The 55,911-nt window shown below is 75.5% G+C and carries 56 protein-coding genes and 1 riboswitch (1 of these 57 only partly in view); of the genes, 32 read left to right on the top strand and 24 right to left on the bottom strand.

The features are described from left to right. The 5 genes from ACI79E_RS19070 to ACI79E_RS19050 all read left to right on the top strand — a co-directional run. Window positions 1-1,159: the 3' portion of an AI-2E family transporter gene (locus ACI79E_RS19070; RefSeq protein ID WP_456934142.1), read on the top strand. Its footprint begins 161 nt before the window's first position; only the last 1,159 of its 1,320 coding nucleotides appear in the window; its start codon lies beyond the left edge, outside the window; its stop codon occupies window positions 1,157-1,159. 113 nt (window positions 1,160-1,272) lie between these two features. Then, on the top strand, window positions 1,273-1,533 hold the full coding sequence (locus tag ACI79E_RS19065) for a hypothetical protein (RefSeq protein ID WP_456934141.1): 261 nt from the start codon (window positions 1,273-1,275) through the stop codon (window positions 1,531-1,533). Window positions 1,534-1,592: 59 nt separating this feature from the next. After that, window positions 1,593-2,027 carry an AAA family ATPase gene (locus ACI79E_RS19060; RefSeq protein WP_456934140.1) on the top strand — a complete coding sequence of 145 codons (435 nt, stop codon included), beginning with the start codon at window positions 1,593-1,595 and terminating at the stop codon, window positions 2,025-2,027. 70 nt (window positions 2,028-2,097) lie between these two features. Next, complete coding sequence (gene fabG / locus ACI79E_RS19055; protein WP_456934139.1) at window positions 2,098-2,868, top strand: 3-oxoacyl-ACP reductase FabG; 771 nt, start codon at window positions 2,098-2,100, stop codon at window positions 2,866-2,868. 93 nt (window positions 2,869-2,961) lie between these two features. After that, window positions 2,962-3,630 (top strand): GDSL-type esterase/lipase family protein, encoded by a 669-nt coding sequence (locus ACI79E_RS19050; RefSeq protein ID WP_456934138.1) that lies wholly within the window; start codon window positions 2,962-2,964, stop codon window positions 3,628-3,630. 183 nt (window positions 3,631-3,813) lie between these two features. Here ACI79E_RS19050 and ACI79E_RS19045 read toward each other — a convergent pair whose 3' ends face one another. Next, complete coding sequence (locus ACI79E_RS19045) at window positions 3,814-5,643, bottom strand: NAD(P)-binding domain-containing protein (RefSeq protein WP_456934137.1); 1,830 nt, start codon at window positions 5,641-5,643, stop codon at window positions 3,814-3,816. 129 nt (window positions 5,644-5,772) lie between these two features. Here ACI79E_RS19045 and ACI79E_RS19040 point away from each other — a divergent pair, with 129 nt between their 5' ends. After that, window positions 5,773-7,053: a GAF domain-containing protein gene (locus ACI79E_RS19040; RefSeq protein ID WP_456934136.1), complete on the top strand. Its 1,281-nt coding sequence runs from the start codon at window positions 5,773-5,775 to the stop codon at window positions 7,051-7,053. On the opposite strand, the gene ACI79E_RS19035 is transcribed toward ACI79E_RS19040, so the two are convergent. From ACI79E_RS19035 to ACI79E_RS18995, 9 genes are all read right to left on the bottom strand, one after another. Continuing rightward, a complete protein-coding gene (locus ACI79E_RS19035) occupies window positions 7,054-8,205 on the bottom strand; it encodes a cation:proton antiporter (protein ID WP_456934135.1) in 1,152 nt (383 codons plus the stop codon). A 12-nt stretch (window positions 8,206-8,217) separates the two neighbouring features. Next, window positions 8,218-8,703 (bottom strand): cation:proton antiporter regulatory subunit, encoded by a 486-nt coding sequence (locus ACI79E_RS19030; RefSeq protein WP_456934134.1) that lies wholly within the window; start codon window positions 8,701-8,703, stop codon window positions 8,218-8,220. Window positions 8,704-8,732: 29 nt separating this feature from the next. Then, complete coding sequence (locus ACI79E_RS19025) at window positions 8,733-11,573, bottom strand: FAD-binding and (Fe-S)-binding domain-containing protein (RefSeq protein ID WP_456934133.1); 2,841 nt, start codon at window positions 11,571-11,573, stop codon at window positions 8,733-8,735. A 43-nt stretch (window positions 11,574-11,616) separates the two neighbouring features. Next, entirely contained in the window at window positions 11,617-12,258 is a 642-nt protein-coding gene (locus tag ACI79E_RS19020; RefSeq protein ID WP_456934132.1) for a response regulator, read from the bottom strand. Next, a complete protein-coding gene (locus tag ACI79E_RS19015; protein WP_456934131.1) occupies window positions 12,255-13,655 on the bottom strand; it encodes a sensor histidine kinase in 1,401 nt (466 codons plus the stop codon). The genes ACI79E_RS19020 and ACI79E_RS19015 overlap by 4 nt, the downstream gene beginning before the upstream one ends. A gap of 176 nt (window positions 13,656-13,831) precedes the next feature. Next, window positions 13,832-14,365 (bottom strand): glycosyltransferase, encoded by a 534-nt coding sequence (locus ACI79E_RS19010; RefSeq protein WP_456934130.1) that lies wholly within the window; start codon window positions 14,363-14,365, stop codon window positions 13,832-13,834. Window positions 14,366-14,523: 158 nt separating this feature from the next. Then, entirely contained in the window at window positions 14,524-15,825 is a 1,302-nt protein-coding gene (locus ACI79E_RS19005) for a hydroxyacid-oxoacid transhydrogenase (RefSeq protein ID WP_456934129.1), read from the bottom strand. 150 nt (window positions 15,826-15,975) lie between these two features. Further along, entirely contained in the window at window positions 15,976-16,377 is a 402-nt protein-coding gene (locus ACI79E_RS19000; protein WP_456934128.1) for a cupin domain-containing protein, read from the bottom strand. A gap of 118 nt (window positions 16,378-16,495) precedes the next feature. Continuing rightward, on the bottom strand, window positions 16,496-18,148 hold the full coding sequence (locus ACI79E_RS18995; protein ID WP_456934127.1) for a flavin-containing monooxygenase: 1,653 nt from the start codon (window positions 18,146-18,148) through the stop codon (window positions 16,496-16,498). A gap of 262 nt (window positions 18,149-18,410) precedes the next feature. Here ACI79E_RS18995 and ACI79E_RS18990 point away from each other — a divergent pair, with 262 nt between their 5' ends. The 6 genes from ACI79E_RS18990 to fmdA all read left to right on the top strand — a co-directional run bounded on the left by ACI79E_RS18990 (window position 18,411) and on the right by fmdA (window position 25,950). Beyond that, the gene (locus tag ACI79E_RS18990) at window positions 18,411-19,742 is read left to right on the top strand and encodes an MFS transporter (protein ID WP_456934126.1); all 1,332 of its coding nucleotides are present in this window, start codon (window positions 18,411-18,413) and stop codon (window positions 19,740-19,742) included. A gap of 201 nt (window positions 19,743-19,943) precedes the next feature. Next, window positions 19,944-20,903, top strand: coding sequence for a hypothetical protein (locus tag ACI79E_RS18985; protein WP_456934125.1), 960 nt, complete (start codon window positions 19,944-19,946; stop codon window positions 20,901-20,903). A gap of 73 nt (window positions 20,904-20,976) precedes the next feature. Beyond that, a complete protein-coding gene (locus ACI79E_RS18980; protein ID WP_456934124.1) occupies window positions 20,977-22,527 on the top strand; it encodes a gluconokinase in 1,551 nt (516 codons plus the stop codon). Window positions 22,528-22,662: 135 nt separating this feature from the next. After that, a complete protein-coding gene (locus ACI79E_RS18975) occupies window positions 22,663-24,186 on the top strand; it encodes an FMN-binding glutamate synthase family protein (RefSeq protein WP_456934123.1) in 1,524 nt (507 codons plus the stop codon). Window positions 24,187-24,337: 151 nt separating this feature from the next. Then, a complete protein-coding gene (locus tag ACI79E_RS18970) occupies window positions 24,338-24,616 on the top strand; it encodes an FmdB family zinc ribbon protein (RefSeq protein ID WP_456934122.1) in 279 nt (92 codons plus the stop codon). A gap of 80 nt (window positions 24,617-24,696) precedes the next feature. Continuing rightward, window positions 24,697-25,950: a formamidase gene (gene fmdA / locus ACI79E_RS18965; protein ID WP_456934121.1), complete on the top strand. Its 1,254-nt coding sequence runs from the start codon at window positions 24,697-24,699 to the stop codon at window positions 25,948-25,950. A 57-nt stretch (window positions 25,951-26,007) separates the two neighbouring features. Here the strand turns inward: fmdA and ACI79E_RS18960 are convergent, their stop codons facing one another. Then, entirely contained in the window at window positions 26,008-26,175 is a 168-nt protein-coding gene (locus tag ACI79E_RS18960) for a hypothetical protein (RefSeq protein WP_456934120.1), read from the bottom strand. A gap of 114 nt (window positions 26,176-26,289) precedes the next feature. Between ACI79E_RS18960 and ACI79E_RS18955 the strand changes: the two genes are divergently transcribed. Continuing rightward, window positions 26,290-26,532, top strand: a complete 243-nt coding sequence (locus ACI79E_RS18955) for a hypothetical protein (RefSeq protein ID WP_456934119.1) — start codon at window positions 26,290-26,292, stop codon at window positions 26,530-26,532. An 89-nt stretch (window positions 26,533-26,621) separates the two neighbouring features. Then, entirely contained in the window at window positions 26,622-27,347 is a 726-nt protein-coding gene (locus ACI79E_RS18950; protein ID WP_456934118.1) for an AmiS/UreI family transporter, read from the top strand. Window positions 27,348-27,353: 6 nt separating this feature from the next. On the opposite strand, the gene ACI79E_RS18945 is transcribed toward ACI79E_RS18950, so the two are convergent. Together ACI79E_RS18945 and ACI79E_RS18940 are read right to left on the bottom strand one after the other, a co-directional pair. Continuing rightward, window positions 27,354-27,977 (bottom strand): FMN reductase, encoded by a 624-nt coding sequence (locus ACI79E_RS18945; protein ID WP_456934117.1) that lies wholly within the window; start codon window positions 27,975-27,977, stop codon window positions 27,354-27,356. Then, the gene (locus ACI79E_RS18940) at window positions 27,974-29,122 is read right to left on the bottom strand and encodes an LLM class flavin-dependent oxidoreductase (protein WP_456934116.1); all 1,149 of its coding nucleotides are present in this window, start codon (window positions 29,120-29,122) and stop codon (window positions 27,974-27,976) included. Before ACI79E_RS18940 ends, ACI79E_RS18945 begins: the two co-directional genes overlap by 4 nt. 194 nt (window positions 29,123-29,316) lie before the next feature. Then, window positions 29,317-29,464: riboswitch (cyclic di-AMP (ydaO/yuaA leader) on the top strand. Window positions 29,465-29,692: 228 nt separating this feature from the next. On the opposite strand from ACI79E_RS18940, the gene ACI79E_RS18935 reads away from it, so the two are divergent. The 6 genes from ACI79E_RS18935 to ACI79E_RS18910 all read left to right on the top strand — a co-directional run bounded on the left by ACI79E_RS18935 (window position 29,693) and on the right by ACI79E_RS18910 (window position 35,124). Next, entirely contained in the window at window positions 29,693-30,550 is an 858-nt protein-coding gene (locus ACI79E_RS18935) for an aggregation-promoting factor C-terminal-like domain-containing protein (RefSeq protein WP_456934115.1), read from the top strand. Between the two features lie 148 nt (window positions 30,551-30,698). Then, the gene (locus tag ACI79E_RS18930; RefSeq protein ID WP_456934114.1) at window positions 30,699-31,337 is read left to right on the top strand and encodes a class I SAM-dependent methyltransferase; all 639 of its coding nucleotides are present in this window, start codon (window positions 30,699-30,701) and stop codon (window positions 31,335-31,337) included. Then, window positions 31,334-31,978, top strand: coding sequence for a TetR/AcrR family transcriptional regulator (locus ACI79E_RS18925; RefSeq protein ID WP_456934113.1), 645 nt, complete (start codon window positions 31,334-31,336; stop codon window positions 31,976-31,978). Before ACI79E_RS18930 ends, ACI79E_RS18925 begins: the two co-directional genes overlap by 4 nt. Before the next feature lie 61 nt (window positions 31,979-32,039). Next, entirely contained in the window at window positions 32,040-33,533 is a 1,494-nt protein-coding gene (locus ACI79E_RS18920) for a flavin-containing monooxygenase (protein ID WP_456934112.1), read from the top strand. Then, a complete protein-coding gene (locus ACI79E_RS18915) occupies window positions 33,530-34,378 on the top strand; it encodes an SDR family NAD(P)-dependent oxidoreductase (RefSeq protein ID WP_456934111.1) in 849 nt (282 codons plus the stop codon). Before ACI79E_RS18920 ends, ACI79E_RS18915 begins: the two co-directional genes overlap by 4 nt. 17 nt (window positions 34,379-34,395) lie before the next feature. After that, on the top strand, window positions 34,396-35,124 hold the full coding sequence (locus ACI79E_RS18910) for a DUF72 domain-containing protein (protein ID WP_456934110.1): 729 nt from the start codon (window positions 34,396-34,398) through the stop codon (window positions 35,122-35,124). 42 nt (window positions 35,125-35,166) lie between these two features. Here the strand turns inward: ACI79E_RS18910 and ACI79E_RS18905 are convergent, their stop codons facing one another. Beyond that, entirely contained in the window at window positions 35,167-35,601 is a 435-nt protein-coding gene (locus ACI79E_RS18905) for a DUF2784 domain-containing protein (RefSeq protein ID WP_456934109.1), read from the bottom strand. Between the two features lie 59 nt (window positions 35,602-35,660). Here ACI79E_RS18905 and ACI79E_RS18900 point away from each other — a divergent pair, with 59 nt between their 5' ends. Further along, window positions 35,661-36,077 carry a hypothetical protein gene (locus ACI79E_RS18900; protein ID WP_456934108.1) on the top strand — a complete coding sequence of 139 codons (417 nt, stop codon included), beginning with the start codon at window positions 35,661-35,663 and terminating at the stop codon, window positions 36,075-36,077. 4 nt (window positions 36,078-36,081) lie between these two features. Here the strand turns inward: ACI79E_RS18900 and ACI79E_RS18895 are convergent, their stop codons facing one another. Next, entirely contained in the window at window positions 36,082-36,465 is a 384-nt protein-coding gene (locus ACI79E_RS18895; RefSeq protein ID WP_456934107.1) for a VOC family protein, read from the bottom strand. Between the two features lie 69 nt (window positions 36,466-36,534). On the opposite strand from ACI79E_RS18895, the gene ACI79E_RS18890 reads away from it, so the two are divergent. From ACI79E_RS18890 to ACI79E_RS18880, 3 genes are read left to right on the top strand one after another with little or no spacing between them, the layout of a single operon-like run. Continuing rightward, window positions 36,535-36,744, top strand: coding sequence for a DUF4177 domain-containing protein (locus tag ACI79E_RS18890; protein WP_456934106.1), 210 nt, complete (start codon window positions 36,535-36,537; stop codon window positions 36,742-36,744). 15 nt (window positions 36,745-36,759) lie between these two features. Next, window positions 36,760-37,584: a pentapeptide repeat-containing protein gene (locus ACI79E_RS18885; RefSeq protein WP_456934105.1), complete on the top strand. Its 825-nt coding sequence runs from the start codon at window positions 36,760-36,762 to the stop codon at window positions 37,582-37,584. Beyond that, window positions 37,581-38,132 carry a GXWXG domain-containing protein gene (locus ACI79E_RS18880; RefSeq protein WP_456934104.1) on the top strand — a complete coding sequence of 184 codons (552 nt, stop codon included), beginning with the start codon at window positions 37,581-37,583 and terminating at the stop codon, window positions 38,130-38,132. The genes ACI79E_RS18885 and ACI79E_RS18880 overlap by 4 nt, the downstream gene beginning before the upstream one ends. Before the next feature lie 6 nt (window positions 38,133-38,138). On the opposite strand, the gene ACI79E_RS18875 is transcribed toward ACI79E_RS18880, so the two are convergent. The 5 genes from ACI79E_RS18875 to ACI79E_RS18855 are packed head-to-tail and all read right to left on the bottom strand — an operon-like array spanning window position 38,139 to window position 43,473. After that, the gene (locus ACI79E_RS18875) at window positions 38,139-38,585 is read right to left on the bottom strand and encodes a hypothetical protein (protein WP_456934103.1); all 447 of its coding nucleotides are present in this window, start codon (window positions 38,583-38,585) and stop codon (window positions 38,139-38,141) included. Window positions 38,586-38,632: 47 nt separating this feature from the next. Further along, complete coding sequence (locus ACI79E_RS18870; protein WP_456934102.1) at window positions 38,633-39,586, bottom strand: anti-sigma factor RsbA family regulatory protein; 954 nt, start codon at window positions 39,584-39,586, stop codon at window positions 38,633-38,635. Further along, entirely contained in the window at window positions 39,583-40,464 is an 882-nt protein-coding gene (locus ACI79E_RS18865; protein WP_456934101.1) for an MEDS domain-containing protein, read from the bottom strand. Before ACI79E_RS18865 ends, ACI79E_RS18870 begins: the two co-directional genes overlap by 4 nt. 46 nt (window positions 40,465-40,510) lie before the next feature. Further along, window positions 40,511-41,917, bottom strand: a complete 1,407-nt coding sequence (pntB, locus tag ACI79E_RS18860; protein ID WP_456934100.1) for a Re/Si-specific NAD(P)(+) transhydrogenase subunit beta — start codon at window positions 41,915-41,917, stop codon at window positions 40,511-40,513. After that, the gene (locus ACI79E_RS18855; protein ID WP_456934099.1) at window positions 41,914-43,473 is read right to left on the bottom strand and encodes a Re/Si-specific NAD(P)(+) transhydrogenase subunit alpha; all 1,560 of its coding nucleotides are present in this window, start codon (window positions 43,471-43,473) and stop codon (window positions 41,914-41,916) included. Before ACI79E_RS18855 ends, pntB begins: the two co-directional genes overlap by 4 nt. A gap of 226 nt (window positions 43,474-43,699) precedes the next feature. Between ACI79E_RS18855 and ACI79E_RS18850 the strand changes: the two genes are divergently transcribed. Continuing rightward, window positions 43,700-45,751, top strand: coding sequence for a putative bifunctional diguanylate cyclase/phosphodiesterase (locus ACI79E_RS18850; RefSeq protein WP_456934098.1), 2,052 nt, complete (start codon window positions 43,700-43,702; stop codon window positions 45,749-45,751). Further along, complete coding sequence (locus tag ACI79E_RS18845; RefSeq protein ID WP_456934097.1) at window positions 45,748-46,602, top strand: HDOD domain-containing protein; 855 nt, start codon at window positions 45,748-45,750, stop codon at window positions 46,600-46,602. Before ACI79E_RS18850 ends, ACI79E_RS18845 begins: the two co-directional genes overlap by 4 nt. 72 nt (window positions 46,603-46,674) lie before the next feature. On the opposite strand, the gene ACI79E_RS18840 is transcribed toward ACI79E_RS18845, so the two are convergent. Together ACI79E_RS18840 and ACI79E_RS18835 are read right to left on the bottom strand one after the other, a co-directional pair. Beyond that, window positions 46,675-47,826: an acyl-CoA dehydrogenase family protein gene (locus ACI79E_RS18840; RefSeq protein ID WP_456934096.1), complete on the bottom strand. Its 1,152-nt coding sequence runs from the start codon at window positions 47,824-47,826 to the stop codon at window positions 46,675-46,677. Between the two features lie 7 nt (window positions 47,827-47,833). Beyond that, window positions 47,834-49,009, bottom strand: a complete 1,176-nt coding sequence (locus ACI79E_RS18835; protein WP_456934095.1) for an acyl-CoA dehydrogenase family protein — start codon at window positions 49,007-49,009, stop codon at window positions 47,834-47,836. Between the two features lie 166 nt (window positions 49,010-49,175). Here ACI79E_RS18835 and ACI79E_RS18830 point away from each other — a divergent pair, with 166 nt between their 5' ends. After that, a complete protein-coding gene (locus tag ACI79E_RS18830) occupies window positions 49,176-49,532 on the top strand; it encodes a TFIIB-type zinc ribbon-containing protein (protein WP_456934094.1) in 357 nt (118 codons plus the stop codon). Window positions 49,533-49,590: 58 nt separating this feature from the next. Continuing rightward, entirely contained in the window at window positions 49,591-50,421 is an 831-nt protein-coding gene (locus ACI79E_RS18825) for a hypothetical protein (protein WP_456934093.1), read from the top strand. Window position 50,422: 1 nt separating this feature from the next. Here the strand turns inward: ACI79E_RS18825 and ACI79E_RS18820 are convergent, their stop codons facing one another. Both ACI79E_RS18820 and ACI79E_RS18815 read right to left on the bottom strand, forming a co-directional pair. Continuing rightward, entirely contained in the window at window positions 50,423-51,592 is a 1,170-nt protein-coding gene (locus tag ACI79E_RS18820) for a 4-hydroxybenzoate 3-monooxygenase (protein WP_456934092.1), read from the bottom strand. A 50-nt stretch (window positions 51,593-51,642) separates the two neighbouring features. Beyond that, a complete protein-coding gene (locus tag ACI79E_RS18815; RefSeq protein WP_456934091.1) occupies window positions 51,643-52,419 on the bottom strand; it encodes an IclR family transcriptional regulator in 777 nt (258 codons plus the stop codon). A 69-nt stretch (window positions 52,420-52,488) separates the two neighbouring features. Here ACI79E_RS18815 and pcaH point away from each other — a divergent pair, with 69 nt between their 5' ends. From pcaH to pcaC, 4 genes are read left to right on the top strand one after another with little or no spacing between them, the layout of a single operon-like run. Then, entirely contained in the window at window positions 52,489-53,235 is a 747-nt protein-coding gene (pcaH, locus tag ACI79E_RS18810; protein ID WP_456934090.1) for a protocatechuate 3,4-dioxygenase subunit beta, read from the top strand. Next, window positions 53,232-53,888, top strand: coding sequence for a protocatechuate 3,4-dioxygenase subunit alpha (gene pcaG, locus ACI79E_RS18805; RefSeq protein ID WP_456934089.1), 657 nt, complete (start codon window positions 53,232-53,234; stop codon window positions 53,886-53,888). Before pcaH ends, pcaG begins: the two co-directional genes overlap by 4 nt. Before the next feature lie 23 nt (window positions 53,889-53,911). Further along, window positions 53,912-55,240 carry a 3-carboxy-cis,cis-muconate cycloisomerase gene (gene pcaB / locus ACI79E_RS18800; protein ID WP_456934088.1) on the top strand — a complete coding sequence of 443 codons (1,329 nt, stop codon included), beginning with the start codon at window positions 53,912-53,914 and terminating at the stop codon, window positions 55,238-55,240. A 37-nt stretch (window positions 55,241-55,277) separates the two neighbouring features. After that, window positions 55,278-55,676: a 4-carboxymuconolactone decarboxylase gene (gene pcaC, locus ACI79E_RS18795; RefSeq protein WP_456934087.1), complete on the top strand. Its 399-nt coding sequence runs from the start codon at window positions 55,278-55,280 to the stop codon at window positions 55,674-55,676. Window positions 55,677-55,911: the final 235 nt, after the last annotated feature.

The raw sequence follows: 55,911 nt of genomic DNA, 5'->3' as shown, positions 1-55,911 counted from the left end.
CCCCACCGAGGTCGGCCCGTCGACGGCGGGGCTGCCGCGCTGGCTGGTCCTGCTGGTCGGCGGCGCGGCGGCCACGATCGCGATCGCCGGTGTCCGGTCGATCGCCTGGCTGGTCGGCCCGGTGCTGCTCGCCCTGGTGGTCGTCATCGCGCTCATGCCGGTGCAGCGCTTCCTGCAGCGGCACGGCTGGCCGCGCTGGCTCAGCGCCACGGTCCTGCTCGTGCTGGTCTGGGGCATCCTGCTGGCCTTCGTGGCGCTGCTGGTGGTCTCGATCGCCCAGTTCGCCAACCTGCTGCCCGACTACGCCGGCTCGGCCGAGCGGCTGCTGGCCTCGGTCGTCGACGACCTCAACGACCGCGGGATCGTCTCCGGGCAGCTGTCGGACCTGGTCGCGCAGTTCGACTACAGCCAGCTGGTCGGGGTCGCCACCGGCCTGCTGTCCCGGGTCAGCGACGCCGCGACCACGCTGGTCCTGCTGCTGTCGGCGATCGTCTTCCTGGCCATCGAGTCCGGCGGGTTCGGCCGGCGGCTGGCCCTGGTGGCCGCCGAGCGCCCGCACCTGCCGATCGCGCTGGGCCTGTTCGCCCGGGGCACCCGCAGCTACCTGCTGGTCAGCACGGTGTTCGGCGGGATCGTCGCGATCGGGGACACGATCGCGCTGGCGATCATCGGCATCCCGCTGCCGGTGGTGTGGGGGCTGCTGTCGTTCATCACCAACTACGTGCCCAACATCGGGTTCGTCCTCGGGCTGGTGCCGCCGGCGATCCTCGGCCTGCTGGCCGGGGGCTGGACGGAGTTCTGGGTCGTCGTCGCGGTCTACGCGCTGCTGAACTTCGTCGTCCAGACGCTGATCCAGCCGCGGTTCGTCGGCGACTCGGTGGGGCTGTCGATGACGGTCACCTTCGTCGCGCTGCTGTTCTGGGGCTGGGTGCTGGGCGCGCTCGGTGCGCTGCTGGCCATCCCGCTCACGCTGCTGGTCAAGGCGATGCTCGTGGACGTCGACCCGCGGGGGCACTGGCTGGACGCGCTGCTGCGCGAGGAGCCGCGGGCGCCGCGGACCAGCCGCGCCCGGCAGCGGGCCAACGCCCGGCGCGCGGCGCTCGCCTCGGTGCGCGCCCTGCAGCCGCACCTGCCCGGCCGGCGGCACTCCGACGACTGACGCGCGGGCCCGGACAGGGGCGAATGCGCAGGTCAGGGCGGAATGTCAGCCCCCTGGAGGACGTTGTCCCCATGTCGGGCACACCGTCCGACCTGCGTCTCAGGAGGACGACGATGAAGGGTGATCGCGTAGAGGTCGTGATCGACGCCGGGGGTGTGACCCGCACGTACGACATCGAGGCCACCCGCGCCGGCCGGCGGGTGGACGTGACCCACGGCCGAGGCGTCGTGGAGGTCACCGAGAGCACCCGTGGGGGTACCCCGGTCCGCACGGCGCGCTTCATGGCGGGGCGGGTGCTCGCGCTGGTGGAGCACCCGGCGCCCCGCCGCGCGGCCGACGACGCCGAGGTGACCCCGCTGCGGCAGTCGGCCTGAGCGAGGACGCCGTCCCCCGCCGGCCCGGGACGGCACCGGCCGGGCAGGAGGTCGTGGTGATGACCGGCCTCCAGGGCAGCGGGAAGTCGACGTGGGTGCGCGAGCACCTGGCCGGCACCCACGTGGTCGTGAGCAAGGACCACTGGCCCAACGCCCGGCGCCGGGAGGCGCGCCAGCGGCGGGTGGTCGCCGAGCTGCTGGCGCAGGGCGCCAGCGTCGTCGTCGACAACACCAACCCCACGCCGGAGGACCGCGCCCCGCTGGTCGCGGCGGCCCGCGCCGCCGGCGCCGGCGTCCGTGCGGTCTGGCTGGCCACCGCCGTCGAGACCTGTGTCGCGCGCAACGAGCTCCGCGAGGGGCGGGCCCGCGTGCCCCTGGCCGGGCTGTTCGGCACCGCGGCGCGGTTCGTGCCGCCCGCGCCGGAGGAGGGCTTCGACCGGGTGGACGTCGTCGGGCCCGGGGGCACCGACGCGCCGGGAGCTACCGGTCGGTAGCCGTTCCGCCCCACCGCCGTACCGTGTCGGGAGCGCACCGCAAGGCGCAGACACGAAAGGGATCTCCCGTATGAGCGAGGCAAGCAGCACCGGGGCCCGCGTGGCCATCGTGACCGGGGCCGCTCGCGGCATCGGCGCGGCCACCGCCCTGCGACTGGCGCAGGACGGGTTCGCCGTGGGCGTGCTGGACCTGGACGAGACGGCCGGCAAGGAGACCGTGCAGGCCATCGAGGCCGCCGGGGGCCGGGCGCTCGCGGTCGGCGCCGACGTCAGCGACCCCGAGCAGGTGGAGGCCGCGGTCGGCCGGGTCGCCGCCGAGCTCGGCGCGCCGACGGTCCTGGTGAACAACGCCGGTGTCACCCGCGACAACCTGCTGTTCAAGATGACCGAGTCCGACTGGGACACCGTCATGAACGTCCACCTGCGCGGCGCGTTCCTCATGACCCGCGCGGTGCAGAAGCACATGATCGAGGCCGGCTGGGGCCGCGTGGTCAACCTGTCGAGCATCTCGGCGCTGGGCAACCGCGGCCAGGCCAACTACTCCGCGGCCAAGGCCGGCCTGCAGGGCTTCACCAAGACCCTCGCCATCGAGCTCGGCAAGTTCGGCGTCACCGCCAACGCCATCGCCCCCGGCTTCATCCAGACGGAGATGACCAAGGCGACCGCCGAGCGGATCGGCGTCCCGTTCGAGGACTTCATCGCCGGCGCGGCCAAGGAGATCCCGGTGCAGCGCGTCGGGCAGCCCGAGGACATCGCCCACCTGGTGTCGTTCTTCGTCAGCGAGGGCGCCGGCTTCGTCTCCGGGCAGGTCGTCTACGCCGCCGGTGGCCCGAAGGCCTGAGGCAGCACCCCCTGCGTCCACGGGGCCCGGGCGGGAACCCTCCCGGCCGGGCCCCGTCGGCATAGCGGAGTGCCTGGCGCCGTTGTACGGAGCGTGTTGAAGGACCCTGCTCCCCGCCACTCGCACGCCCCTCGCGGGCCCCTGGACCAGGGCCTCCGCCTGGCCCTCCTCGGTGACTCGCTCGCGTACGGCTCGGGCGCCGCCCGGGTGCAGGACACCCTCGGGCCGCGCCTGGTGGCGGCCCTGCAGGAGGCCGGCTTCGACGTCGACCTGTCCGTCCTCGCCGTCCCGGGCGCCGTCTCGCGCGACCTGGCCGCGCAGGCCCGCCGCGCCGAGCCGCTGGCGGTCGACCTCGCCGTGGTGGTCGTCGGCGCCAACGACCTCGCCCGCATGGTGCCGGCGGGACAGGCGGCCGCCGCCCTCGCCGCGGCCGTGGGCACGCTGCGCGCCGGCGGCACCGACGTGGTCGTCGTCCCGGCGCCGGACATGTCGATGGTGCCGTTCGTGCCGCCGGCGTTCCGCTCGCTGGTGCAGGCCGCCTCCGCGGAGCTGCAGCGCCAGCAGGCCGCCGTCGCCCGGTCCGCGGGCGCGCGGGTCGCCGGGGTGTCGGACGCCGTGGCCGCCGCGTTCGGCGCCGACCCGGCGATGTTCTCCGCCGACCGCTTCCACCCCTCCTCGGCCGGCTACGCCGTCATCGCCGCCGCGCTGGCCCCGCACGTCGTCGCCGCGGCGGTCGCCCGCCGGGACGCCGCGGCCGCCTGACCCGCGCCCGTCCCCGCCCGACCCGCCCGTCCCGACCCGGCCGTCCCGGCCCGGCCAGTCGTCGATCATCGGATCGGTGCAGCTCGACACGCCGTCGACGGCGTGCCCCCGTGCACCGGTCCGATGATCGACACGGGCGGGAGGGCAGGACGGGCGGGCCCAGGGCCGGGCCGGTGCGGGCGCTCAGCAGGTGTGGTGCACCTCCTGCAGCCCGTACACCGGGGTCGGGATGCCGACCTGACGCGCCTTGAGCTGCAGTGCCAGGTACAGCGAGTAGTGCCGGGACTGGTGCAGGTTGCCGCCGTGGAACCACAGCGCCTCCTGCTGGGTGGGCTTCCACATGTTGCGCTGCTCGCCCTCCCAGGGGCCGGGGTCCTTGGTCGTGTCCGACCCGAGCCCCCACACCTTGCCGACCCTGTCCGCGACCTCCTGGCTGATCAGGTCGGCCGCCCAGCCGTTCATCGAGCCGTAGCCGGTGGCGTAGACGACCAGGTCGGCGGGGAGCTCGGTGCCGTCGGCCATGACGACGGCGTCCTCGGTGAGGTGGTCGACCTGGCCGTGCGCCAGCTCCACCTCCCCGTCGGCGACCAGGTCGGCGGCGCCCACGTCGATGTAGTAGCCCGAGCCGCGGCGCAGGTACTTCATGAACAGACCGGAGCCGTCGTCGCCCCAGTCGTGCCGGAACCCGGCCCTCTCCAGCCGCTCGTAGAAGTCGGCGTCGCGCTCGGCCATCTGCTGGTACAGCGGGATCTGGAACTCGTGCATGATCCGGTACGGGATGGACGCGAAGACCAGGTCGGCCTTCTCGGTGGTCATCCCGGCCGCGACCGCCTCCTCGCTGTAGAGGGCGCCCAGGCCGATGTCCATGAGGGTGCCGCTCTTGACGATGTGGGTCGAGGAGCGCTGGACCATGGTGACGTGGGCGTCGTGCTCCCACAGCGCGCCGCAGATGTCGAAGGCGGAGTTGTTGCTCCCGATGACGACGCAGCGCTTGCCGGCGTAGGCGTCCGGCCCGGGGTGGGCCGAGGAGTGGTGCTGGTCCCCGCGGAAGACGTCCTTGCCGGGCAGGTCGGGGACGTTGGGCTTGCCGGACATGCCGGTGGCGAGCACCAGGTGCTTGGGCCGCAGGGTCAGCGGGTCGCCCTCCCGCTCGAGCTCGACGGTCCACTCGCCCGTCGCGGCCGAGTACGAGGCGCGGGTCGCCACGGTGCTCGACCAGTACGGCACCTCCATGGCCTCGACGTAGGACTCGAGCCAGTCGCCGATCTTGTCCTTGGGGGAGAACACCGGCCAGGTGTCGGGGAACTTCAGGTACGGCAGGTGGTCGTACCAGACCGGGTCGTGCAGGCAGAGTGACTTGTAGCGGCCGCGCCACTGGTCGCCGGGTCGCGGGTGCCTGTCGACGACCAGCGCGGGGACGCCGAGCTGCCGCAGCCGCGCGCCCAGCGCGATGCCGCCCTGGCCGCCGCCGACCACGAGGACGTCGGGCTGGACGGTGGTGCCGAGTTCGGCCTGCTCCCTCTCCCGCCGCTCCAGCCAGGTCAGCCGCTGCTTGTTGACGCCGTGCTCGGCGCCCATCGGCCGGCGCGGGCCGCGGGGCTCCTCGTGGCCCTTGAGCTCGTACAGGGTGGTGAGCAGGGTCCAGGCCCGGGTGGTCCCGTCCTCCTCCACCAGCCGCGCCATCCCGCGTCCCCGGCCGACCGCGGTCTCGAAGGTGAACCAGACGGTGGTGACGCCGTCGGCCTCCTCCGGCGGCTCCTCGACGGCGAAGGACGCCGGCCCGGTGCGCTCGAGGGTCTCGGTGAGCAGGTCGCGGACGCCGTCGCGGTCCTCGACGGTGGTGATGTTCCAGGTGAAGGAGACCAGGTCCCGCCAGAAGCTGGTGGTGGCGAACAGGTCGGTGGCGCGCTCGACGTCGCCCGCGGCGAGGGCGTCGGCGAACCGGTCGAGCCAGGCCTGCGCGCGGTCGGCGGGGGAGCCGGTGGTGCCGGGGCGGTCGATCGTCTGGGTCATGGGCGGGCCTCCTGCGTCGTTGCCGGACGGAGGGCAGCAGCAGACCGCGCGCACCCCGCGGCGGGGAAGCGTTGCAGGGGGTTGCAGCACTTAGGGTCGGTGGCGCAGGTCACACCCGAGGAGCTGCCGATGTCCAGCGCCGTCCACAGCGCCCTGCCGCCGGGCGCCGACCCGCGGGCGCACACCCGCCTGCTGGAGCGCGTGCGCGCGGCCGCGCTGGCCGGCGGCACGCCGCCCGCGGCGCCGCGGCCGGTGATCGGCGCCTCGTGGCGCCGGGTGCTGGGCGCGGGGCTCGACCCCTCCGACGCCCCGGACGTCCCGCCGCTGGACGGCGCGGAGCTGGAGCGGCGGCGGGCCGAGAGCGGGCTGGCGCCGTTGCTGCCGCTGCTGCGCGAGCGGCTGCTCCCGGTCGCCACCGACGCCGGACAGGTGCTCGTGGTGGTGGACGCCGCCTGTCGGGTGCTGTGGCGCGAGGGCGGCAGCGGGGTGCGCCGCCGCGCCGACCGGCTGGGCTTCGTCGAGGGCTCCGCCTGGGACGAGGACACCGTCGGCACCAACGCGATCGGCACCAGCCTGGTCGTCGGGACCCCGCTGCAGGTGCACGCCGGTGAGCACTACGCCGAGGGCCACCAGCCCTGGACCTGCGCCGCCGCGCCCCTGCACCACCCCGTCACCGGCCGGCTGCTGGGCGCGGTCGACCTCTCCGGGCCCGCGGCCACCGTGCACCCGAGCACGATCGCGCTCGTCGACGCCGTCGCCCGGCTGGCCGAGCTGGAGCTGCGGACGGCGCACAGCCGCCAGCTGGAGCGGCTGCGGACCCTCGCCGCGCCGTTGCTGGCGCGCCTCGCCGGCCGGGCGCTCGTGGTCGGGTCCGACGGGTGCACCGCCGCCGCCACGGGCCTGGTGGCACCCGAGCGCGTGCTGCTGCCCGACGACGTCGGCCCGGGCCCGGTGCTCGTGCCGGCCCTGGGCTGGTGCACCGCCGAGCCGCTGCCGGGTGGCTGGCTGCTGCGCCCGGACGGCGCGGCCGGAGGGCCCGCCCGTCCCGCGGGGGTGGTCCTCGACCTGACCGGCTCCCGGCCGCAGGTGCGGGTCACCGGCCCCAGCGGCACGTGGGCGGCCGGGCTGAGCCTGCGGCACGCGGAGATCCTGCTGGCCCTCGCGCAGGCGCGCGCCGGTCGCTCCGCCGCCGGGCTGGCCGCCGACCTCTTCGGGGACCCCGCCCGCACGGTCACCGTGCGGGCCGAGGTCTCCCGGCTGCGCCGGACGCTGGGCTCGGTCGTCTCGGCGCAGCCGTACCGCATCGACGAGGCCGTGCACGTGCAGGTGGACCTGCCGGCACCGGTGTCCCGGCTGCTGCCGGCGTCCACCGCGCCCCTGGTGGAGCGGCTGCGCGGGGGGACGGCGTGATCAGCCCGCGGCCCGCGCCCTGCGGGGCTCGGCGAGGCGGGTGAGGACCGGCCCCAGCACCGCGAGCACCAGCACGTAACCGGTCGCCACCGGACCCAGGTCGGTCACGCCGGCGGCCACGGCCAGCCCGGCGATGACGATCGAGAACTCGCCGCGGGCCACCAGCGCCGTCCCGGCCCGCAACCGGCCCGGGCCGGCCACGCCGTCGCGCCGCGCGGCGAACCAGCCGGTGGCCACCTTCGTCCCGGCGGTGACCGCCGCCAGTGCCAGGACCGCGGGCAGCACCGGCAGCACCGCCCCGGGGTCGGTGGACAGGCCGAAGGCGACGAAGAAGGTGGCGGCGAACAGGTCGCGCAGCGGACCGAGGATGGCCCGGGCCCGCTCGGCCGCCGACGCCGGCAGCGCCAGCCCGACCAGGAAGGCGCCCACCGCGGCCGAGGCGCCCAGCGACTGGGCGAGCCCGGCCACCAGCAGGGTGATCCCGACCAGCCGCAGCAGCACCTGCTCGTCGTCGGGGTGGGCCAGCAGCCGGCCCAGCTGCTGACCGTGGCGCTGCGCCGCCAGCAGCACCAGCACCACCGCGCCCACGGCCAGCCCGATGCCCGCGACCGCGGACGCCGGCCCGCCGCCGGCGAGGGAGACGACGAGCAGCGGCAGGAACAGCGCCATCGCGAGGTCCTCGAGCACCAGCACCGACAGCACCGCCGGGGTCTCCCGGTTGGCCAGCCGCCCGAGGTCGCCGAGCAGCCTGGCGATGATGCCCGAGGACGAGACCCAGGTGACCCCGGCCAGGGCCAGCGCCCCCTGCCAGGGCAGGCCGAGCAGCAGCCCGGCGAGGAACCCCGGCGGGGCGTTCAGCAGGAGGTCGACCAGGCCCGAGGGGCCGTGGTGGCGCAGCGAGGCGAACAGCTCCTCGGCGGAGAACTCCAGCCCGAGAGCGAGCAGCAGCAGGACCACGCCGATCTCGGCGGCGGCCTCGATGAACGGCTGCGAGGTGGCCAGCGGCACGACCCCGCCGTCCCCGAGCGCCAGCGCGGCCACCAGGACGAACGGCACCGGCGACAGCCCCACCCGCCGGGCCAGCAGGCCGAGCAGGGACAGCCCGACGAACAGCAGCCCCAGCTCGACGAGGAGGGCGGCGACGTGGTCCACGCGGCCGCGGCCTCAGGACCGTCCGGTCAGGTGCCGCTCCAGCTGCTCGAGCCCGGCGTCGGACCCGATCGCGACCAGCACGTCGCCGGCGCGCAGCACGGCGGCCGGGCCGGGGGAGGGGACGACGTCGGTGTCCCGGACGATCGCCACGATGGAGCACCCGGTGAGGGTGCGGGCCCGGGTGTCCCCGAGGGGGTGGTCGACGAACGGTGACCCCGGCCCGAGCGGGAAGCGTCCCGACTCCAGGCCGGGCACCTCCCGCGACAGGTCGGCGAAGCGCTGGGTCAGCCGCGGGGCGCCGAGCACCTCGGCCACCGCGTCGACCTCCTCGTGGTCCAGCCGGATGACGCTGTGCGCCCGGTCGGGGTCGCGCTGGTCGTAGACGGCGATCTCCGCCGCGCCCTCGCGCTGGACGACGATCGCCAGCAGGTCGCCCGCGCGGGTCCGCATCTCGTACCGGACCCCCACCCCCGGCAGCAGCGTCTCCTCGAGCTCCACGGCCGCATCGTCGCAGACCGCGGGCCCGGTCACCGGGCGGCGACGGGCAGCCGGGCGGCCAGCAGCTCGGCCAGGTGCAGCGCGCGGCGGCCGGCCAGCTGGTCCAGCTGGGTGCGGCAGGAGAACCCGTCGGCCAGGACGACGGCGTCCGGGCCGGCCTCGCGGACGGCGGGCAGCAGCTGCTGCTCGGCGATCGTGACCGACACGTCGTGGTGGCCGCGCTCGACGCCCCAGTTGCCGGCCAGCCCGCAGCAGCCGCCGACCCGGCGCACGGTGGCACCGGCGTCGCGCAGCAGCCGCTCGTCGGTCGCCCAGCCCAGGACCGCGTGGTGGTGGCAGTGCGGCTGGGCGACGACCTCGACCCCGGCCAGGGACGGCGGCGTCCAGCCCGGGGTCTCGCGCAGCAGCTCGGCCAGGGTGCGGGTGCCCGCGGCGACCCGCTCGGCCGCCGGCCCGCCCACCAGCTCCAGCGCCTCCCCGCGCAGGACGGCGGTGCAGGAGGGCTCGACGCCGACCACGGGCACGCCGGCGTCCACCAGCGGGGTCAGCAGCTCGACGGTGCGGCCCAGCGTGCGGCGGGCGGCGTCCAGCTGGCCGGTGGTGATCCAGGTGAGCCCGCAGCAGGCCTCGGCCGGGGGCACCTGGACGCGGTAGCCGGCCGCCTCCAGGACCTCGGCGGTCGCCACGGCGACCTCCGGGGCGAAGTGGTCGGTGAACGAGTCCACCCACAGCGCGACCGGCCGGCCGTCCCCGGACGCCGGCCGAGCGGCCCAGCCCGCCCGGAAGGTCGTCGCCGCGAAGGCCGGGAGGGTGCGCCGCTGGTCGACCCCGGCGCCCCACTTGGCGACCCGGCCGCCGAGGCGGGAGGTCATCACCGCGTTGACCAGCCGCGGGGCGCGGGCGGCCAGGTCGGCCCAGCGCGGCAGCCACCCCAGCGTGTAGTGCGACCGCGGCCGCAGCCGCCGCCGGTAGGACTGGTGCAGCACCTCGGCCTTGTAGGAGGCCATGTCCACCCCGGTCGGGCAGTCCCGCGAGCACCCCTTGCACGACAGGCACAGGTCCAGCGCGTCGTGCACCTCCGGCGAGCGCCAGTCGTGCACCGGCCCGCCGGGGGCGAGCATCTCCTGGAGGACGCGGGCCCGCCCCCGGGTGGTGTCCTTCTCCTCCCGCGTGGCCGGCCACGACGGGCACATCACCCCGCCGGAGGCCTGCAGGTCGGCCCGGCACTTGCCGACGCCGGTGCAGCGGTGGACGGCGGCGGAGAAGTCGCCGCCGTCGTGTCGGTAGGCCAGGGCCAGGCCCTCGGTCCGGCGGGGCGCGGCGGCCACCCGGATGTCGTCCTCGACCCGCGCCGGCCGGACCAGCACCCCGGGGTTGAGCACGTCGCCGGGGTCGAACACCGCCTTGACCCGCTCGAACAGGCCCAGCACGTGAGGGGAGTACATCGAGGCCAGCAGCTCGCTGCGGGCCCGGCCGTCGCCGTGCTCGCCGGAGACCGAGCCGCCGAAGCGGGCCACCAGCGCGGCCGCGTCGGTGACGAACGCGCGGTAGGCCGCCCGGCCCCGGTCCGGTCCGTGCCCCAGCGGGAAGTCGATCCGCACGTGCACGCAGCCGTCGCCGAAGTGGCCGTAGGGCACGCCCTGCAGGCCGTGGGCGCCCAGCAGCTCCTCGAACCCGCGCAGGTACTCGCCCAGCCGCTCCACCGGCACCGCGGCGTCCTCCCAGCCGGCGTGCGCCGGGCGGCCGTCGGAGGTGCGGGCGGCCAGGCCCGCGCCGTCCTCCCGGATCCGCCAGATGGCGGCGGCCTCGGCCGGGTCGGTGACCACCAGCGAGTCCAGCGCCCCGGCGTCGGCCAGCACGCCCTTGGCCTTGGCCTCGATCTCGGCGACGGTGTCCCCGGTCAGCTCGACGATCAGCCAGCCGTCGCCGCGGGGCAGGTCGGGGACGACGGCGGCCGGGACGTCCCGCAGCCGCTGGACGATCCGCTGGTCGAGCCCCTCGCAGGCGGTCGGCTCGTGCCGCAGCAGCGCCGGGGTGGCGTCGGCGGCGTCGGCCATGGACGGGTAGCCGAGCACGACGAGCCCGCGGAAGGGGGCGTCGGCCACCAGCCGCACGGTCGCACCCAGCACCAGGGCCAGCGTGCCCTCGCTGCCGACGAGCGCCTTCGCGACGTCGAAGCCGCGCTCGGGCAGCAGGTGCTCCAACGAGTAGCCCGACACCTGGCGGCCGAAGCGGCCCAGCTCGGTGCGGATCGCGGCCAGCTCGCCGTCCACCAGGGCCCGCAGCTGCCCGAGGACGCCGCCGTCCGTGGCGTCCCCGCCCGGGCCCAGCCGCAGCCGCTGCCCGCCGCCGGTGACGACGTCGAGGCCGACCACGTTGTCGGAGGTCCGGCCGTAGCCCAGGGCGCGGGAGCCGCAGGCGTTGTTCCCGATCATCCCGCCGATCGTGCAGCGGTTGTGGGTGCTCGGGTCGGGGCCGAACCGCAGCCCGTGCGGCGCGGCCGCCTTCTGCAGGGCGGCCTGCACGAGACCGGGGTCCACGGTCGCCGTCCGCGCCGCGGCGTCGATGGCGCGGACCCGGGAGAGGTGGCGGCTGGTGTCGACGACCACGCCCGGGCCGACGGCGTTGCCGGCGATCGACGTGCCCGCCCCGCGCGCGGTCAGCGGCACGCCGGCCTCCCGGCAGACGGCGAGGGTGGCCTCGATCTCGTCGGGGTGCCGCGGCCGCACGACCACGCGGGGGAGCACCCGGTACAGGGAGCCGTCGGAGGCGTACAGCGCCCGGGCGAGGCCGGAGTCGTCGACGTCGCCGACGCCGGCGCGGCGGAGGGCGGACAGCAGGTCGGCGTCAGTGGCAGCGGCCGGAGTCACCCCGTCAGTCTCGGTCCCGCCGGTCCGGCGCGGCGACCGGGGGTCAGCGGGCCAGGTCCGCGGGGTCCTCGGGGAGGTGCGTGCGCGCCCAGAGCGCCGCCGAGGTGCGGTCCCGGACGCCGATCCGCTGGAAGACGCTGGTGAGGTGGGCCTTCACGGTGCCCTCGCGGATCCCGAGGGCCCGCGCGATCTGCTTGTTGGCCAGGCCCCGGCCGACCAGCGCCAGCACCTCCTGCTCCCGCTCGGTGAGCTCGGCGGTCCGCGGCGGGCAGCGGCGGGCGTGCAGCACGGTGCGGGCCACGCGGGGGTCCAGCGGCGAGTGCCCCTGGGCGGTGGAGCGGATCGCGGCCAGCAGGTCGGCCGGCTCGGTGTCCTTGAGGACGTACCCGCCGGCGCCGGCGTCCAGCGCCTCGATCACCCGCTGCTGGTCGGAGAAGGAGGTCAGCACGAGCACCTCCACGTCGGGGTGCTCGTCGACGATGCGGCGGGTGGCCAGGACGCCGTCCATCACCGGCATGGACAGGTCCATGAGCACCACCCGCGGCCGCAGGCGGGCCACCTCGGCCACCGCCTCCGCGCCGTCGGCGGCGGTGCCCACGACCCGCATGTCCCCGGCCGCGGCGATCAGCCCGGACAGGCCCGAGCGCATGAGTGCGTGGTCGTCGACCACCAGGACGTCGATCACGAGCGGGGCACCTCCAGGCGCAGGCCGGTCCCGGACCCCGGCGCGGTGCGCAGCCACAGGGCGGCGCCCTCGGCGGCGGCGAGGTCGGCGAGCAACCGCAGCCCGAACCGGCCACCCTGCCCGTCCGGGTCGGGCGCGGCCTCGAAGCCGACGCCGTCGTCGGTCACCTCGCACACCAGGCCGCCGGCGTGCTCCTCGACGGTCACGTCGACGCGGCCGGCGGAGGAGTGCTTGGCGACGTTGCGCAGCGCCTCCTGGACGGTGCGCAGAACCAGGGCGGCCGCGGCCGGCGGCGGGGCGAGGTCGTCGGCGACGTGCACCCGGACGTCGACCCCGCGGGGGCGCAGCCGGCCGGCGAGGTCGGCCAGGGCCATGGGCAGGCCGGAGCGGGCGAGGTCCGGCGGGTGGATCTCCACCAGCAGGGAGCGCAGCGACCCGACCGACTCCCGCAGCGCACCGGCGGCCTGGCCGAGCACCTCGGCGTCCGGGTGGGGGCAGTCGCAGGCGGCGGGGGCCCGCAGCTCGTCGGCGGCCCGGGCGACCAGCAGGGCGGAGGCGGAGACGTCCTGCACGATCCCGTCGTGCAGGCTCCCGGCGATCCGCCGCCGCTCCTCGGCCGAGGCGTCCAGCGCCCGGGCCTGCAGCAGCTCGCGCTCCCGCTGGGTGGCCCGCAGCTGGGTCACCATCCGGTGGGCCAGGGGCATCTGGACGGCGAGCAGCGTCAGCACGACGGCCATCGAGATCGGCGCGAACTCCCACCAGATCTCGGCCTGCCGGGAGGTGGCCTCCTGGTAGACCGAGTAGGTCTCCAGCAGCAGCGGCTGCCCGTCGGGGCCGTCGATGTGCCGGTAGACCTCGAGCAGCTGGCCGAAGGAGCGCTCGAACCGGTTCTCCGGGCGGGTGAGGTCGCTGACCTCGGCCCGGGTGACGCCGTCGCGCAGCGCCGCCCGGTCGTCCTCGTCGAGCCCGTAGGTCTGCCCGACGAGGCGCGGCTCGTCGGAGTACACGATCCGGCCGTCGGCGGTCCAGATCTTCACCCGCACGATGCCGACGGCGGCCAGCCGGTCGCGCATGCGGACGTCGAAGGCCTGCAGCGTCTGCGCATCGCCGGAGAGCAGGGCCTCGTCGACGTTCGGTTCCACCAGGACGGCGGCCAGCAGGTCGGTCATGTGGCGGGCGTCGGCCAGGGCCTCGTCCTCCGCGGCCTCCACGCCGGCCCACACACCCCCGCCGAGCAGCAGGACCACCGCCACCAGGTTGGCCAGCGCGAAGCGGCCGACCACCCGGCGCACCGACGAGCTGCGGGTCGGGCGGACGGCCGCCGTGCCCCGGACCAGCGGGACCCAGTCGCCGGTCGGGCGCGCCGCGGCGACGGCCGTCGTCGGGCCGGTCGCCATGGCGTCCTCCTCGCGCGTCGACGCTGCACCCTGCCGGGCCCGGTGCACCCCGGGGACCCCCGGGGTCGCGGACCGCCCGGTGTCGGTCTGCCCGGGAGTTGTGTCATCCCGGGGGCCGGCGGCGCAAGGAGCCGGGGCCGTCACCCCCTCGTTTGGGGTCCGTACCAGGAGGCGTCTCACCCGGTCACCCGCTGCCAGGTCCGGCGCAGCCGTCCGGCGGCGCCGGCGGGGGGCAGGGCGCCCACCGCGCGGCTGCCGGCGAGCCCGATGCCGGCGGCGCGCACGGGGTCGTCGAGGAGGCCGGCGAGCGCCACGGCCAGGGCGGTGGGGTCGTCCGGGGGCACCAGCACCCCGGTCTCGCCGTGCCGGATGAGCAGCGGGGGCGCGCCGGCGGGGGTGGCCACGACCGGCCGCGCGCTGGCCAGCGCGTGCCGCAGCGCCGGGAGCGGGGACTCCCGGCCGCAGGGCGCCCGGTGCGGGAGGACGAGCACGGCGCACCGGTGCACCGCGGCCCGGACCGCCGGGGCGGTCAGCGGCCCGCAGAAGCGCACGGCGCCGTCCAGCCCGAGCTGGTCGGCGGTGGTCCGCAGCGCCCGGCGCAGCGGGCCCCCACCGATGATCTCCAGGCAGAGGCCGGCCCGGTCCGCGGCCAGCAGCCCGAAGGCGGTCAGCAGGGTGTCCAGGCCACCGGCCGGCTCCAGCGGTGCCACACCCAGCAGCGGACGCGGAGGTCCTCCCGCGCTCGTCGCCATGGCCGTCCTCCCCGTGGCCCCCCGTCGACCCCCGCGGCCACTCGACCAGCCCGGCGGTCCGGCGCGCACCTGGACAGGAGTCCTACGACCAGGTCAGCGCGGAGCGGCCCGCCCGTTCACCACAGCGACAGCGAGCGGCGGAAGATCCCGGCGACGTCGTCCTCGGTGACGTCCTTGGGGGCGGTGGCCAGCAGGCGCTGCTGCTTCATCGTGCCGTCGACCAGGTCGGGGATGTCGCCCTCGTCGTAGCCGACCGCCCCGATCCCGGCGGGGATGTCGATGTCGCGCATGAGCGCGGTCAGCACCGTGGGGAGGAACTCCGCGGGGTCGTCGGTCTGCTCGGCGCGCGGGTCCAGCAGCCGGGCGGCGCGCAGGTGCCGCTCGGGGTCGGCGTCGAAGGTGAAGCGGAACGCCTCGGGCGCGGTGAGGGCCACCGACATCCCGTGCGGGACCATCGGCTCGTCGGCCGGGTAGTCCTTGGGGTGGAAGTCCTTGACCCGGCCGGCGATCGGGTAGGCGTTGGCGTGCGGGATGTGCACCCCGGCGTTGCCGAACCCCATCCCCGCGAAGGTCGCGGCCATGGCCATCGCCGCGCGGGCGTCCTCGTCCTCGCCGTGCCGGACGGCGGTGCGGAACGACCCGGCCAGCAGCGCCAGCGCCTTCTCCGACCACATGTCGGCGATCGGGTTGGCCCCGCAGTAGGGCACCCGCTCCTCCGGCCGCTTGTGCTCGAAGGTCGTGTACGGCCGGGCGGTGTAGCTCTCCAGCGCGTGGCAGAGGATGTCCATGCCCGACGCGGCGGTGACCCCGGCCGGCTGGGTCCGGGTCAGCGCCGGGTCGACGACGGCCATGGTCGGGCGCAGGCGGACGTGGCTGATCCCCGTCTTGACCTTCAGCGCCAGGACGTCGAGCACGCAGATCGTGGTGCTCTCCGCGCCGGTGCCCGTGGTCGTGGGGACGGCGACCAGCGGGTTGAGCGGGTTGACCGGCGCCCGCCCCTCGCCGACCGGCTTGTTCACGTAGTCCATGAGCTCGCCGGGGTTGGTGGTGAGCAGGTTGATCGCCTTGGCGGTGTCGATGCTCGACCCGCCGCCCACCGCGACGATCGCGTCCCAGGGCCCGTGCTCGCGGGCCCAGCCGACGGCGTGCTCGAGGCTCTCGTCGGTCGGCTCGACGTGGGCGCCGTCGAAGACGACCGCCTCGATGTCGAACTGGCCCATCTGGTCGGCGACCCGCTGCGGGTGCCCGGTGGCGGCCACCCCGGGGTCGGTGACGACCAGCACGCGCCGCGCGCCGGTCAGGCTGAGGTCGTAGCCGATCTCGTCGGAGGCACCGGGCCCGTACTTGAGCTGCGGTGCGCCGTAGGTGAAGACGCTCTCGGGGGTGGCGGGGGAGTGGGTGGACGGGGTCGCGGACATCGGCGGGGCCCTCCTCGGACGACGCGGCGGTCGATGGCACGGTCCGTGCGGCACCTCCGAGTCTGCTGCGGCGCCGAGCGCTCGGCCAGCCCTGCGGCCGGCCGACCGGGCGTGGTGGGGCCACCGGGTGCGGCGGCCCCACCACGGGCCTCACTGGGTCGGCGGCTCGTCCTTGCCGGCCTCCTCGAGCTCGTCGGCCTCCTCCTTGGTCTTGTGCACGGCGCCGTCGGCGTGCTCCGGCGGGCCGTAGACGGTGTAGAGGACCAGCGGGTTGGGCCCGGTGTTCACGAAGTTGTGCTTCGTGCCGGCGGGCACGACGACGAGGTCGCCCTGCGTCACCTTCTTCTTGCTGCCCGAGATCTGCGCCTCGCCGGTGCCGCTGACGAAGGTGAGGATCTGGTCGATGTCCTCGTGGACCTCCTCGCCGATCTCCCCGCCCGGCGGGATCGTCATGATCACCAGCTGGGTGTTCTTGCCGGTCCACAGGACCCGGCGGAAGTCGGCGTACTTCTCGGCCTCGGTCGCGATCTCGTAGTGGATGACGGACGCCATGGAGGCGCTCCTCTCGTCGGACGGTCTCGTGCGGCCGGGGTCGGCTGGCCCCGGCGGACGCCGTCCTCCTGCCCGCCGACGTGGACGGTTAGTCGTGTCCGGACGAGGAGTCGATCACTCACCCGGCGAGGGCGAAGCCCTCGTAGTCCTTGGCGGCCACCTCCTGGCACCTCTCCCGGTACGGGCCGACCCCGCCGATGTAGGGCATGAACACCCGGGGCTTGCCCTCGACGTTGGAGCCCATGTACCAGGAGTTGGCGGTCGGGAAGAGGGTCGCGTTGCCGACCTCCTCGTTGTGGTCCACCCAGGACTGCTCCGCCTCGGGGGTGGCCTCGATCGTGCGCAGGCCGTGCTCGCGCACGTACCGGATGGCGTCGGAGACCCACTCCACGTGCTGCTCGATCGACACCATCATGTTCGACAGCACCGAGGGGCTCTGCGGCCCGGTGATCACGAACGCGTTGGGGAACCCGGCCATCGCGATGCCCAGGTAGGTGCGCGGCCCGGCCTTCCAGTGGTCGGTCAGCTGCTGCCCGCCCCGGCCGCGGATCTCCATGGAGGTCAGCGCCCCGGTCTGGGCGTCGAAGCCGGTGGCCAGCACCAGCACGTCGACCTCGAACTCCCGCTCGGTGGTGCGCACGCCGGCCGGGGTGATCTCCACCAGCGGCGTCCGGCGCAGGTCCACCAGGTGCACGTTGTCGCGGTTGTAGGTCTCGTAGTAGTCGGTGTGCACGCAGATCCGCTTGGTGCCGATCGGGTAGTCCTTGGGGCACAGCGTCTCGGCGACGTCCGGGTCGTGCACGATCTCCCGGATCCGCTCCCGCACGAACTCGGCCGCGGTGTCGTTGGCCTCCTGGCTGACCAGCATGTCGGTGTAGGCCGCCATCAGGTCGACGAGGGTGTTGTCCTGGTCGTGCCAGGCCTTCTCGTACCGGCGTCGCCGGCTCTCGGCGTCGTCCTCGAGCGCGGCCTTCTCCGCCGGCGGGTGCGGGATGCCGAGCATCGACGTCCGCGCGTCCTCCCGGAACTCCGGGTAGTGCGCCTTCATCTCCTCCTGGTAGCCGGGCGGGAAGGGGTGGTTGTGCGCCGGGACGGCGAAGTTCGGCGTCCGCTGGAACACCGTGAGGTCGGCGGCCTGCTGCGCGATGAGGGGGATGCTCTGGATCGCCGAGGAGCCGGTGCCGATGACGGCGACGCGCTTGCCGGTGAGGTCCACGCCCTCCCGGGGCCAGCGGGCGGTGTGGTACCAGTCGCCGCGGAAGCTCTCCAGCCCGGGGATCTCCGGCTTCTTGTAGATCGACAGGCACCCCGAGGCGTGCACGACGAACTGCGCCGAGAGCACCTCACCGCGGTCGGTGCGCACGGTCCAGCGGGCGGCGTCGTCGTCCCACACCGTCGACTCGACCCGGGTCTCCAGCTGGATGTCGCGGCGCAGGTCGTACCGGTCGGCGACGTGGTTGGCGTAGCGGAGGATCTCCGGTTGCGTCGGGTACTTCTCCGTCCACTGCCACTCCTGCTCCAGCTGCGGGTCGAAGGAGTACGAGTACTCCATGCTCCGCACGTCGCAGCGCGCGCCCGGGTAGCGGTTCCAGTGCCAGGTGCCGCCCACGCCGTCGGCCATCTCGACGACCTGCACCGAGCAGCCGAGCTGCCGCAACCGGTGCAGCATGTACATGCCGGAGAAGCCGGCGCCGATGACGACGACGTCCACCTCCCGGGTGGGGGTGTCGGTCGCGGCGGTGTCCTGCGGGGCGGGCGCGGTCCGGGTCATGCGTCAGGTCCTCCTCGTCGAGGCGGGGGAAGGGCCCGCGACCCGGCTGCCCGGGTCGCGGGAGCGGGAGTGTCCGGCGCTGGTGCTGCGGGTGTGTCCTGGGTCACACAAGCTAGGAGCCGGGATCCGCGCCGGTCAAGGTCGTGGACGGAGGATGCGGGCGGCGCGCGGCCGGGTGACCGAGGGCGGCGGGACCGGTGGTGGTGAGGGATCTCACGGGCCGTCCCGGAAGCCTGCGGGCGGGACGGGCGTCGTCCCTGGGGTGACCCCGCCGACCGCCACCCGCCCGACGGCCCGCGCCTACACCGTGTGGCTGGTCGCGCTGGCCGCCTACGCCGTCGCCGTCTTCCACCGAGCCTCCCTGGGGGTCGCCGGCGTGGAGGCGCAGGAGCGGTTCTCCGCGGGGGCGTCCGCGATCTCGCTGTTCCTGGTGCTGCAGCTGGTCGTCTACGCGGGCATGCAGGTCCCCGTCGGCGTCGCCCTGGACCGCTTCGGCTCGCGCAACCTGGTCCTGGCCGGGGCGGTGACCATGGCCGCGGGGCAGGCGCTGCTCGCCGTCGCCGGCGACGTCCCGACCGCCGTCGCCGCGCGGGTGCTGGTCGGGGCCGGCGACGCGATGACCTTCGTCAGCGTGCTGCGCGTGATCGGTTTCTGGTTCCCCGGGCCCACGGTCCCGCTGATCACCCAGCTGACCGGCATGCTCGGCCAGTTCGGGCAGATCGTGGCCGCCTACCCGCTGGTGACGCTGCTGCACTCGACGTCGTGGGAGGCCACGTTCCTGGGGGCCGCGGCGGTCGGTGTGCTGGTGGCCGTCCTCGTCGTCGTGGCGCTGCGGGACGCGCCGCCGGGCACCGAGCTGGCCACCCCCAGCGGCCTGTCGGAGGTGCGCCGCAGCCTGGTGCTGACCTGGCGGGAGCCGGGCACCCGCATCGGGCTGTACACCCACCTGGTCACCCAGTTCTCCGGCACCGTCTTCGCGCTGCTGTGGGGCTACCCCTTCCTCGTCGTCGGCGAGGGCCGCAGCCCCGAGACGGCGGCCGGGCTGCTCACCCTGCTCGTCGTGGTCGGCATCCTCGTCGGCCCGCTGCTGGGCCGGCTGTGCGGGCGGTGGCCGCTGCGCCGGTCGGTGCTGGTGTTCTCGATCCTGGCGCTGACGGCGGCCATGTGGACCGTCGTCCTGCTGTGGCCCGGGCGGGCGCCGCTGCCGCTGCTCGTGCTGCTGGTCGTCGTGCTGGGCACCAACGGCCCCGGGTCGATGATCGGCTTCGACTTCGCCCGCACCTGGAACCCGGCCGAGCGGCAGGGCAGCGCCAGCGGCGTGGTGAACGTCGGGGGCTTCGTGGCCTCGCTGCTGACGATCCTGGCCGTGGGTGCGGTGCTGGACGTGCTGACCCCGGGCGCCTCGACCGACTACTCGCTGGACGCCTTCCGCGCCGCGTTCGCCGTGCAGTACGTGTTCTGGGCGATCGGCCTCGTGGGGGTGCTCCGGCACCGGCGGCAGCTGCGCGCCCGGCTGGCCCGCGACGGCGTCGTCCTCGCCCCGCTGCACGTGGCCGTCGGCGCCCGGCTGCGTGGCGGTTCGGCCTACCACTGACCCGCGGCGCGGCTCACCGGTCGTAGCTGTTCCGATACGGGCAGGCGAGCTACGCCGGAGCACCCCTCCGGCCGCGTCCGGGGCGCCCTCCCGGGCCTCCGCGGTCTGGGACCGTGCGGTCTCCAGCACGACGTCGAGCTGCCCGGGCGTCCGGCGGTCGGGCTCCCGCCCCCCGCCCGTCGGGTCAGGAGGGAGGCCCCGGTGTTCCGTCAGGGAGAGGTCGCGGAGGGCGAGGGGCCCCGGCACGCGGACACGCCCGGCTCCGCGCAGGAGGCGAGGCGCCCCAACCTCGCCGGCGACCTCGAGACCATCCTGGAGGGGCGGCCGCAGTTCCGGACGGTCCTGCGCGGCTACGACCGGCTGCAGGTGGACAACTACGTCTCCTGGGCCGAGACCGAGCTCACCGCCATCCGGCGGGAGAACGACGACCTGCTGGCCCGCTACGGCACCTGCTCGGCGGAGCTGGAGATCTCCCGCCGGCTGCTGGCCTGCTCCCCCGAGGGGCGTGAGCTGGTGCGGACCTCCGAGCGGGTCGGCGAGATCCTGCGGCTGGCCGCCGACGAGGCCGCCGGCCTCACCGAGGCGGGGGCGGCCGAAGCCGACCGGATGCGCGCCGAGGCGCGCGCGGAGGCCGACGCGCTGCTGCGCCGCGCCACGGAGATCAAGGAGGCGGCCCTCGCCGAGTGCCGCCGGGCGGAGGAGGAGGCGCTCGCCGCGCGCGCGGCGGGGGTGACCCGGCTGCAGGAGGCCTCCGCCGAGGCCGACCGGCTGATCGTCGAGGCCGCCGCCGAGCGCGACCGGCTGGCCCTCGAGGCCGCCGAGGAACGGGAGCGGCTGGCCGCCGAGGCCCGCGCGGAGCGGGAGCGGCTGGCCGCCGAGGCCGCCGCGGAGCACGACCGGCTGCTCGCCGAGGCCCGGTCGGAGCACGACCGGCTGCTCACCGAGGCCCGGTCGGAGCACGAGCGGCTCACCGGCGAGGCCCGCAGTGCCGTGCGCCGCCTGGCCGGTGAGCTCGACGACGCGGTCGGCACGCTCGCCGCGCTCATGGCCGAGGCCCGCGCGGAGGAGCGGCCGGAGCCGGGGGAGCGGCCGGAGCCGGAGGCGGCGGGCCAGGACGGGCCGGGGGAGCAGCCCCAGCCGGTGGGACAGCTGGCCTCCTGAGCTCCCGGCTGGCGCCCGCCCCCCGCGCCGAGCACCATCGCCGCAGGGCAACGGGGCCGGTCAGGGGGTCGGGGTGGACGTCGTCGTCGGGCTCGACTCCGGCACGACGGCCACCAAGGCGGTCACCGCCGGCACCGACGGCCGGGTCCGTGACCTCGCCAGCGTCGGTTACCCGCTGCAGGTGCCGGCGGCCGGCCGCGCCGAGCTCGACGCCCGCCGGCTGCAGTCGGCCGCGGTCGAGGCGCTGGCCGCCGTCGCCGGCCGCGCCCGCGAGCGCGGGGACCGCGTGGTCGGCATCTGTCTCAGCGCCGCCATGCACGGGGTGGTGCCCATGGACGACGCCGGGGCGCCGCTCGGGCCCCTGGTGACCTGGGCCGACGACCGGGCCGCGCAGTGGGCCGCGGCGCTGGTGGCCGACGGCCGCGCCGCCGACCTGCACGCCCGCACCGGCACACCGGTGCACCCCATGTCGCCGCTGGTGAAGCTCTCCTGGGCGCGGGCCGAGGAGCCCGACCTCGTCACCGGCACCCCGCGCTGGGGCGGGGTCAAGGAGCTCCTCGTCGCCGCCCTGCACGGCGGCCGGCACGTGCTGGACCGGTCGTGCGCCTCCGCCACCGGCCTCTACGACATCCACACCGCTCGGTGGGACGACGAGGCCATGGCCGTCGCGGGGGTGCGGCCGGCCCAGCTCGGCGAGGTGCTGCCCACGACGGCGGTGCTGCCCGGGCTGCGCCCCGAGGTGGCCGCGGCGACCGGCCTGCCCGCCGACCTGCCGGTGGTCCTCGGCGCCTCCGACGGCGTGCTGGCCAACCTCGGCATCGGGGCGGTGCGCCCGGAGGTCGCGGCGGTCTCCCTCGGCACGAGCGGGGCCATGCGGGTCGTCGTCCCCCGGCCGACGGTGGACCCGGACCGGCGGCTGTTCTGCTACGTGCTCACCGACGACGCCTGGGTGGTCGGCGGCGCGGTCAACAACGGCGGCTCGGTGGTGCGCTGGGCCGCCCGCGCGCTGGCCGCCGGGTTCGACGTCCCCGATCCGGAGGGCGAGGACGCCGACGCCCTCGACGCCCGGCTGCTGGACGAGGCGGCCGGCGTGCCGGCGGGCAGCGCCGGGCTCCTGTGCCTGCCCTACCTGCTGGGGGAGCGGGCGCCGTGGTGGCGCTCGGGCCTGCGCGGGGCCTACGTCGGGCTGCGCCGCGAGCACCGCCGTCCGCACCTGGTGCGGGCCGCGGTCGAGGGTGTCTGCCAGCAACTGGCCCTGGTCCGGGACGCCTTCGCCGCGACCGACCTGCCGGTGCGCGAGGTGCGGGCCACCGGCGGCGCGGTCGCGTCGTCCCTGTGGGTCCGCACCCTGGCCGCCGCGCTGGACCTGCCGGTCCGGGTGGCCGCCTCGCCGGAGGGCACCGGCCTCGGCGCGTGCCTGCTCGGGCTGCACGCCCTCGGGGCACTGCCCGACCTGGACGCCGCGACCGCGCTGGTCCAGGTGGGCGACCCGGTGGTGCCCGACCCGGCGGAGGCCGCCGTCTACGCGCGGCTGCGCCCGCTGGTCGAGCGCTCGACCCGGGCGCTCACCGACGTGCTCGCCACGCTCGACGCGGCCGACGACCCGCACAGCCAGCCGGAGTGACCCCCGAGACCGAGGAGGAACCGTGCCCGCGACCGATCCTGGAACCCGATCCGGAGCTGCCCGACCGAGGGGGGCCGCGTCGTGAGGCGCCGAGCCCGTGCCGCTGCCGCTGCCGCCCTGTCCGCCGTCGCAGGCGTGGCCGCCCGCGACCTGCTGCAGCGCGAGCACACGCTGCTGCGCAACTTCCCGGTGGTCGGCCACGCGCGCTACCTGCTGGAGTCCATCGGCCCGGAGCTGCGCCAGTACCTCGTGGCGGGCAACAACGAGGAGCGGCCGTTCACCCGCGACCAGCGCCGCTGGGTGTACGCCTCGGCGAAGAAGGCGAACAACTACTTCGGGTTCGGCACCGACAACGACCTCGAGTACACCGCCGGCTACCCGGTGATCAACCACAAGACCTTCGGGGCCGCCGTCCCCCCGTCGGCGCCCCTGTCCGCGCACGACGTCGCCCTGCCCTCGGCCAAGGTGCTGGGCGGCCCGCGCGGCCGGGCACGGGCGTTCCGGCCGGCGTCGGTCGTGAACATCTCGGCGATGAGCTTCGGCTCGCTGTCGGGCGCCGCGGTCGAGGCGCTCAACCGCGGCGCCGCGCTGGCCGGCTGCCTGCAGAACACCGGCGAGGGCGGCGTGTCGGTGCACCACCGCAACGGCGGTGAGCTGGTGTTCCAGATCGGCACCGCCTACTTCGGCTGCCGCGACGAGCACGGCCGCTTCGACCTCGGCCGGCTCAAGGACCTCGTCGCCTCCGCGCCGGTGCGGGCGCTGGAGGTCAAGCTCAGCCAGGGCGCCAAGCCGGGCCTGGGCGGCGTGCTCCCCGCGGCGAAGGTGTCGGCGGAGATCGCCGCGGCCCGTGGGGTCCCGGAGGGGGTGGACTGCGTGAGCCCCTCGCGGCACGCGGAGTTCTCCGACGTCGACAGCATGCTGGACTGGGTGGAGCTGCTGGCCGCCGAGACCGGGCTGCCCGTCGGCATCAAGTCCGCCGTCGGCGACATGGGGTTCTGGCACGAGCTGACCGACCTCATGGGCCGCACCGGCCGCGGCGTGGACTTCGTGACCGTGGACGGCGGCGAGGGTGGCACCGGTGCCGCGCCGCTGATCTTCACCGACTCGGTGTCGCTGCCCTTCCAGCTCGGCTTCGCCCGCGTCTACTCGGTGTTCGCCCGCGCCGGGATGCACGAGCAGGTGACCTTCATCGGGGCGGGCAAGCTCGGCCTGCCGGACAACGCGATCGTCGCCTTCGCCCTGGGCTGCGACATGGTCAACGTCGGCCGCGAGGCGATGCTGGCGATCGGCTGCATCCAGGCGCAGAAGTGCCACACCGACACCTGCCCGACCGGGGTGGCCACCCAGAACCCCTGGCTGGCCCACGGGCTGGACCCGGCGCTGAAGTCGGTGCGGGCGGCCAACTACGTCGACACGCTGCGCCGGGACCTGTTCAAGGTGTCCGAGGCCTGCGGCGTGCTGCACCCGGGGCTCATCGGGCCCGACTCCGTGGAGGTCCTCGACGGGCGCACGCACTCCACGCCACTGGTCGAGGTCTACGGCTACCGGCCGGACTGGGGGCTGCCCTCGGCGGAGGACCGCGCCGCGATCACCGCGATCATGGAGGGGCGGGGCCCGCAGGGCGGCTCGGCGCCGGCCTCGCCCGACGCCACCGGCTGACCGCACCGGCGGTCACCCCCGCGCAGCCCGGTGTGGCGACGCGCGCTCGGCCCGGATCCGGGGCGCCCCGCGGGCGCCACCCGGCTCCGTGGGGCGCCGGGGGCCGCTAGCTTCGCCGTTCACCTGCGGTCCCGAGCCTCGGAGGACCTCCATGGCGGGCTACGTCTACCGGTGTCCCACGTGCGGCCCCTGGGAGGTCCGCCGTCCCATCGGCACCGCCGAGGCCACCGCCCGGTGCCCCGCGTGCGAGTCGGCGGGCCGGCGGGTCTTCACCGCGCCCCTGCTCAGCCGCACCGCCGCTCCCGTGGCGGCCGCGCGGCTGCGCGAGGAGGCGAGCCGGGACGCGCCCACCGTCACGACAGAGGTCCCGCGCGCCGCCGGCCGCCCGGCGCCGCGCGACCCGCGATGGGACGCGCTGCCCCGGCCCTGACGGCCCCGGGCCCGCGCCCCCCTGGACGGCCCGTCTCCCCACGGGCTGACGCTCACCATCGACGATCGGAGAGTGGGGACATGCCAGACGTGGTGTTCACCGTCGACCAGGCCAAGTCCATGAGGGACCAGGCCGTACCCGGCCACAACCGCTGGCACCCGGACGTCCCGGTCGCCACGATGGTGCGGCCCGGGCAGAGCATCCGGGTCGAGTGCCGCGAGTGGACCGACGGCCAGATCGGCAACAACGACTCGGCCAACGACGTCCGCGACGTCGACCTGACGCACGCCCACATGCTCAGCGGGCCGATCGGGGTCGAGGGTGCCGAGCCCGGTGACCTGCTCGTCGTCGACATCCTCGACCTGGGGCCGGTGCAGCCGCCGCAGGAGTACGGCGACGCCCCCGGCCAGGGCTGGGGCTACACCGGCATCTTCGCCAAGGTCAACGGCGGCGGCTTCCTGACCGACTACTTCCCCGACGCCTACAAGGCGATCTGGGACTTCCAGGGGCAGGTCGCGACCTCGCGCCACATCCCGGGCGTCCGGTACACCGGGCTCACCCACCCCGGCCTGTTCGGCACGGCACCGTCGGCGGAGCTGCTCGCGCGCTGGAACGAGCGGGAGCGGGCGCTGATCGCGACCGACCCCGACCGGGTCCCGGCTCTGGCGCTCCCGCCGCTGGCCGAGAGCACCCTCGGCGGGACGGCGTCCGGTGACGTGCTGGACGGCATCGCCCGGGACGGCGCCCGCACGGTGCCGGCCCGCGAGAACGGCGGCAACCACGACATCAAGAACTTCTCCCGCGGATCCCGGGTCTTCTACCCGGTGCACGTCCAGGACGCGAAGCTCTCCGGCGGCGACCTGCACTTCAGCCAGGGCGACGGCGAGATCACCTTCTGCGGCGCCATCGAGATGGGCGGGTTCATCGACTTCCACATCGACCTGATCAAGGGCGGCATGGAGACCTACGGCGTGACCACCAACCCGGTGTTCATGCCCGGCAACGTCGAGCCCCGCTACTCCGAGTTCCTGACCTTCATCGGGGTCTCGGTCGACCACGAGACCAACACCAACAAGTACCTGGACGCGACGCTGGCCTACAAGCGGGCGTGCCTGAACGCCGTCCGGTACCTGGAGAAGTTCGGCTACTCCGGCGAGCAGGCCTACCTGCTGCTCGGCTCGGCGCCGATCGAGGGCCGCATCAGCGGGGTGGTCGACATCCCGAACGCCTGCGCGTCCCTCTACCTGCCGACGGCGATCTTCGACTTCGACATCAGGCCGTCGGCGTCCGGGCCGGTCCGCGCCGACCGCGGGCAGTGCGCCGTCACGTCGTGACCACCCGGTGGCCGGGGCGCCGCCCCGGGTGACCTCGGCCCGGGCCGGGCGCCGCGCTCAGGCGGCGTCCGGCTCGGAGGCGAGCCAGATGGTGGGCCGGGCGGTCACGACGACCGGCCCACCGCAGTTCCAGCAGGTCGGGTCGGCGTCGCCGTCCTCCTGCGCGTCCTGGCCGCCCACCTCGCACGGGCGGCAGGTCCAGACCACCTCGATCCGGTGCTCCACGATGGCCCCCTCGCGTCACCGCCGTCCGCGGCCGCCGGGTGTTCGAGGCCGGATGAGGTGGTACCCGGTGCCCGGCCGCCGGACACGCGGCCGGGCCCACTCCTGGAGGACGCCGTGTCCGACGAGCCGCCGCCGATCGAGCGGCACCGGGCGGTCGACCGCTTCGGCAAGGAGGCGCTGCGCACCGCCGCCGACCTGACGGAGGCGCTGCGCGAGGACGAGGACGCCGTCCCCGACCCCGTGGTGCTGCGGACCGACGGCCCGCACCGCTCGCTCGACGGGCTCGCCGCCCTCCTGGACGAGGCGCTCGCCGAGGACGACGCGGAGGGCGCCGGGCCGGGGTCCGCCCCCCGTTGACGCGACGGGGGCGCAGCGCGATCGTTGCCCACCGGCACACCTCACGGGGGACATCCGCACCGTCGCGGGACCCGAGGAGATGAGCGCACATGGGAGCCGTCGGACTGCTGTACGTGGGAGCCGTCCTGGTCGTGAACGGCCTGATGCTCCTCGGCAGGGTGGACGCCCGGGCGGCGGCGCCGCTGAACCTGTTCGTGGGGACGCTGCAGGTGTTCACGCCCACCTACCTGATCGTGACCTCCGGCGGGGACCCGGCGGCGATCCTGTCCGCCTCGGGCATCTACCTGTTCGGCTTCACGTACCTGTACGTCGGGATCAACCTGCTCGCGGACCTGGACGGGACGGGGCTCGGGTGGTTCTCCGCGTTCGTCGCCGTGTGCGCGGTGGTGTACGCCGGGCTGAACTTCTTCTACTTCGAGCCCCGGGACCCGGCCTTCGGCGTGATCTGGCTGTTCTGGGCCGTGCTGTGGGGGCTGTTCTGGCTGGTCCTCGGGCTCAAGCGGGAGGAGCTCACCCGCTACACCGGCGCGATCGCGCTGCTCGCCGGCCTGGCCAGCTGTGCCCTCCCGGCGTTCCTGCTGCTCACCGGCTCCTGGGCGGACTACGTGGGCGTGTGGGCGGTCGTCCTCGCCGTCGTCTTCGTGGCCGGCCTCGCGCTGCTCTACCCGCGGCTGCGGGCGCACCCGGCGCCGGCCGTGCCGCCGGCGGCGCCGGTCCCCTCGGGGGCGCCGGCCGCGCCGGAGGGCGTGCCGGTGGCCCGGCAGACCCCCGAGCGCGACGCCGACCGGCGCACCGACACCCGCGGCACCACCTGACGCTCCCTACGCCTCGTCGCGGAGCAGCTGGTCGAACGGCGTGAAGTCGGCGAACGGGTCGGCCGGGCGGGCCGACGCCGGCCGGCCGGCCACGAGGTCGGCCAGCTCCCCGGCGGCGCGCTCCACCCGGGCGGCCAGCGCCGCGTCGACGCCCTCGCCGCCGCCCCAGTCCTCCGGGGCGGCGAAGACGCCGGTCGGGACGGCGACCGCGCGCAGGTAGGCGAACAGCGGGCGCATCGCGTGCTCGATCACCAGCGAGTGGCGCGCGGTGCCGGCGGTGGCCCCGAGCAGCACCGGCTTCCCGGTCAGCGACTCCTTGTCCAGGACGTCGACGAACGTCTTGAACAGGCCGCTGTAGGACCCGGAGAACACCGGGGTCACCGCGATCAGCCCGTCGGCGCCGACGACGGTGTCGACCGCCGACTGCAGCGACGCGTCGGCGAACCCGGTGACCAGGCGGTCGGCGAGGTCCCGGGCGAGGGGACGCAGCTCCACCACCTCGACCGTGGCGTCCTCACCGCGGGCCCGGAGGGCGGCGACGGTCGCGGCGGTGAGCCGGTCGGCCAGCAGCCGGGTGGACGACGGCGTCGACAGCCCCGCGCTGACGACCGCGAGGGTGCGGGTGGTCACCGGACCGGCACCTCCTCGGCGGTGCGCCCGGTGACGTCGTCGCCGGCGGCGTGCACGGTGCTGTCCACCGCCCCGCCGCGGGCGGCGACGAGGGAGGCGTGGGTCGGGGCGTCGGGCACGTGCGCGGGCTTGAGGGCGGCGAACTCGCGGCGCAGCACCGGCACGACCTCCTCGCCCAGGATGTCCAGCTGCTCGAGCACCGTCTTCAGCGGCAGGCCGGCGTGGTCGACGAGGAACAGCTGGCGCTGGTAGTCGCCGACGTAGTCGCGGAAGCCGAGGGTGCGCTCGATGACCTGCTGCGGGGAGCCGACGGTCAGCGGCGTCTCGCGGCTGAAGTCCTCCAGCGACGGGCCGTGCCCGTAGACGGGGGCGTTGTCGAAGTAGGGCCGGAACTCGGCGACGGCGTCCTGGCTGTTGCGGCGCATGAACACCTGCCCGCCGAGACCGACGATCGCCTGGTCGGCCGAGCCGTGGCCGTGGTGCTCGTAGCGCTGGCGGTAGAACTCGACCATCCGCTGGGTGTGCTGCGGCGGCCAGAAGATGTGGTTGTGGAAGAAGCCGTCGCCGTAGTACGCGGCCTGCTCGGCGATCTGCGGCGAGCGGATCGAGCCGTGCCAGACGAACGGCGCGACGCCGTCCAGCGGCCGGGGGGTGGAGGTGAAGCCCTGCAGCGGGGTGCGGTACTGCCCCGACCAGTTGACCACCTCGGTGTCCCACAGCTTGCGCAGCAGCGCGTAGTTCTCCACGGCCAGCGGGATGCCGTCGCGGATGTCCTTGCCGAACCAGGGGTAGACCGGGCCGGTGTTGCCGCGGCCCATCATCAGGTCCACCCGGCCGCCGGCCAGGTGCTGCAGCATCGCGTAGTCCTCGGCGATCTTCACCGGGTCGTTGGTGGTGATCAGCGTGGTCGCCGTCGACAGCTGCAGCGTCGAGGTCTGCGCGGCGATGTAGGCCAGCGTGGTGGTGGGGGAGGACGAGAAGAACGGCGGGTTGTGGTGCTCGCCCAGGGCGAAGACGTCGAGCCCGACCTCCTCGGCCTTCTTCGCGATGGCCACGACCGCCTGGATCCGCTCCGCCTCGCTGGGCGTGCGGCCGGTCGTGGGGTCGGTCGTGATGTCGCTGACCGAGAAGATCCCGAACTGCATCTCGTGCTCCAAGTGGTTGAGAGCGCAACTACTGCTGCGTGCAACAGTTTCGCCCGGCCCGTATTCCGGGTCCGCGGACACTCTCCCGCGACGAGGGTCACGGGACCCATGTGGCTCCTGGGATTGTCACGGGACGGTAACGGCCCCTACGGTGGGTGCGTCCGGTCGGTCGTGCGTCCCCATCCGGGGAGCCTGGCCGGACGCCGCCGAGTCGTGTCCGCGCACCGCGGACGTGAGCCGGGGACCCACCGCAGCACCGGGGTGAATCCTGCTCCCGAGCAGGTAGGGCACCTTCCCGCCCGAACCCGTCAGCTAACTCGGTAGGCGGCCATGGAAGGAACGGAGAGCATCCGCATGCCTCGCCCACGGGCCCTCCCGGCCCGCAGGGATCCCGGGCCACGCGCACCTCGCGCCTCTTCCTCGGTCCGCTGATCTCACCTCCCCCGTGACCGGCCGCGCGCGTCCCTGACCGCCGCCGGACCCCCTCCCGTAGACCGCTGCGCCCCGGGCTGCCCTCCGTAGGAGTCGGCCGGCCCGCGTGCGCCCTCGCGCCCCGGAGCACCCCCCTCGATGAACGACCGCACCACGCAGTCCCCCGCGCTCGACGCCACCACCCCCGCCGTCGACGCCGCCACCCCCGACACCACTCCCGCCCGCCGCCGGGTGCGCCTGCCGGCCCAGGGTCGCCGTCCGGCGTTCTTCCTGGCCGCCGCCGCGGCCGGCGCGATCGTGGTCAACGTCCTGGCCACCGGCGCGCCCGACGCCGAGGCCACCGCCACGCCGACGGAGTCGGTCAGCGTGGCCGAGCAGCTGGGCATCACCGCCGACACCGCGGCCGCGGCCACCCCGGACGCCGCCGACCTGGCCCCGCTGCAGGAGCTCGCCGCCTCCCGCAGCGAGCGCGAGGCCGCCGCGGCCAGCGCCGCCCAGGCCCAGGCCGCGGCCGACCAGGCCGAGCTGGACCGCCAGGCCGCCGAGCGCGAGGCCGCCGAGCGCGCCGCGGCCGAGGCCGCCGCCGCCGAGCAGGCCGCCCGCGAGGCCGCCGAGCGCGAGGCCGCCGAGCGTCAGGCCGCCGCCGCTGCGGCCGCCGCTGCGCCGGCCGCCGCCCCGGCACCGAGCAGCGGTGGCTCCGCGGCGCCGCGTGGCTCCTTCAAGGAGTACGCGATGTCCAAGGTCGGCAGCGCCCAGCAGTTCAGCTGCCTGGAGAACCTGTGGGGCAAGGAGAGCGGCTGGAACCCCAACGCGCAGAACCCCACCAGCACCGCCTACGGCATCCCGCAGTTCCTGAACTCCACCTGGGCCGGCACCGGGATCGCCAAGACCTCCGACGGCTACCGCCAGATCGACGCCGGGCTCATCTACATCGAGAACCGCTACGGCAGCCCCTGCGGTGCGTGGGCGCACTCGCAGGCCAACAACTGGTACTGATCGAGCGGTGCTGGATCGAGGGGCCGTCCCGGCAGGGGCGGCCCCTCGAGTCGTTCCCGGGGCCGGTGTGGGACGGTCGGGCGGTGCCGTTGGCGAGCGAGGAGGGGGCGCGCGTGGACCCGGACGTCGTGGCCACCGGGCGGTCGGCGTGAGGGTCGTCCCGTCCGGCTTCGTCCGCGCCCACACCCAGGTCCGGCGGCCGTCGTCGGTCCCCGAGGTCCGGCTGCACGTGGCCGACGACGTCGTCGCCCTCTGGGAGGCCATGGAGGCCCAGAACGGCGGCGCCGGGGAGGCGCCGCCGTTCTGGGCCGCGGCGTGGCCGGGTGGTCAGGCGCTGGCCCGCTTCGTGCTGGACCGGCCCGAGGTGGTCGCGGGGCGGGCGGTGCTCGACCTCGGCGCCGGCAGCGGCCTGGTCGCCCTCGCCGCCCGGCTGGCCGGGGCCCGGTGGGTGCTGGCCAGCGACGTCGACGAGTTCAGCCGCACCGCGGTCGGCGTCAACGCCGGGCTCAACGGCATCGACGGGGTGAGCGTGACCGGCGACGTCCTGGGCCGCGACCTGCAGGGCATCGACGTCGTCCTGGCGGGGGACGTCTGCTACGACCGGGAGATGACCGAGCGGGTGCTGCCGTTCCTCGACCGCGCCCGCGCCCGCGGCGTCGAGGTGTACGTCGGCGACCCGGGGCGGCCCTACCTGCCGCACGACCGGTTGACCGCCGCCGCGGTCTACGAGATCCCCGAGACCGAGGGCCCCGGACTGCGGCGGACGACGGTCTGGCGGCTGCCGTGAGCAGCGTGGCCCCCGACCGCGGGCGCCGTGCCCGCCGGCCCTCCGGCGACGACCGGGAGCGGGCGATCCTGGCCACCGCCGAGGCGCTGCTGGCCGAGCGCCCGCTGGCGGAGATCTCCGTCGACGACCTCGCCCGCGGCGCCGGGATCTCCCGGCCGACCTTCTACTTCTACTTCGCCTCCAAGGACGCCGTCGTCCTCGCGCTGCTGGACCGGGTGGTCGCCGAGGCCCACGAGCTGCGCGCCGCGGCGCTGGCCGGCGCCTCCGACGACGTGCGGGCGAACTGGCGGGCGGCGCTGGTCGCCGTCCGCGACACCTTCCGTGCGCACCGGGCACTGACCGCGGCCGCGACCCAGCTGCTGGCCGCCAGCGCCGAGGTGCGGGAGCTGTGGTTGCAGGTGATGGAGGGGTTCGTGGCGGAGACCGCCGCGGCGATCGAGGCCGAGCGGGCGCGCGGTGCGGCGCCCGGCGGCCCGGCGGCCCGCGACCTCGCCACCGCGCTGAACTGGATGAACGAGCGGGTCATCCAGGGCACCCTCGCCGGCCAGCAGCCGGCCGTGGGGGAGGACGACCTCATCGACGTGCTGCTCACCGTCTGGCTGCGCACCATCTACGGCACCGACGATCCGACGCGCCGTTGACGCACTCGACACCGTGTCGAGTACCGTGGTGCAGGTCACCGGCCGAGCCAGGGGGAACGCCATGACCGCACCCACCGAGCACGTGGACGTGCTGATCGTCGGCGCCGGGCTCTCCGGCATCGGCGCCGCCTGCCACCTCCAGCGTGAGTGCCCCGACCGCAGCTACGCCGTCCTCGAGGCGCGCGAGGCCATCGGCGGCACCTGGGACCTGTTCCGCTACCCGGGCGTGCGGTCGGACTCCGACATGTTCACCCTCGGCTACTCGTTCAAGCCGTGGACGCAGGCGCGGGCCATCGCCGACGGCGAGTCGATCCGCCGCTACGTGCAGGAGACCGCGCGCGAGCACGGCGTCGACCGGCACATCCGGTTCGGCTCCCGCGTGGTGGCCGCCGAGTGGTCGACCGAGGACGCGCGCTGGACGGTGACCGTGCAGCGCACCGGCACCGACGAGACCGTGCGGCTGACCTGCTCGTGGCTGTCGGTCTGCTCCGGCTACTACCGCTACGACGAGGGGTACCGCCCGCGCTTCCCCGGCGAGGAGCGCTTCCGCGGCCGGATCGTGCACCCGCAGCACTGGCCCGCGGACCTCGACCACGCCGGCAAGCGGGTCGTCGTCATCGGCAGCGGCGCCACGGCGGTCACCCTCGTCCCCTCGATGGCGCGAACCGCCGCGCACGTGACGATGCTGCAGCGCACGCCCAGCTACGTCCTCGCCCTGCCCGGCCGGGACCCGCTGGCCGACGCCCTGCGCCGCCGCCTGCCGGCCCGGGCGGTCTACCCGGTGGTCCGGTGGAAGAACGTGCTGACCTCCATGGCCTCCTACCAGCTCAGCCGGCGCCGGCCGGCCACCATGAAGGCGATCATCGCGAAGCTGGCCCGCAGGCAGCTGCCCGCCGGGTTCGACGTCGACACCCACTTCGGCCCGCCCTACGACCCCTGGGACCAGCGGCTGTGCCTGGTGCCCGACGGCGACCTGTTCACCGCCATCCGCGAGGGCCGGGCCGACGTGGTCACCGACCGGATCGCCACCTTCACCGAGACCGGCGTCGCGCTGGAGTCCGGTGCCGAGCTGGCGGCCGACGTCGTCGTCACCGCCACGGGGCTGAACCTGCTGCCCATCGGCGGCATGACGCTCACCGTCGACGGCGAGCCGGTGCGGCTGTCGGAGCGGGTCTCCTACAAGGGGATGATGGTCTCCGGTGTACCGAACTTCGCCATGACGATCGGCTACACCAACGCCTCCTGGACGCTCAAGGCCGACCTCGTCGCCCGGTACGTCTGCCGGCTGCTGCGGCACATGGCCGCGCACGGCCAGGCCGTCTGCACGCCGGTCGCCCCGCCGGGCGGCGGCACCGAGCCGTTCATCGGGCTCAGCTCGGGCTACGTGCAGCGCAGCCTGGACGCCCTGCCGAGGCAGGGCGCCCGCGCCCCGTGGCGGCTGTACCAGAACTACCTGCGCGACGTGCTGCTGATGCGCCGCGGCCCGGTGGTGGACGAGGGCGTGCGGTTCACCGCACGCCCGCCGGCCCGCAGTCCCGAGGAGGTCGCCGCGTGAGACCGGCCCCCTACGTCTTCGCCGGCGGCACGGCGGTCGTCACCGGCGCGGCCGGCGGCATCGGCGCCGCCCTCGCCCACGGCCTGGCCCGCCGGGGCAGCTCCCTGGTCCTCCTCGACCGGGACGCCGAGGGGCTCGCGGCGGTGGCCGACGCGATCGGCACCGCCCACCCCGGGCTCGCCGTCACGACCCACGTCGTCGACCTGTCCGACGCCGAGGCCACCCGCCGCGCGGCCGCCACCCTCGCCGAGGCCCACCCCGAGGTCACCCTGCTGGTCAACAACGCCGGGGTCGCCCTCGGCGGGCGCTTCGACCAGGTGACCCTCGAGGAGTTCGAGTGGGTGCAGGAGGTCAACCTGCGCGCCGTCGTCCGGCTCACGCACGCGCTCCTGCCGGCGCTCAAGGCCCACCCCGGTTCGCACCTGGTCAACGTCTCCAGCCTGTTCGGGCTGATCGCACCGGCCGGGCAGGTGGCCTACGCGACGAGCAAGTTCGCCGTCCGGGGGTTCACCGAGGCGCTGCGGCACGAGCTGGCCGACGACGGCGTGGGCGTCACCTGCGTGCACCCGGGCGGGATCCGCACCCGGATCGCCGCGGACGCGCGGGTGGGCTCCGGTGTGCCGGCGGAGGAGGGCGAGGCGGGCAAGCGCGACTTCGCCACGCTGCTCACCATGGACCCCGCGAGGGCCGCGGAGCTCGTCCTCACCGCGGTGGAGCGGCGCCGGCCCCGGCAGCTGGTCGGCTGGAGCGCCGTCGTCCCCGACCTGCTGGTCCGGCTCGCCCCCGGCTCCTACGGCCGGCTGCTGGCCGGCCTCACGTCCCTGGCCGCACGGGCGCGCCGCTGACAGGGTGGGGGCGGGCCGTGGCCGTGCACGTCGGGACGTCGGGGTGGAGCTACGACCACTGGGACGGCGTCCTCTACCCGCCGGGCACGCCGGCGCGCGACCGGCTGGCCCACTACGTGGCGCGGTTCGGCACCGTCGAGCTCAACGCCAGCTTCTACCGCTGGCCCCGGACGGCGACCTTCGCCAGCTGGCGCCGCCGCCTCCCGCCCGGCTTCCAGCTGTCGGTCAAGGCGCCCCGCGGCCTGACCCACGCCAAGCGGCTGTACGCCCCGGAGGTCTGGGTGGAGCGGCTGGTCGCCTGCTGGCACGAGCTCGGCGACCGGCGGGCGGTGCTGCTGGTGCAACTGCACCCGGCACACCAGCGGGACGACGAGCGGCTGCGGTACTTCCTGGGCCTGCTGCCGGACTGGATGCGCGTGGCCGTGGAGTTCCGGCACCCCAGCTGGCACACCGACGAGGTGTTCGGCCTGCTGGAACGCCACGGCGCGGCGTACTGCGTGATGAGCGGCGCCGGCCTGCCGTGCGTGCTGCGGGCCACCGCGCCGTTCGTCTACCTCCGCCTGCACGGCCCGGACGACACCCACCTCTACGCCGGTTCCTATCCCGACGCCGACCTGCACTGGTGGGCCGACCGGGTCCGGGAGTGGGAGCGGGCCGGCCGCGACGTCTACGCCTACTTCAACAACGACGGGTACGGGCACGCCGTCCGCAACGCCGAGACGCTGCGCGGCCTGGTCGGCCACTGACCCGCGCGCCGGGACGGCGGTCCACGGTGACCCTTCCGCAGGTCACGGGCTCCGACGTTCCCGCGGGAACGGCGGAGCGACGCACGGGACCGGGGCCGCCGGAGTCGGGCGCCGTCCGGAACGGCGCTGCAGCGCGCGGACGGCGAGCAGCCCGTACCCGACGGCGTTCGGCACCAGCGCCACGGTGTAGATGCCGGCCTGCACGCCGGGGCTGGTCACCTCCAGGCCGAGCGGGGAGAAGACGTGGTGGCCGAGGAAGCCGCCGGTGTAGGGGGGCACTCCGGCGCGCTCGCGCAGCGCCAGCTCCCACTCGGTGAGCGGGCAGGGGGCGCCGGCGAGGTGCACGGCCAGGATCGCCGCGGCCACCGGGGCGTGCACCAGCAGCACCCGCGGCCAGCGCAGTGCCAGCAGCGCGCCGGTCACCATCAGGGCGACGGCCAGCGCGTGCACCGCTGCCACGGCGTACGCCCAGGACACGCCGCCAGCCTGGCACGCGGGAGGGCGCGCCGGGAGGGCCCGGGCGGGAGACTGGCCGCATGAGCGAGCGAGAGGACAGCGGCCGCGACCCGGGCAACCGGGTGTCCCGGTCCATCGAGGACTTCGTCAGCCAGCTGCGCGGGTTCACCGACCGCGCCCGCGGGATGGCCGCCGGCGCCGTCCCCTTCTCCCTGCCGAGGCTGCCCTCGCCGCCCGGCGCGATGTCGGCGGCCCAGTTGCAGGCGATCGACAAGGCCGTCCGCGGGCAGCGGCAGCAGATCCAGGCGATGACCGCGCAGCTGCAGGCCTTCGACGAGCAGTTGGCCGTCTTCGAGCGGATCCTCGACCCGCTGGTCGAGTGGAGCGCGACCTGGGCGCGACTGGAGGAGTCGGTGGCCGACCTGGTCCGCCGGCCGCCGGCCGAGACCGACGACCCGGCACCGGACGACGGCCCGCCGGCCGGCCGCCGGCCCTGACGGCTCAGCGCAGGTCGCGGCGCAGCGGATGGTCCGGCGGCACCTCCACCAGCACGATGCGGACGCCGTCGGGGTCGGCCACCCAGCCCTCGACCAGCCCCCACGGCTCGGGGGCGGCCTCCCGCAGCACCGGCACCCCGGCCGCGCGCAGCCGCTCCACCTCCGCGGCGGCGTCGCGCACCTGCAGCCACAGCGCCAGACCCCGCGGCGGCTCGTCGCTGCGCCCGGCCACCTCGAGCAGGCCGTTGCCCAGGAAGAACACCAGCCCGGGGGCGTCGGGTGGGCCGAACTCGCGGTACACGGCCAGGCCCAGGACGTCGCGGTAGAACGCCCGCGACCGGGCCGGATCGGTCGGGCGCAGCAGGATGCGGCTGCTCAGCACGTCCACTCCGGCATCATCGGGGCATCCCGGCGCCCACGGACAGGGCGGCCGGCCGTGCCGACGTCAGGAGGACCGGTGGTCCAGCGCTACGAGTACCGGGTGGTCGAGCTCCGGGAGGGGCTCCTCGGCGGGAAGATGTCGGGTGACAAGCTGGAGAAGGTGCTCAACGAGCACGCCCGCGAGGGGTGGCAGCTGAAGGCGATCACCTCGGTGGAGGTCAAGGGCCGGATCGGCCCGGGCGGTGTCGAGGGCGTGCTGGTCACCCTGGAGCGCCCCACCGCCTGACCCCTGGAGGAGCCCGTGCCCGACGCCGCCGACGCCCGGGCGGGGCTCCGGGCCGACTGCGCCCGGTGCGCGGGCCTGTGCTGCGTGGCGCCGGCCTTCGCCGCCTCGGCCGACTTCGCGCTGGACAAGCCCGCCGGACGCCCCTGCCCGCACCTGCAGGACGACTCCCGGTGCGGCATCCACGCCGAGCTGCGCGAGCGGGGGTTCCCCGGCTGCACGGTGTTCGACTGCTTCGGCGCCGGCCAGCAGACGGTGCAGGTCACCTTCGGCGGCCGCGACTGGCGGGAGGGCCCCGAGGCGGCGGCGTCGGTGTTCGCCGCCTTCGGCGTGCAGCGGCAGCTGCACGAGCTGCTCTGGTACCTCACCGAGGCGCTGGCCCTCCCGGCGGCCGCGCCGCTCCGGCGGGAACTGGCCGCGGCCCGGGACCGCACCGAGCGACTCACCGGCGTGACGCCGGAGGAGCTGGCCGCCGTCGACACCGCCGCCCTGCGCGCCGAGGCCGGTGCCCTGCTGACGTCGGTCAGCGAGCTCGCGCGGGCCGGCGTCCGCCGCGGGGGCCGCGACCGCCGCAACGCCGACCTCATGGGCGTCGACCTCCGCCGCACGCAGCTGCGCGGGGTGAGCCTGCGCGGTGCCTACCTGATCGGCGCCGACCTGCGGGGCGCCGATCTCACCGCGGCCGACCTGCTCGGTGCCGACCTGCGGGCCGCCGACCTGCGGGGCGCGGACCTGTCCGGCGCGCTGTTCCTCACCCGTCCCCAGGTGGCCGCCGCCCGCGGCGACGCCGGCACCCGCCTGCCGGCCGGGCTGGAGCCCCCGCCGCACTGGGGTGCGCGGTGAGCGGGGACGACGCCGCGCGCTGGCTGGCCGCGCACCGCGGCGGGGCGGCACCGGTCGACGCGCTGGCGTTCTTCGACCGGCTGCCCGTGCTCGCGCCGGACGCCGTGGTCGGACGCTGGCGCGGCGCCGAGCTGCCCACCGGCTCCCGGCTCGACGGGCTGCTGACCGCCCACCGCTGGTGGGGCAAGGAGGTCCTCGACGCCGACACGGTCCACCCGCTGCTGTTCCCCGACCGGGCGGGCCGGCCGCGACCGGTGCAGCCCGCGCCCGCACCGCTGACCCTGCTGCGCCGCGCCCCGGCGCTGGCCGCCAGCCGGCCGGCCCGGATCGCGTTCGTCGCCGCCCGGCCGCTGCTGCGCACCCGGCGCCCGGCGGCGCGCGTGCGGGCCGTGTCGCACCGCGGGGTCGTCACCGCCGCGGTGGTCTACGACCGGCTGCCGGTCGTCGACGTCCTGCGCGCCGTCACCCCCGACGTGCTGCTGGGCTGCATGGACCCGCGGGGCCTGCCGGAGCCGTTGTTCTTCGTGCTGGAGCGGGACGCCGGCTGACCCGGTTCACGGCTCGCGCGGCTCCTCGGCGGCGGTGCCCGGCCGGCCGCGCCGGCGCAGCATGCCGGTGACCGAGCCGAGCCGGTCGCTGGCCTGCCGCAGGCCGTGGACCAGCGGCAGCAGGTCCTCCGAGACCCGCCGCAGGGTGTCGGGCACGGTGTCGATCGCCGGGTCGTCGAGCACCTTGCCCACCCGCTCCAGCCCGGGCCGCAGCGACCGCACCGGCTCCTCGAGCTCCTCCACGAGGGTCTCCAGCCGCTCCGCGGTGCGCTGCGCCGAGGCGATGGTCTCGGTCGCGACCCGGGTGGCCGCGATGAGCTCACGGACGGCGGTGTTCAGGTCGGTCAGCGTGCGCGGCAGCTGCGCCAGGGCCTCGGTCTGGGCCTGCAGCGTGCTGATCAGCTCGGAGAGTCCGGGGATGCGGGGCATGCCCAGGCCACGGAAGGGGTCCACGCCGCAACGGTCGGCGACACGGGCCGCCCCCGCAACCGCCGGGCCGCTCAGTGCCAGGTGGTGACGCGGACCGTCGTCCCCTCGGGGGAGGACCGCAGCTGCACCAGGTCGCACAGCTGGTGGACCAGGTAGACGCCGCGCCCGCCGACGCGCCCGGGGTCCGGCAGCCGGCGGCCGACCAGCGGATCGGTGACGTGGCCGCGGTCGGAGAACTCGACCACGGTGGCGCCGGGTTCGGACCACATCGCCAGCACCCCGCCGCCCCCGCCGTGGCGGACGCCGTTGGTGGCCAGCTCCGAGGCGGCCAGCTCCAGCGCCTCCACCCGGTCGGCGGGCAGGCCGCTGGTGCGGGCGAACTGCGCGACGGTGCGCCGCACCGCGGGCACGTCGGCGGCGCCGAACTCGCCGCGCAGCACGACGTCCCCCGGCGGCGGGAGGGGTTCGGCCAGCAGCCCGGCCGCCGTCAGCCCACCGGGGCCGGCGGTGGGGTGGACGCCGTCGGCGCCGGTGCGCCACGGGTGGGTGCGCAGGGCGCCCTCGCACACCGCCGGGGGGAGGCCCTGCTCGTCGTAGGGACACAGCAGCCGCCAGGCGGGGCCGCCGTCGAACGCCTCGTTGAGCAGCAGCTCGTGCAGCTCGCACTCGACCAGCTCGGCGGGGGAGCGGCCGGCATAGGCCGGCTCGCCCCCGCGCAGGGTCCGGCCGGCGGCGGTGTGCCGGTCGAGGACCTCGGCCCACACCCCGATGATCCGGCCCGGGTTGCCCCCGATCTCGGACATGTCGAGGAAGTCCACGGCGGCGGCGTCCGCCCCCAGCGCGGTGCGCAGCTGCGCCAGCCGGTGCGGGGGCTCGGCGACCACGACGGCCTCGTCGGCGGCGAGCCCCTCGCGGACGAAGGCGAGGACCGACTCGGGGAACCCGTCGTCGCCGCGGTAGGCGACGGTCTCGTGCGAGAAGCCCGGCGCCGCGGCGCCGGCGGCACGCGCCAGGGGAGTGCTCACGCGCGCGCCCGCGGGGAGACGGTCACGATCCGGTCGTACCCGAGCAGCCCCCACACCCGGGCGACCAGCGGTGGGACGTCCACGACCGCGACGGCCCCGCCGGCGGCGATCCGCTGCTGCGCCCACCCCGCGAACGCTCGGCACCCGGCGGCGTCGGCGAACTCCAGCCGGCCGAGGTCCAGGACGGCCGTGCCGGTGCCGCCCACGGGCGAGTCGGCGAGCACCCGGCGGAGCCGGTCGGCGCCGAAGGCGTCCACGCTGCCGGCCACGGCCACGCGACCGCCGTCCACGTACACCCGGAACGGCGCCAGGACGTCGGGGGCGAGCCCGGAGGGGCTGTGCACCTGCGGGTGGACGCCGGCCACGTCGGCGAGGGCCCCGGCCGGCAGGGCGTCGCGCCGGTAGGCGCACATCGCCGACATCCCGGACCCGGCGGCCATGAAGTCGTCGGCCAGGTGCTCCCAGCGGACCAGCTCGGCGTGCCGGGTGGGGTCGGCGGCCAGCGGGGTCAGCTCGGCGACCACCCGCAGCCCGGTGTGGCCCTCGGCGAGCGCCTGCCGGGTCAGCGTGTCGTAGAAGTCGAGCTGCTGCTCGGGCGCGAAGCCGCCGTCGCCGGCGTAGGCCTGGCCCAGCGGCAGCAGGACCAGCGTGCCGTCGGCGAGCAGGTCGCCGAGCGGCCCGAGCGGGCCCGGGGAGCGGCGCAGCCGCGCCACGTCGTCGTCGGACCCCACGAAGACCAGCCGTTCGCCGCGGGCGAGGCCACCGGCCAGGAAGCGGCCGGCCGCGGCGGGGAGGGACTCGGCGTCGTCGTAGACCCAGCACAGGTGGTCGGCCGGACCGACCGCGTCCGGGTGGGTCACCGGACCCTGGGTGCGCATGCCCCCACCGTAGGGCGGGGACACCCCGGGACGACAGCAGCGCAGGTCAGAGGCTCTTGAGGATGTCCTCGACCCGCTCGCGGGCGTCGCCGAAGAGCATCCGGGTGTTCTCCCGGAAGAACAGCGGGTTCTGCACGCCGGCGTACCCGGTGTTCATCGACCGCTTGAACACGATGACGTGCTCGGCCTCCCACACCGTCAGCACCGGCATGCCGGCGATCGGGCTGCCGGGGTCCTCCAGCGCGGCGGGGTTGACCGTGTCGTTGGCCCCGATGACCAGCACGACGGAGGTCTTGGCGAGGTCGTCGTTGATCTCGTCCATCTCCAGGACGATGTCGTAGGGCACCTTGGCCTCGGCCAGCAGCACGTTCATGTGCCCGGGCAGCCGGCCGGCGACCGGGTGGATGCCGAACCGCACCCGCACGCCGGCCTCGGTGAGCTTGCGGGTCAGCTCGGCGACCGGGCCCTGGGCGTGCGCGACCGCCATGCCGTAGCCCGGGGTGATGACCACCGACTCGGCCGTGCGCAGCAGCTCGGCGGCCTCCTCGGCGGTGATCTCGGTGTGCACGCCGTCCTCGGACGCCGCCGCGGTGGCGCCCTCGTTGCCGAAGCCGCCGGCGATGACCGACAGGAACGACCGGTTCATGGCCCGGCACATGATGTAGCTCAGGTAGGCGCCCGAAGAGCCGACCAGGGCGCCGGTGATGATCAGCAGGTCGTTGTCCAGCAGGAAGCCCGACGCGGCGGCGGCCCAGCCGGAGTAGCTGTTGAGCATCGAGACGACCACCGGCATGTCCCCGCCGCCGATGGAGGCCACCAGGTGCCAGCCCAGCGCCAGCGCGAGGACGGTGACCGCGGCCAGCACGCCCAGCCCGGGCGTGACCACGAACGCGACGGTGAGGGCGAGGAAGGCGACCAGCGCGCCGAGGTTGAGCCAGTTGCGCCCCGGCAGCATGAGCGGGTTGCTCCTGATCCGCGCCGAGAGCTTGAGGAAGGCCACGATCGAGCCGGTGAAGGTCACCGCGCCGACGAACACGCCGATCGCCACCTCGGCGGAGTGGATGCCCAGCAGGTCGGGGGGCACCTCGGTCTGCGTGGCGCCGGCGCGCTCCACCGACAGATAGCCGTTCCAGCCCACGAGCACCGCGGCCAGGCCGACGAAGCTGTGCAGCACCGCGATCAGCTCGGGCATGCCGGTCATCTCGACCCGGCGGGCCCGCCACAGTCCGATGCCGGCGCCGATGAGCATGGCCACGACGATCGCGGCGATCGCGGCCGCGGAGATGCTGCGCGCGGCCAGGCCGACGGTGGCCACCAGGGCGATCGCCATGCCGGCGATGCCGTAGGCGTTCCCGGTCCGGGCGGTCTCGTGCCGGGACAACCCGGCCAGGCTGAGCACGAACAGCAGCCCGGCGACGATGTAGGCCGCCGACGCGGCGGAGGTGGCGCTCACCGGGGGCTCCGGGTGGGGGAGCCGGCGGTGAACATGCCCAGCATCCGCCGGGTGACGGCGAACCCGCCGAACACGTTGATCGAGGCGACCAGCACCGCCACGAACGCGAGCACGGTGACCAGCGTGCTGGTGTGCCCGAGCTGCAGCAGGGCGCCGACCACGATGATCCCGGAGATCGCGTTGGTGACCGACATGAGCGGCGTGTGCAGCGCGTGGTGCACGTTCCCGATCACGTAGAAGCCGACCACGATGGCCAGCGCGAACACCGTGAGGTTGCTGATCAACTGGCCCGGCGAGAACGCGGTGGCCACGAACAGCAGCGCGGCCGCCGTCCCCACCACGGCGGCGGTGCGCACCGGCGAGGCCGGCCGGCGCTCGGCCGGCGGCGGCGCGACGGGCCGCGGGGCGGGGGCGGTGGCCGGGGCGGCGGACACCTGCACGGGCGGCGGTGGCCACAGCACCTCGCCGTCCCGGACGACGGTCATCGCCCGCTGGACGACGTCGTCGAGGTCGAGGACCAGCTGCCCGTCCTTGCCCGGCGTCAGCAGCTTCACCAGGTTGACCAGGTTGGTGCCGAACAGCTGCGAGGCCTGCCCCGGCAGCCGGCCCGGGAGGTCGGTGTAGCCGATGATCGACACCCCGTTCGGCGTGGTCACCACCTCGTCGGGCACCGAGCCCGCCACGTTCCCGCCCTGGGCGGCGGCCATGTCCACGACCACGCTGCCCGGTCGCATGCCCGCCACCATCTCCTCGGTGATCAGCCGCGGCGCCGGCCGGCCGGGGATGAGGGCGGTGGTGATGACGATGTCGGCCTCGCGGGTCTGCTCGGCGTACATGACCGCGGCCCGGCGGTCGTAGTCCTCCGAGGTCACGGTGGCGTACCCGGTGCCGCCGCCCTGCTGCTCGTCGGCCGGCACGCCCACGTACTCCCCGCCCAGGGAGGCGATCTGCTCGGCCACCTCCGGGCGGACGTCGGTGGCGCGGACCACCGCCCCGAGGCTGCTCGCCGTGCCGATCGCGGCCAGCCCGGCGACCCCGGCGCCGACCACCAGGACCGTGGCCGGCGGCACCTTGCCGGCCGCGGTCACCTGCCCGGTGAAGGACCGGCCGAACACGTGCGCGGCCTCGATGACCGCCCGGTAGCCGGCGATGTTGGCCATGGAGCTGAGCACGTCCAGCGACTGGGCGCGGGAGATGCGGGGGACGGCGTCCATCGCCAGCGCGGTGACCGGCCGGGCGGCGAGGGTCTGCACGAGGTCGGGGTCCAGCGCGGGCGACAGCGTGCTGATGAGCACCGCGCCGTCGCGCAGCGACCCGACCTCCGCGGGGGTCGGCTTCCCCACGTGCAGGACGACGTCGGCTGCCCACGCCTCGGCCGCCGTCCCGATCCGGGCGCCGGCGTCGAGGTAGGCGGCGTCGGGGGAGCTGCTGGCCTGCCCGGCCCCGCTCTCCACCACCACCGCGTAGCCGAGGCCGAGCAGCTGGCGCACCGTGGCCGGGGTGGCGGCCACCCGTGTCTCGCCGGGGCGGGTCTCCCTGGGCACTCCGATGAGCACGTCGGCTCCTTCCTGACCGGTGGCGCAGCCGGGGCCCGATCATGCCGTCCCCGGGCCGCCCGGCGCCCCTCGACGGCCGCCCTCCCCCGGGCGGGTGAGGTCGGGGCCGCTCCGGTCCAGACGCCGGGACCGGCTGCCGTACTGGTCGGTGAGCCGGGACCGCCCGGAACAGGGCCGGCGGCGAGCCGGCACGGACCACGTTGGGGTGAGCGTGTCAGCGCCGACCGTGCCTGCCGAACCGCTGGTGCCCCCGGAGATCGTCTCGTCGATCTTCTACGGCGCCGCGGTGAGCGACACCCTCGTCCTGGTGGTCGCCGAGATGGTCGCGGGCACCGCCCGGATCACCTGGTGCAACCAGGGCGCCACCCAGCTCCTCGGCTACGGCCTCGAGGACCTGCGCGCCCTCCCCGTGTCCGCGCTGGTCCCCACCCTGCGCGGGGCGGAGGTGAAGCTGCTGCTGCGCCGGGAGCGCACCGCGCGGATGAACCTGCCGGTCCGGACCGCCAGCGGCGCCATGGTCGAGGTGGTGGTGCTGTGCACCCCGTCGCCGACGGGCCGCATGTGGACGCTGCGGCTGGTCCCGGCCGCCAACGAGCAGGAGCGCGCGCTGCGCGCGACCGCCGACGCCCACGAGCAGCGCTTCGCCACCCTCACCGAGCGCTCGCCCATCCCCACGCTGCTGTCGGAGCAGGGCATGCGGCTGGCGCACGTCAACGACGCCTTCTGCAGCCTCGTCGGCCTGCAGGCCGAGCAGCTGCTGGGCACCGGCTGGATGTCCACCGTCCACCCCGAGGACCTCGACGGCGTGATCGAGCAGGTCGTCGCCGTCCTCGGCGGCGGGGACGGCGAGGCGCAGGCGCGGCTGGTCCGCGAGGACGGCACCGAGCGGACGACGGTCATCCGCTTCGCCCACCTGTTCACCCCCGGCGTGGGCGCGGGCTTCGTCGGCACGATCGAGGACATCACCGACCGGCTGGCCTTCGAGGCCCGGCTGGCCCACCAGGCCAACCACGACCCGCTGACCGGCCTGCCCAACCGCACCCTGCTCGCCGAGCACGTGGCCGAGCGGTTCACCGCCGGTGGCGGGGGGCTGGCCTGCCTGTTCCTGGACCTGGACAACTTCAAGGTCGTCAACGACTCCCTGGGCCACGCGGCCGGTGACGAGCTGCTGGTCGAGATCGCCGTCCGGCTGCGGGCGACGGTGCGGCCCGGCGACCTGGTGGCCCGCTTCGGCGGGGACGAGTTCGTCGTCGTCTGCGAGGGGGTGGAGGAGAGCGACGCGGTCACCCTCGCCGAGCGGATCGGGACGGCCCTGGCCGAGCCGGTGCGGCTGGGCGGGGTCGACGTCCGCCCGCACGCCAGCGTCGGGGTCACCGTGCAGACCGACGAGCACACCGCGGCCGAGGAGCTCATCCGCGACTGCGACATCGCCATGTACCAGGCCAAGGCCAGCGGCAAGGGCCGCATCACCGTGCTCGACCAGCAGGCCCGCGCCGAGGCCCGCGACAAGCTGCGGCTGGTCGCCGAGCTGCGCACGGCCATCGAGCGCCGCGACATCACGCTGCTCTACCAGCCCATCTTCAGCACCACCGACGGCCGCTCCACCGCGGTGGAGTCCCTGGCCCGCTGGGAGCACGCCGAGCGGGGTGCGATCAGCCCGGCGACCTTCGTCGCCCTGGCCGAGGAGAGCGGCCTGATCGGCCCGCTGGGCCTGCTCGTGCTCGACGAGACCTGCCGGCAGCTGGCCGAGTGGGACCGGCTGCTCGGGGACGCCGCACCCCAGCGGGCCAACGTCAACGTCTCGGCGCTGCAGCTCGACGACAACCTGCACCCGCAGGTGGTGGCCGCCCTGGAGCGGCACCGGCTGCACCCGTCGCGGCTGTCGATCGAGATCACCGAGTCCGCCCTGATGCAGGACCCGTCGTCGGCGCGGGAGGTCCTCACCCAGCTGCGCGACCTCGGCGTCCAGCTGGCCATCGACGACTTCGGCACCGGCTACTCGTCGCTGGCCTACCTGCGGCACCTGCCGGTCGACTGCCTCAAGGTCGACCGGTCCTTCGTCGCGGAGCTCGCCGACGGGCACACCGAGATCGCCTCGGCGGTCATCGCGCTGGCCAAGAACCTCGGCCTGACCACCGTCGCCGAGGGCGTGGAGACCGCCGAGCAGGCCGAGCAGCTGACCCTGCTCGGCGCCGGCTTCCTGCAGGGCTTCAGCCTGGCCCAGCCGATGACCGGCATCCGCACCGCGGCGTGGTTCGCCGCGCACTCCGACCGATGACCACCGTCCCCCTCGCCCCACCGGGAGCCGACGTGCCCGCCCACCTGGCCCCCGCGCCGACCTTCGACCTCGAGGGCGTGCTCGCCAGCATCGACACCATGGCCGCCCAGAAGCCGGTCGCGGCCCAGATCGTGTCGGTGGCCAACTCCGACGACACCGACGCCCGCGCGCTGGCGCAGATCCTCGCCGGGGACGTCGCACTGGCCAGCCGCGTGATGAAGCTGGCCAACTCCGCCTACTTCGGCATGCGGGGGCGGGTGACCTCCCTGCAGTTCGCGGTGACCGTGGTGGGCTTCACCACGGTGCGGACGATGGCCACCGTGGCCCTCACCGACCTGGACGACGAGGCCCGCCTGCCCGCCGACTTCTGGCGCACCAGCACCAGCACCGCGCTCGCCGCCGCGACCCTGGCGCCGCGCTTCGGGGAGCGGCCGCAGGACGCGCTGTGCCTGGGGCTGCTGGCCCCGCTGGGCACCGCCCTGCTGCACCACAACGACCAGGAGGGGTACGCCGAGCTCGCCGCCGCGGAGCCGACGACCAGCGGCCGCCGCGCCGCCGAGGTCCGCCGCTACGGCATCCACGCCTACCGGCTGAGCGCGGTGGCCCTGGAGCAGTGGGGCTTCGCGCACAGCATGGTGGCCCCGCTGGCCGCCGTGGACGACCTGTCCAGCGGCGACGCCGGCCTGCTGCGCTCGGCGCTGGAGGTGGCCTCCCGGCTCACCGTCGAGGAGTACGAGCCGGTGCCGGTGGAGCGGCTGACCAACGGCGTGCTGCGCGAGGACGCCGTCCCGCCGGTCATGGACCGGGTGCGCGCGGAGGCCGAGGAGCTGCGCCTGGCGATGCTCGGCTAGCCCCCCGACGGCCGTCGTGGCCACGACGGCCGCTGCGGTGCGGACCTCCGTGGCCACGACGGCCGGCCGGCCTCAGGCCGTGTAGGGCGCGCCGAGCGGGTCGACCGTCTCGTGGCCGGTGACGGCCGAGGCCAGGCGGCCCAGCGCCCAGTCGCCGTCGCCGAGCAGGTGGTCGATGGCGGTGAGCCGGCTGGTGTAGTGCCCGACCTTGTACTCGGCGGTCACACCGATACCGCCGTGCAGCTGGATGGCCTCCTTGCCGATGTGCCGCCCGGCGCGGCTGGTCTGCAGCCGGGCGCGGTCGGCGGCGGAGACGACGTCCCCGCCGGCGTCGGCGACCATCGACGCCCACAGCACGGTGCTGCGGGCCAGCTCCAGGGCGATGTACATGTCGGCCGCCCGGAACGTCAGCGCCTGGAACTTGCTGAGGGTGACGCCGAACTGCTTGCGGGTCTTGAGGTACTCGGCGGTGGTCCGAAGCGCGGTCTCCATCGCCCCGATCGCCTCGTGGCCGTACGCGATGCGCGCGTGGGCCAGCGTCCGCTCGACGTCGGCGGTGCGGTCGGCGGTGCCCGTCCCCAGCAGCTCGGCCGGCGTGCCGTCGAACCGGACGTGCGCCGCCCGGCCGCCGTCGTGGGTGCGGTAGCCGGTGCGGGTCAGGCCCTCGGCGTCGCCGCGGACCAGGAACAGCGCCGTGCCCCCGTCGACGACCGCGGAGACGACCAGCACGTCGGCCCGCGCACCGCCCGGGACCGGCTCCTTCACCCCGGTCAGCCGCCACCCACCGCCGTCCTCGGTCGCGGTGACCGCCGCCGCGGAGGGGCTCCAGCGGGTGCCCGGCTCGGCCAGCGCCGCGGCCGGCACGCTGCTGCCCTCGGCCAGCGGGCCGAGGACCGCGGCCCGCTGGCCGTCGGTGCCGACCGCCGCCACCAGGCCACCGGCGAGGACGACCGCCTCCACGAAGGGCTCGGGCGCGAGCACGCGGCCGACCTCCTCGGCGACGATGCCGACCTCGACCGGGCCGGCGCCCATGCCGCCGTCCTCCTCGGCGAAGGGCAGGCCGAGCAGGCCCATCTCCGCCATGCGCGACCACGTCTTCTCGTCGAAGCCCGGGTCCTGCGCCACGACCTTGCGCCGCGCCTCGCTGTCGCCGTAGGCGCGCTCCAGGAGGCCGCGCACGGCCTCCCGCAGGTCGTTCTGCTCGCTGTCGTAGTCGAAGTCCACGGCTACCTCACAACCCCAGGATCGTGCCGGCGATGATGGTGCGCTGCACCTCGTTGGAGCCTCCGTAGATGGAGACCTTGCGGTGGTTCAGGTACTCCGGGGTCGCCACCCGGGCCCAGTCGGGGACGTCGGAGCCCTCGTCGGCGAACGACGCCACCGACAGCGGGCCGGCGATGTCGACGATCAGCTCGGTGGCGGCCTGCTGCAGCTCCGAGCCGCGCAGCTTGAGCACCGAGGACGCCGGGTGCGGCCGGCCGTCGGCGGAGTTGGCGACCACCCGCAGCGCGGTCAGCTCCAGGGCCAGCAGCTCGTTCTCCACCTCGGCGATGCGGGCGGCGGTGCGGGGGTCCTCGGCCAGCGGGCGGCCGTCGACGGTGATCGCCTGCGCGTACTCCTTGGCCTGGGCCAGCAGCCGCTTGGTGGCCCCGACGCGGGCGATGCCCACCCGCTCGTTGCCGAGGAGGAACTTCGCGTAGTCCCAGCCGCGGTTCTCCTCGCCGATGAGGTTCTCCGCGGGCACCCGGACGTCCTCGAAGAAGACCTCGTTGACCTCGAAGCTGCCGTCGAGCAGCTCGATCGGCCGCAGCGTGACCCCGGGGGAGTCCATGGGGAACACCAGCATCGAGATGCCGCGCTGCCGCTTCTCCGCGGTGGGGTCGGTGCGTACCAGGCAGAAGATCCAGTCGGCGTGCTGGCCCAGCGTCGTCCAGGTCTTCTGGCCGTTGACCACCCAGTCGTCGCCGTCGCGCACCGCGGTGGTGCGCAGGCTCGCCAGGTCGGAGCCGGCGTCGGGCTCGGAGAAGCCCTGGCACCACCAGATGTCGAGGTTGGCGGTCCTGGGCATGAACCGCTCCTTCTGCTCCTCGTTGCCGAACGCCGCGATGACCGGGCCGATCATGCTGGCGTTGAAGGCCAGCGGCTCGGGCACGTTGGCCAGCTGCATCTCCTCACGCCAGATGTGGCGCTGCAGCGGCGTCCAGTCCCGGCCGCCCCACTCCACCGGCCAGTGCGGCACGGCCAGACCGGCGGCGTTGAGGACGCGCTGGGTCTGGACGTACTGCTCCTTGGACACGTGCCGCCGGGCCGCGACGGTGTCGCGGATCTCCTGGGGGACCTGGGTGGTGAAGAACGTCCGCATCTCCTCCCGGAAGGCCTCCAGCTCCGGGGACAGCTGCAACCGCATCGGACCTCTCTCCTGACGGCTGCTCCGCCGTCTCGCAGGTTGGGACCCCGACGATGCCACACGTGCTACCGGCCGGTAGTTCTCGGGCTCCGGCCCCTCGCCGTGTCGACGGCAGGCGGTCGGGGTCGCGGGGGAACGCGCGTCGCCCACCGCCCGTTGCCGGGCCATGGAGCTGATCTGTCCCAAGTGCCACGGCACGATGCGCACGTACGAGCGCAACGGCGTGCACGTCGACCAGTGCGCGGACTGCCGCGGCATCTTCCTCGACCGCGGCGAGCTCGAGCGGCTGGTCGACGCCGAGACCACGTGGCACGAGGGCGGCCGGCCCCCGCAGGCGTCGTCCCCCGGCGGGTCGGGGCACGCGGCCGGCGGGCACGGGACGTCGAGCGCGGCCCCCGGCTCCGCCGGCGGGCTGGGCGCGATCGTCGGCGAGGTGCTCGGCCAGGTGCAGGGCAGGAAGCACTCCTCGTACGGGCACGGCGGCAAGCGCAAGCAGTCGTTCCTCGGCGAGCTGTTCGGCTGAGGGGGCACCCGGGCGCCCGCGGGAGCGGCGGCGGCTGCCTCGGGGGACGCTGGGAGGCGTGTTCGACGTCGACTGGATGGGTCAGTTGACCCGAGAGGTGCTGCGGGAGCGGGTCCCCGCGCTGATCGCCGAGGCCTGCGCCTGGAGCGTCGGGATCTCCGACCGCCGGCACCACGAGCGGCGGCGCGGGCGGCTGGTGGAGACCGGGGGCACCAACGCCGACCGGGTGGCCCGCGGGCAGCCGCTCAGCGGCGAGGAGGACGGCCGCCTCGACCTCGGCGACGCCCGGCCGGGCAGCTTCCGCGACGCGCTGAACGCGGTGGACGCCGACGGCGTGGTCTACGCCGACCGCTTCGACCGCGAGGTGATCGAGCCGTTCGTGCTGGCCACCTGCGTGCTCGCCGCCGAGCGGGCCCGCAGCACCCGGCGCGCGGAGTGGGCCGAGCTGCTCGACGACCTCGGCGAGGACGGCCGCGACCTGGCCGACGTCGTCCGCGCGGGGGAGTGGGAGGCGCCGCTGCGCACCGAGGCCGAGCACCTCGTGCTCGCCGCGCTGGCCGACGTCCCGCTGCTGGACGTCGAGGCCGAGGGGCTGCCGCTGTCGCTCGTCCGCGCCGCCGAGGCGCTGACCCGGGGCGCCGCCGAGCCGGCGCCCGCCCCGGCGGCGGGGGAGGACCCGGCCGCCTCCGGCGCGGTGTTCCTCGCCCGCGCGGCCCTGGCGGAGTCGGGGCTGGCCGGCCCGGTCGGGCCGCAGGACGCCGACCGGCTGCTCACCGCGCTGCTGGCCGAGGGCCTGGAGCCGGAGGAGCTCCCCGCCGTCCTGCCGCACCTGCCGCTGGCGCCGGGCACCGCCGACGCCGTCCTCACCCTGCTCGCGGCAGGGTCCTGAGTCAGAGCTCCAGCGGCAGGCCGGTGTAGTTCTCCGCCAGCTCGCGGGCGGCGGGCTCGGAGGCGGCGATCCGGCGCAGCTGCGACAGCTGCAGCTCGGCGTCGAAGTCGTCGCCGGAGCGGTGCAGCATCGAGGTCATGAACCACGAGAAGTGCGTGCACCGCCACACGCGGGCCAGCGCGCGGTCGGAGTAGGAGTCGACCAGGTCGGTCTGCTTGTCCTGCAGCAGCCGCACCAGTGCCTGCGCCAGCAGCGTCACGTCGGCGACGGCGAGGTTGAGGCCCTTGGCGCCGGTGGGCGGGACGATGTGCGCGGCGTCCCCGGCGAGGAAGAGCCGCCCGCGGCGCAGCGGGGTGCTGACGAACGAGCGCATGGGCAGCACCGACTTCTCGGTGATCGGGCCGGTGTTGATCTCCCAGCCCTCCAGCGCGAACCGCCGGGCGAGGTTCTCCCAGATCCGGTCGTCGGACCAGTCCTCGATCTTCTCGGTGGGGTCGACCTGCAGGTACAGCCGCGACACCGACGGGGAGCGCATGGAGTACAGGGCGAAGCCGTCGGGGTGCCAGGAGTAGATGAGCTCGTCGGTGGCGGGAGCGGCGTCGGCGAGGACGCCGAGCCACGCGTAGGGGTAGGTGCGCTCCCACACCCGCCCGGAGCTCGCCTGGACGACGGGCCGGGAGACCCCGTGGAAGCCGTCGGTGCCGGCGATGACGTCGCACTCGAGGACCTGCTCGGTGCCGTCGGCGTCGGTGAACCGGATGCGCGGGCTGTCGCCGTCGACGTCCTCGGGGCGGACGTCGGAGACCTCGAACAGCAGCGGCGGGCCGCCGTCGAGCTGGGCCGCGATGAGGTCCTTGGTGACCTCGGTCTGGCCGTAGACCCACACCGTGCGCCCGCACAGCTCGGGGAAGTCCAGGGTGAAGCGGTTGCCCGGGTACTGCAGGTGGATGCCGCGGTGCTCGAGGCCCTCGCGCTGCAGCCGGTCGCCGACGCCGGCGGCGGTCAGCGTGTCGACGGTGTGCTGCTCGAGGATCCCGGCGCGGATGCGGGCCTCCACGTAGTCGCGCGACCGGTTCTCCAGGACGACGGAGTCGATCCCCTGGAGGTGCAGCAGCCGCGACAGCAGCAGGCCGGCCGGGCCGGCTCCGATGATCCCCACCTGAGTACGCACGGGCCGAGTGTGACCTCCGGTACGTCGCCGTGGGAACCGTCCGCTGCCGCTCAGTGGAAGTGACGCACCTGCGACAGCTGCCGCCCGATGCCCCGCGCCGCCACCTCGAGCACCGGCACCAGGCGGGTGAGGTCGCGCCGGTGGCTGGGGGCGACCACCCCGAGGGCGGCCACCACGACCGGGGTGCCGGAGCGCTCGGCGTGGACCGGGACGGCCACCGACAGCGTGCCCAGTGACATCTCCTCCGCCGTCCGCGCGTACCCGCGGCGCCGCACCTCACCCAGCTCCCGCCGCAGCCGCGCGGGGTCCACGACGGTGTGCCGGGTGGCCCGCGCCGGCGCCCGCAGCACGGCCTGGACCACGTCGTCCGGTGCGGAGGCCAGCAGCACCTTGCCGACGCCGGTCGCGTGCAGTGGCAGCCGGCTGCCCACCTGGCTCACCACGGGCACCGACTCGCGCCCGGAGATCCGCTCGACGTACAGCGCGGAGCGGCCCTCGCGCACGGCGAGGTGCACGGTGTCCCGGGTGGCGGTGTGCACGTCGAGGAGGAAGGGCGCGGCGACCTGGCGCAGCTCCAGCTGCACCGGGGCGAGCAGGCCGAGGTCCCAGAGCTTCCGGCCGATCTCGTAGCGGCCGTCGTCGCGCCGGACCAGCGCGCCCCAGTCGGTGAGCTCCCCGAGCAGGCGGTGCGTCGTCGACAGCGGGGTGCCCGACCGCTCGGCGATCTCGGACAGGGACAGCCGAGGTGCGCTGCTGTCGAAGGCGTCCAGCACCGCCAGCGCCCGGGAGGTGACCGACCGCCCCGGCGTCGTGCTCCCACCGGCCACGGGCACCTCTTTCCACTGGACGGGAGGTCTCGCTTGGGCAGCGTAGACCCGCGGCCGTACCGTCCCAGCATGACCGGGACCACATCCGGCAGCCGGCTCGTGCTGCCGCGCTACCTGCGCGAGGACGCCTCGCTGCGCACCCCCGTCGGCTTCCCCGACTACCGGAGCACCGGGCTGCGCGCGCCGCTGCGCACCCCCGTCGACCTGCCGCACCGGCTGACCGAGGTCACCGGGCCGGTACTGGGGGAGGACCGCGTCCTCGCGCACGACGCCGACCTGACGTGGCGCAACGGCGGCGAGGCGGTGGGTCAGCGGATCCTCGTCCACGGGCGGGTGCTCGACAGCGACGGCCGTCCGGTGCCCGACGCGCTGGTCGAGGTGTGGCAGGCCAACGCGGCCGGCCGCTACCGGCACGTCGTCGACAACTGGCCCGCGCCGCTGGACCCGCACTTCGACGGCCTCGGGCGGGTGCTCACCGACAGCCTGGGCCGCTACGAGTTCCTGACGATCAAGCCCGGCGCCTACCCGTGGGGCAACCACCACAACGCCTGGCGCCCCGCGCACATCCACTTCAGCCTGTTCGGCCGCGCCTTCACCCAGCGGCTGGTCACGCAGATGTACTTCCCGGACGACCCGCTGTTCGGCCAGGACCCGATCTACAACGCCATCCCGCCGGCCGCGCGCCACCGGGCGATCAGCCGGTTCAGCCTCGAGCGCACCCAGGACAACTGGGCACTGGCCTTCGAGTGGGACATCGTGCTGCGCGGCACGGACCAGACCCCCTTCGAGACCGACGACGACGGAGATGTCGCGTGACCTACGACCCGCTGGACGTCCCCGCCGACCCCGCCACGCCCTTCCAGCCCCGTTCCGGGCAGCGCGGCAGCGGCTTCCTCACCGGGCCGCTGCGCCTGGGCCCCACCCCGAGCGCGACCGTCGGGCCGTACCTGGCCATCGGCCTGACCTGGCCGGACGGCGCGTGGGCCGCCGCCGAGGGCACCGAGGGCGGGATCTGGATCCGCGGGCGGGTCTTCGACGGCGCCGGTGACCTCGTCCCCGACGCCATGCTGGAGACCTGGCAGGCCGACCCGGACGGCGGCTTCCCCTCGCCGGAGGACCCGCGTGGCGCGTCGTCCCGCCCCGGCTTCCGCGGGTACGCCCGCGTGCAGACCATCGACCCGCCCGGGGAGTTCGCGCTGTACACCCTCAAGCCGGGGCGGGTGCCCGACGGCGAGGGCGGCCTGCAGGCGCCGCACATCGACGTCAGCGTCTTCGCCCGCGGCCTGCTGGACCGGGTGGTCACCCGCATCTACTTCGAGGACGAGGCCGAGGCCAACGCCCAGGACGTCGTGCTGCGGTCGGTGCCCGAGGACCGGCGGGGCACCCTGCTCGCCCGGCGGACCGAGGACGGGTACTCCTTCGACGTCCACCTGCAGGGCGATGCGGAGACGGTCTTCTTCGCGGTGTGAGCGGTCACGGTAGGAAGGACCCCGTGACAGCTCTGTTCGCCGGCACGTTCGCCCGCGGCGCGGCGGCGGCCGCGGTCTCCGACGACGCCTGGTTCCGGGCGCTGCTCGACGTCGAGGCCGCGCTCGCCCGCGCCGCGGCGCGCACCGGTCTGGTCCCGACGACGGCCGCCGACGCCGTCACCGCCGCCTGCGCCGACCCCTCCCGGCTCGACCTCGCCACGGTCGTGGCCAGGGCGGCCGACGCTGGCAACCCGGTGCCGCCGCTGGTGCGGGCGGTGCAGGACGCGGTGGGGGAGCGCGACGCGGTCGCCGTCCACGTGGGCGGCACCAGCCAGGACGTGCTCGACACCGCGCTGGTGCTGCTGGCCCGCACCGCCATCGCGGCGATCGACGCCGACCTGGCCGCGGCCGCCGAGACCGCCGCCGCGCTGGCGCGCACCCACCGGGACGACGTCGTCATGGGGCGCACCCTCATGCAGCAGGCGCTGCCCACCACCTTCGGGCTCAAGGCCGCCGGCTGGCTGGCCGGCCTGGACGGCGCCCGGCTGCGGCTGGCCGAGGTCGTCGCCTCGCTCCCGGTGCAGTACGGCGGGGCGGTCGGCACGCTCGTGGCCAGCGACGGCTCCGGTGTCGACCTGCGGGCGGCGCTGGCCGAGGAACTGGGGCTGGTCACCACCGCCGTCCCGTGGCACACGGTGCGGCTGCCGATCGCCGACCTCGCCGGGGCGCTGGGCGCCGCGGCCGGGGCGGTCGCCACCGTCGCGGTCGACGTCGTCCTGCTCGCGCAGTCCGAGGTCGCCGAGGCCGCTGAGGTCGGGGAGGGGCGCGGCGGCTCGTCGGCGATGCCGCACAAGCGCAACCCGGTCGCGGCGATCTCCGCCCGCGCCTGCGCCCGCCGCGCTCCGGGCCTGGTCGCCACGCTGCTGGCCGCCATGGAGCAGGAGCACGAGCGCGCCGCCGGTGCCTGGCACAGCGAGTGGCCGGCGCTGACCGACCTGCTCACCACCGTCGGGTCGGCCGCGTCCTGGCTGGCCGAGAGCCTGCGCGGGTTGCGGCCCGACGTCGCCCGGATGGCCGCCACCGCCGCCGCGGCCGCGGAGGGCCCGCTGGCCGGCGCGCTGGCCGACGCGCTCACCCCGTCCCTGGGGAAGGGGCCGGCCCACGACGCCGCGGCCGCCGCGGTCCGGGAGGCGCGCGACACCGGCCGGCCGCTGGCCGAGGTGGTCGCCGCGCGCACCGACGTCGACGCCGCCGCCGTCCTCGCCGCCGCGGCGCCCGACGTGGGCGAGGCCGGGGCCCAGGTCGACGCTGCTCTCGCCGAGCACGCGGCACTCACCGACGGCGCAGCCTGACCCCTGCGCTGCCCACCCACCCCGACCGAGGAGCCTGATGAGCGAGCTGCCCAGCACCGACGACGCCCGGCGTGAGGCCGGCATGGCCACCCGCCGGCAGGTGCTCGGCGACGAGTGGGTCGACCGCGCGGTGGCCGGCACGACGCCGTTCACCGCCGACTTCCAGGACTTCATCACCCGCGTGGCCTGGGGTGACATCTGGCAGCGACCGGGGCTGGCCCGCCGTGACCGCAGCCTGATGACCCTGTCGATCACCATCGCGCTGCGGCACTGGGACGAGTTCGCGCTGCACGTGCGCGCGGCGGTGAACAACGGCCTCACCGACGCCGAGATCGGCGAGTGCATCCAGCACGCCGCGGTCTACGCGGGCGTGCCGGCGGCCAACCACGCGTTCAAGGTGGCCGGCCCGATCCTCGCGGAGCTGCGGAGCTCCTGAGCGCCGTCCACGGGGTGACCGGGCGGTGCCGCGGGCGGGGGCGTCCCGCGGCACCGCACGGCCGGTCCGGGTGCCGTCGCGGCGGCGTCCCTCGACCGTAGGGCCGCGCCGGGCCCCGGGAACCCCTCCACCACCCGTACGCCGCGGGCGCGGCGTGGGGGGGGGGCGCGGGGGCGGGGGGGGGGGCCCCCCCCGGGGGGGGGGGGGGGGGGGGGGGGGGGGGGGGGGGGGGGGG

The organism is Geodermatophilus sp. SYSU D00079, assembly GCF_054050635.1.
Note: the sequence above shows the minus strand (reverse complement) of the source record. Positions and strands in the feature narration are given on the sequence as shown.

Excerpts from the sequence above, each read along its gene's own strand:
- ACI79E_RS19065 (WP_456934141.1), top strand. The coding sequence starts at position 1,273 with ATGAAGGGTGATCGCGTAGAGGTCGTGATCGACGCCGGGGGTGTGACC.
- ACI79E_RS19060 (WP_456934140.1), top strand. The coding sequence starts at position 1,593 with ATGACCGGCCTCCAGGGCAGCGGGAAGTCGACGTGGGTGCGCGAGCAC.
- fabG (WP_456934139.1), top strand. The coding sequence starts at position 2,098 with ATGAGCGAGGCAAGCAGCACCGGGGCCCGCGTGGCCATCGTGACCGGG.
- ACI79E_RS19045 (WP_456934137.1), bottom strand. The coding sequence starts at position 5,643 with ATGACCCAGACGATCGACCGCCCCGGCACCACCGGCTCCCCCGCCGAC.
- ACI79E_RS19040 (WP_456934136.1), top strand. The coding sequence starts at position 5,773 with ATGTCCAGCGCCGTCCACAGCGCCCTGCCGCCGGGCGCCGACCCGCGG.
- ACI79E_RS19015 (WP_456934131.1), bottom strand. The coding sequence starts at position 13,655 with ATGGCGACCGGCCCGACGACGGCCGTCGCCGCGGCGCGCCCGACCGGC.
- ACI79E_RS19005 (WP_456934129.1), bottom strand. The coding sequence starts at position 15,825 with ATGTCCGCGACCCCGTCCACCCACTCCCCCGCCACCCCCGAGAGCGTC.
- ACI79E_RS19000 (WP_456934128.1), bottom strand. The coding sequence starts at position 16,377 with ATGGCGTCCGTCATCCACTACGAGATCGCGACCGAGGCCGAGAAGTAC.
- ACI79E_RS18995 (WP_456934127.1), bottom strand. The coding sequence starts at position 18,148 with ATGACCCGGACCGCGCCCGCCCCGCAGGACACCGCCGCGACCGACACC.
- ACI79E_RS18970 (WP_456934122.1), top strand. The coding sequence starts at position 24,338 with ATGGCGGGCTACGTCTACCGGTGTCCCACGTGCGGCCCCTGGGAGGTC.
- fmdA (WP_456934121.1), top strand. The coding sequence starts at position 24,697 with ATGCCAGACGTGGTGTTCACCGTCGACCAGGCCAAGTCCATGAGGGAC.
- ACI79E_RS18950 (WP_456934118.1), top strand. The coding sequence starts at position 26,622 with ATGGGAGCCGTCGGACTGCTGTACGTGGGAGCCGTCCTGGTCGTGAAC.
- ACI79E_RS18940 (WP_456934116.1), bottom strand. The coding sequence starts at position 29,122 with ATGCAGTTCGGGATCTTCTCGGTCAGCGACATCACGACCGACCCCACG.
- ACI79E_RS18935 (WP_456934115.1), top strand. The coding sequence starts at position 29,693 with ATGAACGACCGCACCACGCAGTCCCCCGCGCTCGACGCCACCACCCCC.
- ACI79E_RS18920 (WP_456934112.1), top strand. The coding sequence starts at position 32,040 with ATGACCGCACCCACCGAGCACGTGGACGTGCTGATCGTCGGCGCCGGG.
- ACI79E_RS18900 (WP_456934108.1), top strand. The coding sequence starts at position 35,661 with ATGAGCGAGCGAGAGGACAGCGGCCGCGACCCGGGCAACCGGGTGTCC.
- ACI79E_RS18865 (WP_456934101.1), bottom strand. The coding sequence starts at position 40,464 with ATGCGCACCCAGGGTCCGGTGACCCACCCGGACGCGGTCGGTCCGGCC.
- ACI79E_RS18845 (WP_456934097.1), top strand. The coding sequence starts at position 45,748 with ATGACCACCGTCCCCCTCGCCCCACCGGGAGCCGACGTGCCCGCCCAC.
- ACI79E_RS18835 (WP_456934095.1), bottom strand. The coding sequence starts at position 49,009 with ATGCGGTTGCAGCTGTCCCCGGAGCTGGAGGCCTTCCGGGAGGAGATG.
- ACI79E_RS18830 (WP_456934094.1), top strand. The coding sequence starts at position 49,176 with ATGGAGCTGATCTGTCCCAAGTGCCACGGCACGATGCGCACGTACGAG.
- pcaH (WP_456934090.1), top strand. The coding sequence starts at position 52,489 with ATGACCGGGACCACATCCGGCAGCCGGCTCGTGCTGCCGCGCTACCTG.
- pcaC (WP_456934087.1), top strand. The coding sequence starts at position 55,278 with ATGAGCGAGCTGCCCAGCACCGACGACGCCCGGCGTGAGGCCGGCATG.